This window comes from Mesorhizobium sp. M0028, from assembly GCF_040323855.1.
Lineage (GTDB): Bacteria > Pseudomonadota > Alphaproteobacteria > Rhizobiales > Rhizobiaceae > Mesorhizobium.
Genome location: NZ_JAMYVG010000011.1, coordinates 114,408 through 170,448 on the forward strand (window position 1 = coordinate 114,408; position 56,041 = coordinate 170,448).

Consider the following 56,041-nt stretch of genomic DNA (forward strand, 5'->3'; position numbering starts at 1 on the left):
TCGCGCAGGCTGGCGGCCGCTTGCACGCCCGCATGACCCGCACCGACAATGACAACCCCGTTCTTCATAACAGCCCGATTCCTCATCCAAATCTAGGACGTCCCGCCAGCTGGCGATTGTCCGGCGCCGCCGCAAGAACGCCGATCCGGGTCGCACCCGGAATGCCCCCCTGTCAATCGCGTCATGCGCCGGCATTCCTGATACATCGGTGTTAAAGTTGACAGTTCTAGTTTAGAATAATTCTAAACTGTTGTTTCAATTGAATTTTTTCTAGACCACCAGTTGACATCCGGCGTCTTCGCCGTTTTATGGAAGCTCGCGCGTCAGCGCATCCCTTTGATGTCTGGGCCTTGAACCCTTTCGATTGGAGGCATTTCGGTGTCTTTCTTCCGCGAACCGCGCGATGGCGCGACCCTTCTTTGCCCGCTGGCAACTGCCCGCCGCGGCGCCGGCATTTCATTGATTCCCGAGGAGAGACAGTCATTAGAACGATGATCACGGCGCGGTATGGCGGCAGGCTTGCGGCGATCGGCGCCACCGCGATGCTTACGGCGGCGGTGTTCGTGCTGCCGGCCAAGGCGCAAACCGATACCAAGGCGGTCATCAAGACCTATTCCGACATTGCGCTTGCCAAATACGAGGATTCGCTGATCACGGCCGAGGCGCTCGACAAGGCTGTCGATGCACTGCTCGCCAAGCCATCGGCTGAGACGCTGAATGCCGCCCGCGAGGCGTGGAAGGCATCGCGCGTTCCCTATCAGCAGACCGAGGTCTATCGCTTCGGTAATGCCATCGTCGATGACTGGGAAGGCAAGGTGAACTCCTGGCCGCTCGACGAAGGCTTGATCGACTATGTCGCCAAGAGCTACGGCACCGAATCGGACGCCAACGCGCTCTACACCGCCAATGTGATCGCCAACAAGTCGATCGAGATCAACGGCAAGAAGGTCGACGCCACCAATCTGACGCCGGAGTTCCTCTCCGGCACCCTGCAGGAGGCCGGCGGCATCGAGGCCAATGTGGCGACCGGCTATCACGCCATCGAATTCCTGCTGTGGGGGCAAGACCTGCACGGCACCGGTCCGGGCGCCGGCGAGCGGCCCTACACCGATTACGACCTCACCAATTGCACCGGCGGCAATTGCGACCGCCGCTCGCAGTACCTGAAATCGGCGAGCGACCTTCTGGTTTCCGATCTCAAGGACATGGTCAACGACTGGAAAGAAGGCGGCGCCGCCCGCAAGAACCTTGTCGATGGCGAGCAGAACGCCGCCATTTCGACCATCTTCACCGGCATGGGCTCGCTGTCCTATGGCGAGCTCGCCGGCGAGCGGATGAAGCTCGGCCTCTTGCTGCACGATCCGGAAGAGGAGCACGATTGTTTCTCCGACAACACCTACAACTCCCATCTCAATGACGCCGTCGGCATCCGCGCCGCCTATCGCGGCAGCTACACGCGGCTTGACGGCACTGTCGTCGAGGGCCCGTCGGTGGCCGACATGGTCAAGGCGGCCGATCCGGCGATCGACAAGGAATTATCGGACAAACTGGATGTCACCGTCGCCAAGATGGAGGCCATCAAGGCGCGGGCGCTTGCCGGCGAGGCCTATGACCAGCAGATCGGAGAGGGCAACACGGAAGGCAATGCCACCGTGCAGGCGGCGATCGACGCGCTGGTCGATCAGACCAAGTCGATCGAACGCGCCGTCGGTACCCTGAAGCTCAATGCCATAGCCTTCGAGGGCTCGGACAGCCTCGATTCACCGGACAAGGTGTTCCAGTAAACTATCGAAACCACCAGCCACGCGGTGCAATGAGCGCCGTCAGCCAGAGCGCCAAATGCTGATCTGCCATTGCAACATCATCACCGAAAAGGAGATAGAGCAGACGATCGTCGAACTGCTGGATGAGGACCCTTGGCAGCTTATCGTGCCGGCGAAGGTCTATCATGCCATGCACAAGCGCGGTCGCTGTTGCGGCTGCTTCCCAAATGTGGTCGAAACGATCATTCGGGTCACCGAAAATTACCACACCCGCTCGGCGGCGAGTGGCGTGGACATCGTTTCACACCTGGATCGCGTCAGAGGCCTGCGCGTCCAATACGGGAGCAGAACCCATGAAAGGCGAACAGCAGATCATAGAGCGGCTTAACGAGGCTCTGTTTCTGGAACTTGGAGCGGTCAATCAGTACTGGGTGCATTTCCGGCTGCTGGAAGACTGGGGATACGCCAAGCTGGCGAAGAAGGAACGCGCCGAATCGATCGAGGAAATGCACCATGCCGACCGGCTCGTGGCGCGCATCATTTTCCTCGAGGGCCATCCGAACCTGCAGTCCGTGGCGCCGCTGCGCATCGGGCAGAATGTCAAGGAAGTGCTCGAATCCGATCTTGCCGGCGAATATGACGCGCGCACTGCCTACAAGCGGTCGCGCGAGATCTGCAACGAGGCAGGCGACTACGTGACGATGAAGCTGTTCGAGGAATTGCTGACTGACGAGGAAGGTCACATCGACTTCCTCGAGACGCAACTCGATCTGCTGGCCTCGATCGGCGAGGAAAAATACGGCCAGCTCAACGCGGCATCGGCCGACGAGGCGGAATAAGGACATGCAGGAATGCGGCGCCCCCTAGATTTCATGCGCCGCTTGCGGCCGGCCGAGCATTGCGGCCTGCCGCCTCAGAAGAAACCGCGATACGGAATGGTTCGCGGCGCTTTTCTTGCCGTGGTGGCGACGCTCACAGCCTCGGCGCTGGCCGGAGCGCCGCAACCGGCGGGCCTTGCTACCAGCCGCACCGATCTGACGCCGAAGGATCTGGCGCGCGTCATCGCCATTACCAGGCCGACCAGCGATTTCTCCAAGCCCGAGCAATTCGAGCTAATGCAGGGCGGCGCCGGCACCTCGAAGAAGGACGTCAACAAGGACGCCTTCTCGCAATCCTCTGCCAACATCAGCTTCGAGGAAGAGGGCACCTTCAAGCTCGGCAACGCCATTTTCCGCAAGAACTGGGTGTCCTCGCCATCCTCGACACAGGCCTCGGATGGGCTAGGCCCCCTGTTCAATGAGCGCGCCTGCCAGAACTGTCATCTGAAGGACGGCCGCGGCCATCCGCCCGAAGGCGACAGCCGCACCACCTCGATGTTCCTGCGCCTGGCAAGGCAAGCCAGTACCGAGGAGGAGAAAGCCGCGCTCGCCGATCACAAGGTGCTCAACTTCCCCGACCCGGTCTATGGCACGCAATTGCAGGAATTGGCGGTACCCGGCCTGCAGGGCGAAGGCAGGATGCATGTCGACTATCAGGACGAGAAGGTGAAATTGGCGGACGGCAGCACGGTATCGCTGCGCAAGCCGAGCTATTCGGTCGAGGGCCTAGCCTACGGGCCGCTCGACCCGCACACCACGCTGTCGCCGCGCATGACGCCGCCGATGATCGGCCTTGGCCTGGTCGAGCAGATCGCTCCGGCCGACATCCTTGCCCGTGCCGATCCCGCCGACCGCGATGGCAACGGCATTTCCGGCAGGCCCAATATAATTCGCGACGGCAGCAGCGGTGAACTGACGCTCGGCCGTTTCGGCTGGAAGGCGCAGGCGGTATCGATCCGCCAGCAATCGGCGGACGCTTTTGCCGGCGATATCGGCATTTCGACGCCCGAGGTGCCGAAGCACTGGGGCGATTGCACCTCCGGAGAAAAGACCTGCCTTGCCCTGCCCAACGGTGTGCAGAACCGCCTCGGTCCGGTCGAAGCGCCGCCGCCGGTCATGGACCTCGTTACCTTCTATTCGCAAAACCTTGCCGTGCCGGCCCGGCGCGATCTCGACAGACCGGACGTGCTCGCCGGCAAAAAACTGTTCTACGATATGGGCTGCATCTCCTGCCATACGCCGAAATTCGTCACCCGTCGCGGCACCCCGAATAAGGCGCAGGCCTTCCAGCTGATCTGGCCCTATTCCGATTTCCTGCTGCATGACATGGGACCCGGTCTTGCCGACGGACAGGCGGTGGGCGAGGCCACCGGAAGCGAATGGCGCACGCCGCCGCTGTGGGGCATCGGGCTTACCCAGACCGTCAGCGGCAACACCTTCTTCCTGCATGACGGGCGCGCACGCAGCCTGGCCGAGGCGATCCTGTGGCATGGCGGCGAGGGCCAGAAGGCGCGTGACCGCTTTGCCGCCGCCGATGCGGCCGATCGCGATGCGCTGATCAAATTTCTGGAGTCGCTCTGATGCCGAAGCGTCTTGCGCTTGCGCTCGCTCTGCTGGTCCTCAACGGTGCGCTGCCAGCATCCGCGGCGGTGAAGGCTTCGGATGTGATCCAGCGGGCGACCGACGGCTTCGTCCGCCCGGCCTATGCCAGGCTGCATGACCATGCGGACAGCTTGGCGAAGATCATGCACGCGCTTTGCCAGGCGCCCTCGCAAGACAATCTCGATGCGGCACGCGCCGAATTCTCGGGTGTCGTGGATGCCTGGTCGGTGGTGGAAATCATCCGTTTCGGGCCGATCTCCGAAAACAACCGGCTTGAGCGCATGCTGTTTTGGCCGGACCGCAAGAGCATCGGCCTGAAGCAGGTGCAGGCAGCACTTGCCGGCAAGGATCCGACAGCCGCCGATCCGGCCCAGCTGGCGACAAAGAGCGTCGCCATGCAAGGGCTCGGCGCACTGGAATTCGTGCTCCATGGTGACGGCGCCGATCAATTGGCCGGCAGGGACGCCGCCTATCGCTGCGCCTACGGTGCGGCCATTGCCGGCAATATCGAGGCAATCGCCGGCGAGGTCAGCGATGCCTGGACCAAGCCCGACGGTTTTGCCGCGCTCTGGGCCAATCCGGGTCCGCAGAACGCGCTCTATCACGGCGGCACCGAAGCGGTGACCGAACTGGTCGGCGTCTTCATCAACGAGCTGAAAATGGTGCGCGACGTGCGCCTGAAAGGCTTCCTGGGCGCCAAGCCGGAGGCCGACAAACCGAAACAGGCGATCTATTGGCGCTCGCAAAACACCGCCCGCTCGCTGACCGGGAACCTGGCGGGCATGGACGCGCTGTTCCAGGCCTCGCAGCTTGGCGACGCGCTGCCGCCCGGTGCGCGCTGGATGGCGGAATCGGTTCACATCCAGCTCACCAACGGGATCGAGGCGGCCAAGGCGATCAGGGGTCCGATCGACAAGGCACTTGCCGATCCGGCGCTGCGCCGCAAGCTCGATTATTTCTCGCTGGTGACATCCAGCCTGACGACCCTGATCGGAACCAGGCTGACCGCCGAATTTGGCCTGACCGCCGGGTTCTCGTCACTGGACGGCGACTGATCATGAGGACGCCGCTGATCGATCGGCGCGATTTCCTGAGGGCCGCAGGCGCTGGTTTCGTAGCGGCGATGGCGCCGTCGGCCTGGGCAAAGACACTCGACGCCGACGCGGTCTTCGCCACCGCTTTCGTCAAGCGCGACGGCAGCTATGGCGCGGCCGTCCTGTCCGAGGCCGGCAAGTTGTTGCACACGATCGATCTGCCCGATCGGGGCCACGACGTTACTTTCGACCCGGTGTCGAAGCGGTCGGTGGTGTTTGCCAGGCAGCCGGGCACCTTTGCTGTCGTCTTCGACCATACCGGCCGCGATGAACCGCAGACCATTGCCAGCGTTGCCGGCCGACATTTCTTCGGCCATGGCGTGTTCTCGGCCGACGGCACGCTGCTCTACGCCACCGAGAACGATTTCGACAATGCCGCCGGCATGGTCGGCGTCTATGACGCGCATGCGAAATTCAAGCGCATCGGCGAGTTCCCGACCTACGGCATGGGCCCACACGAGCTTTTGCTGCTTTCCAATGGCAGGACGATTGCTGTAGCTAATGGCGGCATCGAGACGCATCCGGACTATGGCCGCGCAGAGCTCAATATCGCAACGATGAAGCCGTCCTATGTTCTGGTCGACCGCCTTACCGGCGATCTCACCGAAAAGCACGAATTGCCGCCGGCGCTGCACCAACTGTCGATCCGCCATATGGATGCCGACCGGTCCGGCACCGTCTGGTTCGGCTGTCAATACAGGGGGCCGGGTACCGATCGTCCCCCGCTGGTCGGCCGCGCGCCGCGCGGCAAGGACTTGCAATTGCTCGACATGTCGCAAGACGTGCTCTCCGGCTTCAGGAACTATATCGGCTCGGTCGCCGCCAACCCTGCCGCCGGCACCATCGCCGTGTCTTCGCCTGAGGGGAATTCGCTTGCCGTGATCGACACCGCCAGCAGCCGCATCGTCGCTACCAAGGCGCTGGTCGAGGTCTGTGGCGTGGCGCCCGATGGGAAAAGCTTCATGGCGACGACGGGCGCCGGCGAAATTGTCGAGGGCGGTGGCACGATCCGTTCCGAGCCGGACTATGTCTGGGACAATCACGTGCTGCGTATCGAGCAGATCGGCTAATCCTGGCAACGGTTTGTGGCAGTTGCGTTCGTCGAAACTTACCTTCTTGGACCCACACTCCAAGCAAGTCGCCTGAAGATTTGTGGATATTCCCCTTGCGGGGATCAGCCCTGGCGGGCAGAGGGAGGCTGCTTTCGAAACTGTCTCAACCGGGCGCTTCATGAAGTTGCTTGCCATCGACTGTGCCGCCAATCTCTGCGCCGCCTGCGTCTACGACGCGGCGGCCGGGAAAGAACTCGGCCGTTCGGTGCTCGATCTCGGCAAGGGTCATGCCGAGCATCTGATGGGTGTCATCGAGGGGGCGTTGAAGGCGGCCGGAACGGACTTTACCGGCCTCGGCGCCATTGCCGTTGCGACCGGTCCGGGCTCCTTCACCGGTCTGCGCGTCGGCGTCTCGGCGGCGCGCGGCCTTGCGCTGGCGCTGAAAATCCCCGCGATCGGCGTGACGACTCTGGAGGCGTTGGCCGCAGAGGCCGCAGCGATATTTCCCCGCCGCGCCGTGCTCGCCGCGCTCGATGCAGGCCGCGAGGAGATCCATGCGGCGCTTTACGATGAGAGGTCGGTTCTGATCTATGGTCCGGCTGTGACCACGCTCTCGCAAGCCGCAGCCATGGCGACCGACATCTCTCCGGTTCTGGCGGGCACGGCGGCAACCCAAATTGCCGCGGCGGCCGGGCGCAGCTTCGATCTCGGCGGGACGGCGGCCACCGCCGACATCGCCGTCTATGCCCATCGGGCCGCAGCCAAGGGCGAGGGCGAAAAGCCGAAACCGCTCTATCTGCGCGGCGCCGACGCCAAGCCGCAGGCCGGCTTTGTTTTGTCGAGGCAAAAAAACTGATGCGCATTCCGTTCCTCCAGCCGCGCCGCAGGGACTATGCGCTCGAGCCGCTGACAATTGCCGACAGCGCGGCCATGTCGGTGCTGCATCGCGAGGATTTCGCGCGGCCGTGGACCGACGACGAATTCGCCGCACTGCTCGAGCAGGACACCGTGTTCGGCTATGCCGCGCGCGAGACCGGACAGGGCGCCAAGCCGCCGGTCGGCTTCGTGCTGGCGCGGCTGGCGGCCGGCGAGGGGGAGGTCCTGACGGTCGCGGTGGCACGCTCGCATCGGCGCCGGGGGCTCGGCTGGCAATTGATGGATGCGGTGCTGCGCGAATTGCACGCACAGCGCGCCGAGGCACTTTTCCTCGAGGTCGACGAGACCAACGTCGCTGCGATCGCGCTCTATCGGCGGCTTGGCTTCCGCGAGGTCGGCAAGCGCGCCAACTATTACAAATCGCCGGAACACGGCCCGACCGGCGCGCTTGTCATGCGCCGCGATCTTCGCTAGCCAAACGCCGGGGTGGTGCGGATGATCGGAAAAATCAGGATTTTCCTGGCGCTGGGGCTGGTTGTCGTCGGCTCATTGGTGCTTGTGCCGCTGCAGGTCCTGTCGATGAGGACCGGGCTCTGGCGCGAGACCTTCATCCTGAAGATCTGGCACAGGATGATCGTCAGGGCGCTGGGGCTGCGCATCCATGTCAAGGGGGCGCTGTCCGGCCAGCGCCCATTGCTGATTGCCGCCAACCACATCTCCTGGACCGACATCATGGTACTGGGGTCGATGGTCGACGTGACGTTCATCGCCAGGGCCGACATGGCCGGCTGGCCGTTGATCGGCATGCTGTCGAAGCTGCAGCGCACTGTCTTCATCGAACGTGAGCGCAAACGTTCGTCGGGCGACCAGGCGAGCGAGATCGCCGGCCGCATGGCCAAGGGCGACGCCATGGTGCTGTTTGCCGAAGGCTCGACCGGCGACGGCAACATGATCCTGCCGTTCAAGAGTACGCTGTTCGGCGCCGCTACAATGGCGATTGCGGAAGGGGCGGCCGAACAGGTCTTCATCCAGCCGGTGGCGATCGTCTATACGCGCCTGCATGGCGTGCCGCTCGGCCGCCGGCATCGGCCGGTTGCCGCCTGGATCGGCGATGAAGAGCTGATGCCGCATCTGAAGGTGCTGATGGCCGAGGGCGCCCTCGACGTCGAGGTGCATTTTGGCGAGGCGATTGCTTTCTCCAAGGGCTCCAGCCGCAAGGAAACGGCAAAGCAGATGGAACGCCAGGTGCGCGAGATGGTACAGGCGGCTCTCGCCGAACCGCGCCCAAGCCGGTAAGCCGCGCAGGTTCCGGCCAGATTCGTCTGTTTTTTGTCAGGGAAAGGCGCTAGAAGCCGCGAAATGGAATTGAACACGATAGAACGCGACGACATCGGCGCTGCCGCCGAAAACCTAGTCGTTCTGCCTGCCGCGACCAGAAAGGTCTTCGTCAAGACCTATGGCTGCCAGATGAACGTCTACGATTCGCAGCGCATGACCGATGCGCTGGCGGCCGACGGCTATGCCGCGACAGACGCTATCGGCGAGGCCGATCTGGTGCTGCTCAACACCTGCCACATCCGCGAGAAAGCGGCGGAAAAAGTCTATTCCGAACTTGGGCGCATCCGTGAGTTGAAGGCCGAGCGTGCAAGGGCCGGGCGCGAAATGCTGGTCGGCGTCGCCGGCTGCGTGGCGCAGGCCGAGGGTGCCGAGATCATCCGCCGCTCGCCGGCCGTCGACCTGGTCATCGGCCCGCAGACCTACCACCGGCTGCCCGGTGTGCTGGCGAGGGCGCGGAGCGGCGAAAAGATCGTCGAGACCGACTATGCCGTCGAGGACAAGTTCGAGCATCTGCCGCAGCCGAAGCGCGCCGAACTGATCAGGCGCGGCGTGACGGCGTTCTTGACCGTTCAGGAAGGCTGCGACAAGTTCTGCACCTTCTGTGTCGTGCCCTACACACGCGGCTCGGAAGTCTCGCGGCCGGTGGCACAGATCGTCGCCGAGGCCGAGCGCCTGGCGGATGCCGGCGTGCGCGAGGTGACGCTGCTCGGCCAGAACGTCAATGCCTGGCATGGAAGAGGTGAAAACGGCGCAGAATGGGGCCTTGGCCGGCTGCTGTTCAGGCTGGCCGAGATTCCGGGCCTGGCGCGTCTGCGTTACACAACCAGTCATCCGCGCGACATGGACGATGAATTGATCGCCGCCCATCGTGATTTGCCTACGCTGATGCCCTATCTACATTTACCGGTGCAATCCGGCTCCGACCGCATACTCAAGGCGATGAACCGCAGACATATGGCCAAGGACTATCTGACGTTGATCGACCGCATCCGTGCCGCACGGAACGACATTGCGCTGTCGGGCGATTTTATCGTCGGCTTTCCCGGCGAGACGGAAGCCGATTTCGAGGCGACCATGCAGTTGGTCCAAGACGTCAACTATGCCTCGGCCTTTTCGTTCAAATATTCGCTGCGCCCCGGCACGCCGGGCGCCGAGATGAGTGATCACGTGCCGGAGGCCGTCAAGGACGAGCGCCTGCAGCGGCTGCAGGCGCTACTGCTGAAACAGCAGCAGGATTTCGGCGCAAGCCTGATCGGCAGGACCATCGACACGCTGATCGAAAAGCCGGGCCGCCAGGCCGGTCAGAAGGTTGGCCGCTCGCCCTGGCTGCAGCCGGTTATTGTTGATGAAATGGCCGGCGAAATCGGTGACATTATCCAGGTACGAATCACGAAGACGGGCTACAACAGCCTGTTCGCCGAATTGGCCTGAAGGTCTCGGCAGATGAGGAGAGACGGTTGAGCGCTGCTGAAGTGAAGAACCTGCCCCAGAACCTACCCTCGGGGGCCTCGGATATGGCGCACATCGTACTGACTTTCGACAACAACAAGCTTGCCAGCGCCCTTTACGGCCAATTCGACGAGAATCTGGCCAGACTCGAGCAGAAGCTCGGCGTCGACATCCGCTCGCGCGGCAATCAATTGACCATCAAAGGCTCTTCCTCGGCGGCCGAGCAGGCACGCCGCGCCTTGGACAATCTTTACGGAATTCTGCAGAAAGGCACCGATATCGGCCAGTCCGATGTCGACGGCGCTGTGCGCATGGCGATCGCCGCCGACGACCAACTGACGCTGCCGACACTGGAGCGCAAGGGCAAGGTGTCTGCCGCCCAGATATCGACGCGCAAGAAGACGATCTATGCCCGCTCGCTGAACCAGGACGCCTATATGCGCGCGCTGGAGCGGTCGGAACTCGTCTTCGGCATCGGCCCGGCCGGCACCGGAAAGACCTATCTGGCGGTGGCGCATGCGGCAATGCTGCTCGAACGCGGCATGGTCGAACGCATCGTGCTGTCGCGCCCCGCGGTCGAGGCCGGCGAACGGCTTGGCTTTCTGCCGGGTGACATGAAGGAGAAGGTCGATCCTTATCTGCGGCCGCTCTATGACGCGCTCTACGACATGATGCCGGCCGACAAGGTCGAGCGGGCGATTGCCGCCGAGGTCATCGAGATCGCGCCGCTGGCGTTCATGCGCGGCCGTACGCTGGCGCACGCTGCCGTCATCCTCGACGAGGCGCAGAACACCACGCCCATGCAGATGAAGATGTTCCTGACCCGGCTCGGCGAGAACTCGCGCATGATCGTCACCGGCGATCCGACCCAGATCGATCTGCCGCCAAACACCAAGTCCGGCCTGGTCGAGGCGCTGAGAATCCTCGACGGCGTCACCGGCATGGTGACGGTCCGCTTCAACGAAGGCGACGTCGTCAGGCATCCGCTGGTCGCCGAGATCGTCAAGGCCTACGACCGCGACGGCAAGCTGGCCAGGGGCTTGGGTGTCGAAGGCTGATATGATTATGCGGCCGCATGGCTGAGGAGCAAAAGGCGGGGGGGCCGCTTCCCGTCGAGATCGATATCGCGATCGAGGCCGGAGATTGGCCCGCCGAGACGACGCTGACGCGGCTGGTCGACCATGCCGTCTCGGCCGCCTTTGCCGAAACCGGTGCGGACGGGCGTTCCGAGCTCAGCATCCTCTTTTCCGACGATGCCCATATCCGCACGCTCAATGCCGGCTGGCGCGGCAAGGACAAGCCGACCAACGTCCTGTCTTTTCCGGCTTTTCCGTTTGCCCGGGGCGGGCCGCTGCCGCCGATGCTTGGCGACATCGTGCTGGCCGCCGAGACGGTCGCGCGCGAGGCGGCACTGGAAGACAAGCCGGTCGAGGACCATATCTCCCATCTCGTTATCCATGGCCTGCTGCATTTGCTGGGCTACGATCACGAAACCGACGCCGAAGCGGAACTGATGGAAGCGACAGAGCGCGCAGCACTTGCGAGGCTTGCCATTCCCGATCCCTACACGTAATTACAAAAGATCAATTGACCGGACGATGATGAACGACAAACCAGAGACTGCCGCCCGCCCCGATGCCGGCAGTGCGATCAAGCCTTCCGAAACGACGGAAGAGGGCTCGAGTCCGAGTACCACGACCGGCAGCTTCGCCAGCGAGGCATCGCCTGCCGGTCCTTCCCTGTTCGATCGCGTGCTCGGGCTTTTCAGGCACCGCAACGGCACCAGCCTGCGCGAGGAGATTGCCGGTGCGCTTGCCGAAACGGCGAGCGATGCGGAATCCTTCTCGCCCGGCGAACGCGCCATGCTCAACAATATCCTGCGTCTGCGCGAAGTGCGCGTCGAGGACGTCATGGTGCCGCGCGCCGACATCGAGGCGGTCGAGATCACCACGAAGCTGGGTGATCTTCTGGGGCTCTTCGAACAGTCCGGCCATTCCCGCATGCCGGTCTATTCGGAGACGCTCGACGACCCGCGCGGCATGGTCCATATCCGCGACGTGCTGGCGCACATCACCAAGGTCGCCCGCGTCCGAAAGGGCAGGACGACCAGGAAAACCGCGGTCGCAACGGTTCTCGATCTCGCCCAGGTCGATCTGGCGCGCACCATCGGCGATCTCAACCTGATCCGACCGGTGCTGTTCGTGCCGCCGTCGATGCTCGCCTCCGACCTGATGGGGCGGATGCAGACGACGCGCACCCAGATGGCGCTGGTCATCGACGAATATGGCGGCACCGACGGCCTCGTCTCGCTCGAGGATATCGTCGAGATGGTGGTCGGCGACATCGAGGACGAGCACGACGACGACGAGCCGATGATCACCCAGGCCGGCGAAGGCGTCTTCATCGTCGACGGCAAGGCCGAGATCGACGATGTCGCCAAGATGATCGGCGAGGATTTCGCCGCCGGCGAGCACGGCGAATATGTCGACACGATCGGCGGCATGATCTTCAACACGCTTGGCCGGGTGCCGGCGCGCGGCGAAGTGGTGCAGGCCATACCCGGCTTCGAGTTCCATGTGCTCGACGCCGACCCACGCCGCGTCAAGCGCGTGCGCATAGTCGAAACCCTGAAGGGCGAGCGCCGCCGCCGCGCCGCCCGCACCGAGCAGGCTTGAAAGACGCGGCTCGCCCGATGCCGATTGAGGACCCGTTCAAGCACTCGACACTGGGCTCCGGCGTCTTCTACCAGGATCCGCGGGCCGCATTGACATGGCTTGAAAAGGCTTTCGGCTTCGAGCCGAGCATGGTGGTCAGCGATACCGATGGCAGGCTCGTCCATTCCGAGATGCGGTTCGGCGACGGCTATATCATCATCGATTCCGAATGGGCCGACCATATAGCCAGCCCGGCTTCAGTTGCAGGCAAGAACACGCAGTCGGTCTATGCGGGATAGATGCCCACTGTGATCGTGCAAGGGCGGCGGGAGCCGAGATCGTCGAGGAGCCTGCCGACTACGGTGAACGGCAGTACAGGGCGCGCGATCCTGAAGGCCATGTCTGGACCTTTTCCCAGACTGTCCGCTCCGTCCCACGCGAAGAGGCTGAGCGGCTGGGCGGACTGAAGATCGAAGGCTGGCATCGATAGCTATGAGCGGACTTGTTCGCTCTTATCCGGTTTGGAGCCAAGGCCGCGGCCTGATAAATCTTGCTTCCTGATTCGCACGACTCGGAAGCATAGATGGAGCGCCAGGCCGGCCGGATAATTCTGCTTTGGGGCTGGCGGCGCGCGCTGGTGGCGTTTCTTGCCGGCGCGCTGGCGGTTCTCGCTCAGGCGCCTTACGATTTCTTCGCCGTCTGTTTCGTTTCGTTCCCGCTGCTGGTGTGGCTTCTCGATGGCGCGACCGGCGAAGCCTCGGACGGTTTTCTGCGACGCTTGCTGCCGGCTTTCGCCATCGGCTGGTGGTTCGGTTTCGGCTACTTTCTTGCCGGTCTGTGGTGGGTTGGCTCGGCGCTTCTGGTCGAGGCCGACAGCTTCGCCTGGGCCTTGCCGTTCGCGGTGGTTGGCATCCCCCTCGCGCTGGCCTTCTTCTATGGCTTCGCCGCCGTGGTTGCCCGGCTGTTGTGGAGCAATGACATCGGCCGCATCGCCGCGCTCGCCTTCGGCTTTGCGCTGGCGGAATGGTTGCGCGGCTTCCTGTTCACCGGCTTTCCCTGGAATGCCGTCGGCTATGCGGCGATGCCGGTGCCTTTGCTGATGCAGAGCGTGTCGGTGACCGGCATGATCGGCATGAATGCGCTTGCAGTCTTCGTCTTTGCACTGCCGGCCCTGCTTGCGGCGCGCCGGCATCTTCGCCTCGGCGTGGCATTGCTTGTCGTTCTGGTCGTTGCCCATGCCGGCTTCGGCTATATCAGGCTCGCCGCCCCCGAAAAGCCGGCCGCCCGCAGCCTCGACGTCCGTATCGTGCAGCCTGCCGTCGACCTCACGGAAAAATGGGATGCCTCGGTGCGTGACCGCATCTTCGCCACCATGATGGGGCTTTCGGCCAAAGCGCCGGAACCCGGCCATGACAGGCCGCAGTTGATCCTGTGGCCGGAGACCTCCGTGCCGTTTCTGTTCACCGAACGTCCGGATGCCTTGCCTGCCATCGGAGAGATGCTCGGCGATGGCCAGATGCTGGTCGCCGGCGTCGTTCGCGAGGAAGGCGGCTCGGCGACCGGAAGCCGTTACTACAACTCGGTCGTGGCGATCGACGAAAGGGGCGAAATCGTCGATGCCGTCGACAAGGTTCATCTGGTACCGTTTGGTGAATACCTGCCTTTCGCCGATCTGCTCGGCCGCTTTGGGCTTGAGCAGCTTGTCGCCGGCCCAATGACCTTCGCGGCCGGCAATGAGCGGCACCCGATCACGCTGCCCGGCGGCATCCGGGCGCTGCCGTTTATTTGCTATGAGGTCATCTTTCCCGATCTGGTCGCGGTTGACGCCACGTCAGCCGAGCTTATTGTGAACGTCACCAATGACGCCTGGTTCGGCGACACGCCAGGGCCGTACCAGCACTTCAGGCAGGCGCAGATCCGGGCGGTGGAGAATGGGGTGCCCCTGTTGCGCGCGGCCAATAACGGCATTTCGGCCGTTGTCGACCCGCGAGGACGCATCGTCGACGCGCTGGCTATCGACGCACGCGGCGCCATCGATGTGCGTGTGCCGATCTCCAACCAAGCCATCGTTTCCTCCGGCCAACGACGCATTAACGGAATGCTGATCATGTTTTTGCTTGCCGTTGCGGCATGCATTTTGAACGTAAGGCAAAGGCTACGGGCGAATTGACAGCCGACACATTAGAAACTCATACTGTAAGCGCCTGAAAATTCTCGAAGTCGATAAGGTCGTTCTGTTGGGGCACGGGCCGCGGCGTCGTTTGGGCAGCAAAATAGAAAAAGCCGGAAAAATTCGGCGAGGAAAAAATGACAGAAGAAAACAAGAAAAAGCCGAATCCGATCGACATCCACGTCGGAAGCCGCATCCGGCTTCGCCGCAATATGCTGGGAATGAGTCAGGAAAAACTGGGCGAAAACCTCGGCATAACGTTCCAGCAGATCCAAAAGTACGAAAAAGGCACCAATCGCGTCGGCGCCAGTCGTTTGCAGGCAATCGCCTCGATACTCGGCGTTCCCGTCGCCTTCTTTTTCGAGGATGCGCCCGGTCAGGAGGCCGTGGGCAACCGTGGATTTGCCGAGGATGCGTCGATGACCTCCGCCGTCGAATTCTGCGGCAGCCCGGAAGGCCTCCAGCTGAACCGCGCCTTCGTCAAGATCGCCGACGTGAAAGTGCGTCGCAAGATCATCGAGCTTGTGAAGTCGCTCTCCGTCGACGAGGTCGATTGACTGGCCGTAGCCGGGCATGCAATTTCTCGTGGCTGAGTGCACCGTGGGATGTGCATTCCGCAGATGCGCCGACGCGCGGATCGATTTTGCTCGACATGCTTCCACGAAACCGTTCTCTTCAGCCTGTGAGTGCAAGAGATGAGGGTAATGCGCCCTGCCGCCGTCTTCTGGACGCAAAGATATAACGTCAAAATTCATGCTAGAACGGCTGCACGACTTGACGAGCGGCGCCCGGCACCGTTAACAACTGGCGCGCCAAAATCGGCGGCCTGCCGATATTTTTTCAAGAGGGGACACCCGTGACGCGGCACAATTATTTCTTCACCTCGGAATCCGTTGCCGAGGGCCATCCCGACAAGGTCTGCGATCGTATCTCCGACGAGATTGTCGATCTCGTCTACCGCGAGGCCAGAAAGACCGGCATGGACCCGTGGAAAGTCCGCGTCGCCTGCGAGACGCTCGCGACGACCAATCGCGTTGTCATCGCCGGTGAAGTGCGCGTCCCCGAGACGCTGCTCAAGAAGGACAAGGAGGGCAACGTCCTGAAGGATGCGGCCGGCCATCCGATTGTCAACCCGGCCAAGTTCAAGTCGGTCGCACGCAAGGCAATCCGCGAAATCGGCTACGAGCAGGCCGGCTTCCACTGGAAGACGGCCAAGATCGAGGTCCTGCTGCACGGCCAATCGCCGGATATCGGCCAAGGCGTCGACAACGCTTCCGACCGGCAAGGCGAGGAAGGAGCCGGCGATCAGGGCATCATGTTTGGCTATGCCTGCCGCGAAACGCCGGACCTGATGCCGGCGCCGATCTATTACAGCCACAAGATCCTCGAATTGCTGGCCGCTGCGCGCCATGAGGGCAGCGGTGATGCCGGCAGGCTCGGGCCGGATGCCAAGAGCCAGGTGACAGTCCGCTATGTCGACGGCAAAGCGGCGGAAGTGACGCAGATCGTGCTGTCGACCCAACATCTCGATGAGACGTGGGATTCGAAGAAGGTGCGCAACGTCGTCGAGCCCTATATCCGCGAAGCACTAGGCGACCTGAAGATCGCCGACAATTGCAATTGGTACATCAACCCGACTGGCAAGTTCGTCATCGGCGGACCTGACGGCGACGCCGGCCTGACCGGCCGCAAGATCATCGTCGACACCTATGGTGGGGCTGCGCCCCATGGCGGCGGCGCCTTCTCCGGCAAGGACACCACCAAGGTCGACCGCTCGGCCGCCTATGCGGCGCGCTATCTCGCCAAGAACGTGGTTGCCGCGAAGCTTGCCGATCGCTGCACTATCCAGCTTTCCTATGCGATCGGTGTCGCCCAGCCGCTGTCGATCTACGTCGACCTCCACGGCACCGGCAAGGTCGACGAGGCAAAGCTCGAGCGTGCACTGCGCACTGTGATGGACCTATCGCCGTCCGGCATCCGCCGCCACCTCGATCTCAACAAGCCGATCTATGCCAAGACGTCGTCCTACGGCCATTTTGGCCGCAAGGCCGGCCGCGACGGATCCTTCTCCTGGGAGAAGACCGATCTCGCCAAGGCGCTCAAGGACGCTCTCGCCGAACCGGTCGCCGAAGCAGTCGCCGCCTAACAACGGCGCCTATGGACCCGAAGGACCGGCCAAGCCGTGCGACCGAGGCGTTTTTCGGTCGCCGGCGCGGCAAGACCATCCGACCGCAGCAGGCGGCGGCGCTGGAGAGCGGCTTCGCCGCCTACAGGCTCGATCTGACGGTTGAACCGCCGGCCGATCTGCGCAGCCTTTTCGAAGCCGAAGTTTCCGCTGTCCAGCTCGAAATCGGTTTTGGCGGCGGCGAACATCTTCTGCACCGTGCCACGGCCAGCCAGGCGACCGGCTTTATCGGCGTCGAGCCTTTCGTCAACGGCATGGCCAAGATGATGATGGCGGTCCGGGAGCGGCCGCTTGCTAATCTGCGCGTCTATGACGACGACGCCACACGCCTGCTTGACTGGCTGCCGCAGGCTTCGCTTGACGGCATCGACCTTCTCTACCCGGATCCGTGGCCGAAGAAGAAGCACTGGAAGCGGCGCTTCGTCAGCCCGGTCAATCTCGACCGCTTCGCGCGCGTCTTGAAGCACGGCGGAAAGTTCCACTTTGCGTCAGACATCGACAGCTATGTGAACTGGACGCTGCTGCATTGCCGGGCGCATGGCGCCTTCACGTGGCAGGCAAACGAAGCAGCCGACTGGCGTCGGCCCTATGATGGCTGGCCGGGGACGCGCTATGAGGCCAAGGCCATTCGCGAGGGCCGACGGCCCGCCTATCTCACCTTTGTGCGGAAATAGCAGGAAGTCCGAGCTGAGCGGCCGAAGGCTCTCCTGTTCACTTGGCTTAGAAGCGGCGGATTTTATCGAAGGCTGCCGGCTCCATGCCCAGATTGCGCAGATCATTCGCACGCGGCTTGCGACCGTTTTCCACAGCACGCGACGCTGCTACGGCGCTGCCAAACACGCTAAAAAAGTCGCCTATGGCTGAAAAAAATCCACGATTGTTCATGATCGGATCCTTCCGAGCGTAGTGAGCGCTCCAATTGTGCAATGCAACATAGATAGTCGTGCGTTGCCGGTGCTCAAAGGAGGATTACTGCATGGGCGCCATGCATTTGGCGCAGCGCTGCGGACTCGGAGCCTTGCCGTCATGCACGACGGGCTTGAAACGACGGCCACGATCGTCTATATCAGCTTCAAATTCTTGGTCGGTATGACGAAGAGTGGGTCCACCCGGTCCCGCTCTTTTTTATTACCTGCCGGCCAAGCAGGAATCGAACGACAGGGACCGAATGACAGTGACGGCAAGCGAAGGCGACGACCGCATCATCCGCGAAAGCGGCATCGATGCGCGCATCGCGCTGATCGTTCAGCCGGTACTGCGCGCCATCGGTTTCCGCTTGGTACGTGTGCATCTGTCGGGCCAGAACGGGCTGACGCTGCAGATCATGGCCGAGCGCGAGGACGGCACGATGACTGTCGAGGATTGTGAAGAGGTCAGCCGGGCAGTATCGCCGGCGCTCGATGTCGATGATCCGATCGAGAAGGCTTATCATCTCGAAGTGTCGTCGCCGGGCATCGACAGGCCGCTGGTCCGCAAATCGGACTTTGCAGCCTGGACCGGCCATCTGGTGAAGATGGAAACGTCGGTTCTCGTCGCCGACCGCAAGCGTTTCAAGGGCAAGATCGCCGAAAGCGACGCGGACGGTGTGCTGATCGAGCGCGACAAGGCCGCTTACGGCGAGGAGCCGACGGTGCGTATTCCCTACGATGCGATTGCCGAAGCGCGGCTGGTTCTGACCGATGATCTTATCCGCGATGCGCTGTCGAAGGATAACCGGGCGCGCAAGGAAGCCAGAAAACGCCGCGGCGAACCCGAAGACGCACCAGAGGGTGCGGAAGACGAAACCGAACAGGAAATGTGATTGGGCTGCCGGCCGTAAGGTCGGCAACAAGCTCGGGAGAAAGAAGATGGTTGTAAGCGCCAACAGGCTTGAACTGCTGCAGATCGCCGATGCGGTCGCGCGTGAAAAGTCGATCGACAAGTCGATCGTCATCGCCGCTATGGCCGATGCGATCCAGAAGGCCGCGCGCTCGCGCTACGGCCAGGAAACCAATATCCGGGCCGATATCAATCCGAATACCGGCGAGATGAAGCTGCAGCGGCTGATGGAAGTGGTCGAGAAGGTCGACGACTACGCGACGCAGATTGCCATTTCCTCGGCGCGCGAGCGCAATCCGGACGCCCAGCTCGGCGATTTCATCGCCGAACAGCTGCCGCCGATGGATTTCGGCCGCATCGCCGCCCAGTCGGCCAAGCAGGTCATCGTGCAGAAGGTGCGCGAGGCCGAGCGCGACCGGCAATATGACGAGTACAAGGACCGTATCGGCGAGATCGTCAACGGCACCGTCAAGCGTGTCGAATACGGCAACGTCATCGTCGATCTCGGCCGCGGCGAGGCGATTATCCGCCGGGACGAGCTGATCCCGCGCGAAAACTATAAATATGGCGATCGCGTCCGCGCCTACGTCTATGACGTGCGCCGCGAACAACGCGGCCCGCAGATATTCCTGTCGCGCACCCATCCGCAGTTCATGGCGAAACTGTTCACCATGGAAGTGCCGGAAATCTACGACGGTATCATCGAGATCAAGTCGGTCGCCCGCGATCCGGGTTCGCGCGCCAAGATCGCTGTCATCTCCCGTGACAGCTCCATCGATCCGGTCGGTGCCTGCGTCGGCATGCGCGGCAGCCGCGTCCAGGCGGTCGTCGGCGAATTGCAGGGCGAGAAGATCGACATCATTCCGTGGTCGCCCTCGGCCGCGTCCTTCATCGTCAATGCATTGCAGCCGGCGGAAGTCGCCAAGGTCGTGCTCGACGAGGATGCCGAGCGCATCGAGGTCGTCGTCCCCGACGACCAGCTGTCGCTGGCCATCGGTCGCCGCGGCCAGAACGTCCGTCTTGCCTCGCAGCTCACCGGCTGGGATATCGACATCCTGACCGAGCAGGAAGAGAGCGAACGGCGCCAGAAGGAATTCGTTGAACGGTCGTCGCTGTTCATGGAAGCCCTCGACGTCGACGAGATGGTCGGCCAGGTGCTCGCTTCCGAAGGCTTCACCAGCGTCGAGGAGGTCGCGTATGTCGATTCCGGCGAAATCGCGTCGATCGACGGCTTCGACGAGGACACGGCTTCGGAGATCCAGACCCGCGCCCGCGAATATCTGGAGAAGATCGAAGCCGAGCATGACGAGAAGCGCAAGGCGCTCGGCGTTGAGGACGAGCTGCGCGAGATTCCCGGCATCACCACCGCCATGATGGTGACGCTCGGCGAGGACGGCGTGAAGACGATCGAGGATTTCGCCGGCTACGCCGCCGACGACCTGACCGGCTGGAAGGAACGCAAGGACGGCGAGACGAAGGTATTCCCGGGTGTGCTCGCCAACCACGGCGTGTCGCGCGCCGATGCCGAGCAAATGGTCTTGGCCGCTCGCCTGAAGGCTGGCTGGATCACCGAAGACGAGCTTGCCGCCGAGGGCGTGCCGGCTGACGAAACCGTCGGTGCGTGAGGTGAAACCGCATCGCACCGAACCCGCCCTTGGACGAGATGAACGATCGCACCTGCATCGTCACCCGCAGGCAAGCCGAACCGGATGAGCTGATCCGTTTCGTCGTCGGCCCGGATTCGGCCGTCGTTCCGGACATCAAGAGAAACCTGCCCGGCCGCGGTTGCTGGGTGACCGCCGACCGCCTACATATAGACAAGGCAGCGGCGAAAAACCTGTTTGCCCGTGCTTTTAAGGCGCAGGTGACCGTGCCAGCCGATCTTGGCGGCATGGTCGACGCGCTGCTTTCCAGGTCCGCTCTGGGCATGCTTGGCCTGGCCCGCAAGGCGGGCGCCATAGCGCTCGGAGCGACTAAGGTCGAGAGCGCCGTGCGCGGCGGACTTGCACTTTTCGTGCTCCACGCGACCGAGGCTTCCGACGATGGCGTCCGCAAGATAAGCCAGGCGCGACGGGCAACCGTCCACCTCGGCGGGCCTGCGATCCGCGCTTACAAACTTTTCTCCGAGGCCGAGTTGAGCTTGGCATTGGGGGGTACAAATGTGATACATGCTGCCGTTCTCGCGGGAGACGCGGGCAGGGCGGTCCAGAAGCGCATGGTTGCGCTCGACCGATATCGGGGCGGTTCCCCGGACGATCTGGCAATGCTTGCGGCCGTTGCTGACGAAGATGATGCCGCAGAGGATATGGAATGAGCGATACGAAATCGGGCGACGACAAGACGCTGAGTGTTACGCCGAAGAAGACCTTGACGCTGAAGCGCCCCGGTATGGAACAGGGCACGGTGCGCCAGAACTTCTCGCACGGCCGCACCAAATCGGTGGTTGTCGAGACCAAGAAGCGCAAGTTCTCGCTGCCCGGCGACAAGCCGGAGCCGGCGGCAGCGCCTGTGTCCGTCTTCACGCCGAAGCCGGTCGCGGCAGCGCCTGCCGTGCAGGAAGCCCCCAAGGCGCCGCCGCCTCCGCCGCCGGTCGAACGCGGCGGCATGGTGCTGAACGAGTTGTCGCGCCAGGAAATGGAAGCACGCCGCCGCGCTCTCGAGGGCTCGAAGGTCCGTGACGTCGAGGATCGCCAACGCGCCATCGAGGAGGCCAAGCGCCGCAGCGAGGACGAGGAGCGCCGCCGCCGCGAGCGCGAGGAATCGGCTCGCCGTCAGGCCGAGGAAGAGGCACGGCTGCAAGCCGAGGCTGAATCCCGCCGCCGTGCCGAGGAAGAGGCACGCCGCCGTGCGCCGCTGGCCGCCGAACTGGCGACAGTCGATGACGAGGAAGAGGTCAAGCCGAAGCGGACCGGTGCCGGCGCACCAGTGCGCCGTCTGGTCACGCCCGAAGTGGCGCGTCCGGCCAAACCGACCAAGGGCGAGGAAGACCGCCGCCGCGGCAAGCTGACGCTGAATTCGGCGCTTTCCGACGAGGATGCGCGCGCCCGCTCGCTGTCGTCGATGCGCCGCCGTCAGGAGAAATTCAAGCGCGCGTTGCATAATGAGCCACGCGAGAAAGTCATGCGTGAAGTGATCCTGCCCGAAACCATCACCATCCAGGAGCTGGCGCAGCGCATGTCCGAGCGCGCTGTCGACGTGGTCAAGTTCTTCATGAAGCAGGGCCAGATCCTGAAGCCTGGCGACGTCATCGACGCCGACACGGCCGAACTCGTCGCGACCGAATTTGGCCACACGGTCCGCCGCGTCGCCGAGTCCGACATCGAAGAGGGCTTGTTCAACATCGCCGATCGTCCCGAGGACCTGCAGCCGCGTCCGCCGGTGGTAACCATCATGGGCCATGTCGATCACGGCAAGACCTCGTTGCTCGATGCCATCCGAAATGCCAACGTGGTGTCCGGCGAAGCCGGTGGCATTACGCAGCATATCGGCGCCTATCAGGTCGAGAAGAACGGTAACAAGATTACCTTCATCGACACGCCCGGCCACGCCGCCTTCACGGCGATGCGTGCCCGCGGTGCCCAGGCGACCGATATCGCCATCCTGGTGGTGGCGGCCGACGACAGCGTGATGCCGCAGACGATCGAATCGATCAACCACGCCAAGGCGGCCGGCGTTCCGATCATCGTGGCGATCAACAAGATCGACAAGCACGACGCCGACCCGCAGAAGGTGCGCTCGGAACTGCTGCGCCATGAGGTGTTCGTCGAATCCATGGGCGGCGAGGTGCTGGATGTCGAGGTGTCGGCGACCAAGGGCATCAATCTCGACAAGTTGCTCGAAGCGATCCTGCTGCAGGCCGAAATCCTCGACCTGAAGGCCAATCCGGACCGCACCGCCGAAGGCGTTGTCATCGAAGCCCAGCTCGACAAGGGCCGCGGCCCAGTCGCAACCGTGCTGGTGCAGACCGGCACGCTGATGCCGGGCGACATTCTCGTCGCCGGCAACGAGTGGGGCCGGGTGCGCGCGCTGGTCAACGATCGCGGCGATCAGGTCAAGGAAGCGCCGCCGGCAATGCCGGTGGAAGTCCTCGGTCTGCAAGGTACGCCGCTGGCCGGCGACCGCTTCGCCGTTGTCAACAACGAAGCCCGCGCCCGCGAGATCACCGAATATCGCCAACGTCTGGCGCGCGAGAAGGCGGTGGCCAGGCATGCCGGCCAGCGCGGCTCGCTTGAACAGATGATGTCGCAATTGCAGACCAGCGGATTGAAGGAATTCCCGCTGGTCATCAAGGGCGACGTGCAGGGCTCGATCGAGGCGATCAACGCGGCGCTCGACAATCTCGGCACCGACGAGGTGCGCGCCCGCATCGTCCATGCGGGCGCCGGCGGCATCACCGAAAGCGACGTGTCGCTGGCGGAGACCTCGGGGGCTGCGATCATCGGCTTCAACGTTCGTGCCAATGTGCAGGCGCGTGCGGCCGCGGCTGCGGCAGGCATCGAGATCCGCTACTATTCGATCATCTACAATCTCGTCGATGACGTTAAGGCGGCGCTCTCCGGCCTGCTATCACCGGAGCGTCGCGAGACCTTCATCGGCAATGCCGAGATCCTCGAGATCTTCGACATCACCAAGGTCGGCAAGATCGCCGGCTGCCGTGTCACCGAAGGCAAGGTCGAGCGTGGTGCGGGCGTGCGCCTGATCCGCGACAACGTCGTCATCCACGAAGGCACGCTGAAGACCCTGAAGCGCTTCAAGGACGAGGTTTCGGAAGTTCCGGGCGGTCAGGAATGCGGCATGGCCTTCCAGAACTACGAGGACATGCGCGTCGGTGACGTCATCGAGTGCTTCCGCGTCGAGATGGTAACCAGGACGCTCTGAGTTCGAGCGTCTTGAGTTCGAGCATCTATTGAGACCGGGCGGTGGTCGAAAGGCCGCCGCCCAAACCATATGAGACATGTGGCGCGGTCCCATCCCGCGCTTCACGATTTCAGGACCGAGGAAAATGCCCCGTTCGACCCCGTCAGGCCCATCCCAGCGCATGCTGCGAGTCGGAGAGCAGGTGCGCCATGCGCTATCCGAAACCTTGCAGCGCGGCGATATCCTCGATCCGCTGATCGAGAACACAGTGGTCTCGGTCTCCGAAGTGCGCATGTCGCCCGATCTGAAGATCGCCACCGCCTTCGTCTCGCCGCTCGGCGCCAAGGATGCCGGTGCGGTGGTCGAAGCGCTCAACAAGCATGCCAAGTTCGTCCGCGGCCGCGTCTCCGGCGCGCTGCGGCAGATGAAGTACATGCCGGAATTCCGCTTCCGGCTCGATACCAGCTACGATAATTTCCAGAAGATCAACGAATTGCTGCACTCGCCCGAAGTGGCGCGCGATCTCAGCGCCGACGACAAAGACAAAGACAAAGACGACCGGAAGGACAGCGAATAGTGGCGCGTCGCGGCAAGAAGAAGGGCCGGCCGATCTCGGGCTGGCTGGTACTGGACAAGCCGGTCGGCATGGGCTCGACCGAAGCCGTCTCCAAGATCAAATGGCTGTTCCTGGCGGAAAAGGCCGGCCATGCCGGCACGCTCGACCCGCTGGCGTCGGGCATGCTGCCGATCGCGCTTGGCGAGGCGACCAAGACCGTGCCTTACGTCCAGGACGGCGCCAAGGTCTACCGCTTCACCGTTGCCTGGGGCGAGGAGCGTTCGACCGACGACCTCGAAGGCGCGGCGACCAAAAGCTCAGACCTCCGTCCGGCGGAATCCGAAGTGCTGGCGCTGCTTTCGAAATATACCGGCGTGATCATGCAGACACCGCCGCAATTCTCAGCGATCAAGATCGCCGGCGAGCGCGCCTACGACCTTGCCCGCGACGGCGAGACGGTCGACATTCCGGCACGCGAGGTCGAGATCGGCCGGCTCGACCTGGTCGAGCACATGGCCGATCGCACCATCTTCGAGGTCGAATGCGGCAAGGGCACCTATGTCCGCTCGCTGGCGCGCGACATGGGGCGCGACCTTGGCTGTTTTGGTCACATCGCCGAGCTGCGGCGGGTCGAGGTCGAGCCGTTCACGCAGGGAGATTTCGTCACCTTGGCCGAGCTGGAGGCCGCCCGCTTCGGCGAACAGAGCGAGGACGCTTCGCAAGCAGCGGACGCGCCGATCGACTTCGGTGCCATCGATGCACTTCTGGTCGACACCGCCGCGGCGCTCGAATGCTTGCCGCAGGTTGCGATCAGCGACGATGCGGCAACCAAAATCCGCCTCGGCAATCCGGTCATCATTCGCGGCCGTGACGCGCCGGTAGAAGCTGAGGAGGCCTGCGCCACCGCGCGCGGCAAGCTGGTCGCCATCGGCGCCATCGAGCAAGGCATGTTCAAGCCAAAGCGGGTCTTTGTCGGGTAACAGCTGTCGCCCGGCGCATGATCTCCAAACCGGATTCTATTTTGGGAAAGGATCATGCGCTAAATCAACAGGGCTACGGCGTCGTTTGTCGTCCGAAAGGATGCGCTGTGCTGTAGTGCCGTTCGACGCTGCACTCGAGGGGGCACATGGCAAAGGCTGACACGGTCAACAAGCGAGCGGCGCTCAAAACACGGCGGCCACCGGTCGGGGCTTCGCCGGGCACGCTGATCGCCGACCCGGCGGCGCGCCGCTCCGAGCTCAGGCTGACATTGATCTCGCCTGAGAAGTTCAAGACGATCGACAATGCCAGCATCGACGACGTCAACACCCATTGCCACAATTGGCCGATCATCTGGCTCGACTGCACAGGCCTCGCCAACATCCAGCTGATCGAGGAGATCGGCGGGATCTTCAACCTGCATCCGCTGGCGCTGGAAGATGTCGTCAACACCGGTCAGCGGCCCAAGGTGGATTTCTTCGAGGACCATGCCTTTGTCGTCGTCAGGATGATCGACGATGTCACCGCCCATCGTTACGAACAGATCGCCGTCTTCTTCGGCAAGAACTTCGTCGTCACCTTCCAGGAGCGCGAAGGCGACCCGTTCGATCCCGTGCGCAAGCGGATCGCGAGCTCGGTGCCCAACCGCTTGCGCTCGCGCGGCGCCGACTATCTCGCCTATGCTTTGATCGACGCCATCGTCGACAGCTATTTCCCGCCGATCGAGGCTGCCGGCGAATTGGTCGACAGCATCGAGGACCAGATGCTGAACCAGGCGCACAAGCACCAGATGCGGCAGCTTCACGAATTGCGGCGCGACGCCAATGTGCTGAAGGGCGTGCTTTGGCCGATGCGCGACGCGCTGGCGACCATGATCCGCAACGACGTCTCTTATGTGAAGGCCGAAACCAAATTATTCCTGAACGACACGCTGGATCATTCGCTGCGATTGATCGAACTGGTCGAAACCCAGCGCGATATGCTGACCGGCCTGATCGAGATGCACCTGTCGCTCAGCCAGGCGCGCACCAACGACGTCATCAGCTATTTGACCATCGTCTCGGTGATCTTCATGCCGCTCACCTTTCTCGTCGGCGTATGGGGTATGAATTTCGACCCCGACACCTCGCCCTGGAACATGCCGGAGCTGAAAGCCTATTACGGCTATCCCCTGTCGCTCGTCTTCATGGCGATTGTTGCGGTCGGGCTCTACGCATACTTCAAATGGAAGAAATGGCTCTGACCATGCGGAAGTGCCCGTTTATGCAGCAAAAAGCCGGCTTGTGAATTGGGCTGGCCTTTTTGTCGGAATTGCACTATATGCGCCGCAGCTTCGCGCTTTGACGCGTTGCTTGCACCGGCCCCTGCTGGACGACATCCCGGCTGAGGGCGTCCCGTTTCCTCAAACAGACAAGGAAAAACACGATGTCGATTACTGCCGAACGCAAGAAGGAATTGATGGGCGAATTCGCAACCGCCAAGGGCGATACCGGGTCTCCGGAAGTCCAGGTGGCCATCCTTTCCGAGCGCATCAAGAACCTGACCGATCATTTCAAGGACCACAAGAAGGATAACCATTCCCGCCGTGGCCTGCTCGCTCTCGTTTCCCAGCGCCGCAGCCTGCTTGATTATCTCAAGCGCAAGGACGACGCGCGCTATCAGACGCTGATCGAGAAGCTCGGTCTGCGCCGTTGACGAATTGACCGGCGGGTTCTTTCGAGAGCCCGCCGGTCGCGCATTGGAGCATCGGATCATCCAAGGCTCCAATGAAGAAAGCAGAGCGCCGCGCACCGGTTTGGATGCGCAAAGGACGCTCTGAAGTTTTAGATTTGCGCAGGATACTTTCCGAAAACCTGGTTTTCGGGTTCACGCGCAAGGCCAGTCGGATCGATTGGCCAACCCGGTTTCGAAACAGCAGAGGGCCACTCGAAACCGCCCATGGACGGTCATGGGGCAGGATTGCAGGACGCTCGTGCGGCAAATGCGCCGAATAGCCGAGCTTCCCGTTGTCTTGCCCGTGGCTGCCCGAGAAAGGAAGCCAAGGGAAAGGGGCATCCGCGCACGCTGCAACGGCGCGGCCCTTTCCGCATACGAAGGACAAGATATGTTCAATTACCACAAAGTGGAAATCGAATGGGGCGGCCGTCCGCTCATTCTCGAAACCGGCAAGATCGCACGTCAGGCTGACGGCGCGGTGCTGGCCACCTATGGCGAAACCAAGGTTCTCGCCACCGTCGTCTCGATGAAAGAGCCGAAGCCCGGCCTCGATTTCTTTCCCCTGACGGTCAACTACCAGGAAAAGACTTACGCCGCCGGCAAGATCCCGGGTGGCTATTTCAAGCGTGAAGGCCGTCCGAGCGAGAAGGAAACGCTGGTTTCCCGCCTGATTGACCGCCCGATCCGCCCGCTCTTCGCCGAAGGCTACAAGAACGACACCCAGATCGTTGTCACCGTCGTCCAGCACGATCTCGAAAATGATCCGGACATCCTGTCGATCGTCGCCACCTCCGCCGCACTGACCTTGTCCGGCGTGCCGTTCATGGGCCCGGTTGGTGGCGCCCGCGTTGGCTACATTAACGGCGAATACGTGCTCAACCCGCATGTCGACGAGATGCAGGAATCGAAGCTCGACCTGGTCGTCGCCGGCACCGCCGACGCCGTGCTGATGGTCGAGTCCGAAGCCAAGGAACTCGGCGAGGATCTGATGCTCGGCGCCGTCATGTTCGGCCACAGGGGCTTCCAGCCGGTGATCGACGCGATCATCAAGCTGGCCGAAGTCGCCGCCAAGGACCCGCGCGATTTCACCGCGCCGGACTATTCCGCGCTTGAAGCCGAGATGCTCAAGATCGTCGAAGGCGAGCTTCGCGATGCCTACAAGATCACCGACAAGCAGAAGCGCTATGCCGCCGTCGACGCCGTCAAGGCGAAGGTCAAGGCCGCGTTTGCGCCGGCAGAAGGCGAAGAGGCCAAATACACGTCCGAACAGATCGGCACCGTGTTCAAGGAACTCCAGGCCAAGGTCGTGCGCTGGAACATCCTCGACACCGGCTCGCGCATCGACGGCCGCGACCTGAAGACGGTCCGCAAGATCGTCTCGGAAGTCGGCGTCCTGCCGCGCACACACGGCTCGGCGCTGTTCACTCGCGGCGAGACCCAGGCGCTGGTCGTCGCCACGCTCGGCACCGGCGAGGACGAGCAGTATGTCGATTCGCTGACCGGCATGTACAAGGAGAAGTTCCTCCTGCACTACAATTTCCCTCCCTATTCGGTCGGTGAAACGGGCCGTATGGGTTCGCCCGGCCGCCGCGAAATCGGCCACGGCAAGCTCGCCTGGCGCGCCATCCGGCCGATGCTGCCGACCGCCGACCAGTTCCCCTATACGTTGCGCGTCGTTTCGGAGATCACCGAGTCCAACGGCTCGTCCTCGATGGCTACCGTCTGCGGCACCTCGCTGGCGCTGATGGATGCCGGTGTGCCGCTGGCCAAGCCGGTCGCCGGCATTGCGATGGGCCTGATCAAGGAAGGCGAGCGCTTCGCCGTGCTCTCCGATATCCTCGGCGACGAGGACCACCTCGGCGACATGGATTTCAAGGTTGCCGGCACCGCCTACGGCATCACCTCGCTGCAGATGGACATCAAGATCGAGGGCATCACCGAAGAGATCATGAAGATCGCCCTCGACCAGGCCAAGGATGGCCGTCAGCACATTCTCGGCGAAATGGCCCATGCGCTGTCCGGCGCGCGTGCCGAGCTCGGCGAGTTCGCGCCGCGCATCGAGGTCATGCACATCCCGACCGACAAGATCCGCGACGTGATCGGCTCGGGCGGCAAGGTCATCCGCGAGATCGTCGAAAAGACCGGCGCCAAGATCAACATCGAGGATGACGGCACGGTCAAGATCGCTTCGGCCAACGCCAAGGAAATCGAGGCGGCGAAGAAGTGGATCCACACCATCGTCGCCGAGCCGGAAGTCGGTGAAATCTACGAAGGCACGGTCGTCAAGACCGCCGACTTCGGCGCTTTCGTCAACTTCTTCGGTCCGCGTGACGGCCTCGTCCACATCTCGCAGCTCGCCAATGATCGCGTCGCCAAGACCTCCGATGTGGTCAAGGAAGGCGACAAGGTCTGGGTCAAGCTGATGGGCTTCGACGAGCGCGGCAAGGTCCGCCTGTCGATGAAGGTCGTCGACCAGGCCACCGGCAAGGAAATCGCCCGCGATAAGAAGAGCGAAGGCGAAGAAAACGCCGCCTAAGCGGGGTTGCGTTCCGTCGAACGCATAAAGCAATCGAAGCGGGCGCGCCGGAAGGTCGCGCCCGTTTGCATTTCAACAACAGCCTTGCAGTTCAAGAGTGGTGAATGTCCGCCGAGCCGCTGAAGACGCTTTTCCATCCTTTCGAGGCCGGGACCGTTTCCCTGCCGCGAAAGGATGAACGTATTCTTTTTCTCGGTGCCGAGCCCGGCTTTCGCTTGCTCGAAGGCTTCGATGCCAAGCTTCATCTCGTCCAAGGCTTCAGGCCGCATTTTCGCGCCTTGCAGGCGTCCGGCTTCACCGTCACGCCGCAAGTGGAAGGCAAGGCTTTCGACGCGGCGCTAGTGCTCGCTGGCCGCCATCGCGGACAAAACGAGGTGCGCGTCGCAGAAGCGATCGAGCACGTGGCATCAGGCGGGTTGATCGTCGTCGCCGGCGGTAAGGACGATGGTATCGCCAGCCTGCGCAAGCATGTCGGCGCCCTTGTGCCGCCCGAAGGCCACCTGCCGAAGCATCACGGCATTGCCTTCTGGTTTCGCCGGCCGGCCGATACCGTTGCCGCGGCAACGCTTCGCGCCGCCAATCCGGACTTGGTGGTCGAGGACCGCTTCCGCACGGCCCCAGGCATGTTTTCGTTCGACAAGATCGATGCCGGATCGAAGCTGCTGGTCGAAAATCTGCCCAACGATCTGCGTGGCAGCGTTGCGGATTTCTGTGCCGGTTGGGGCTATGTCGCCGCCGAAGTCGCCGCCCGCTCACCCGGCATATCGGCGCTTGACCTTTACGAAGCGGATTTCGAGGCGCTGGAGGCGGCGAAGGTCAATGTCGGCAACACAGGCCTGGAGCCACGTTTCTTCTGGATAGATCTTTTGAGCGAGCCGGTCGAGCACCGCTACGATGTGATCGCCATGAACCCGCCCTTTCACCGCAGCCGGGCGACTGGGCCCGAAATCGGTGCCGGCATGATCCGCGCGGCAGGCAAGGCGCTGAAGCCGGGCGGCCGGCTGTTCATGGTGGCGAACCGTCAGCTTCCCTACGAACCGGTGCTGGCGGCCGCCTTCTCCAGCCATGCGGAGCTCGCCCGCGACGGCATGTTCAAGGTCTTCTCGGCGCGACGCTGAAACGCTGCGGGGCAAGCCGGCGACACGTCGCTCGCGCTATTCCCGCCCGCCGTCGGTTTGCTTCAACTCGTCAAGCGTCGGCATGGACACGATGTGATAGCCGGAATCGACATAGTGGATTTCGCCGGTGACGCCGGAGGACAGATCGGACAGCAGATAGAGCGCTGAGCCGCCGACTTCGTCGATTGTCACCGTGCGGCGTAGCGGCGAGTTGCGCTGCTGGTAGGAGAACATGTGGCGTGCGTCGGAAATCCCGGCGCCGGCAAGCGTCCGCACCGGTCCAGCCGATATGCCGTTCACCCTGATGCCGCGCGGGCCGTAGTCGTTGGCTAGATAGCGGACGCTGGCCTCCAGCCCGGCCTTGGCGACGCCCATGACGTTGTAGTTCGGCATGACGCGGACCGAACCGGCATAGGTCAGCGTGATCATCGAACCGCTATCCTTCATCAACGTGGCGGCGTGACGGGCGACCTCGGTGAAGGAGTAGCAGGAGATCACCATGGTGCGGATGAAGTTGTCGCGGCTGGTGTCGGCGTAGAGGCCTTTCAGCTCGTTCTTGTCGGAAAAGCCGATGGCATGGACGACGAAATCCAGCCCGCCCCACGCCTTGCCCAAAGTCTCGAAAGTCGCGGCGACCGATGCGCTGTCCTCGACGTCGCAAGGTACCACCAGCGATGCGCCCAGTTTCTCGGCGAGCGGCTTGACGCGGCGCCCGAAGGCCTCACCCTGATAGGTGAAGGCGAGATCCGCGCCATGTTCGGACAGTTTGCGGGCGATGCCCCAGGCGATCGAATGATCGTTGGCGACGCCCATGACAAGCCCGCGCTTGCCCTTCATCAATCCGTCCATGGTCGGCAAATCCTTATGCGGAATAGCGCTGGAAAATCAGCGTAGCGTTGGTGCCACCGAAACCGAACGAATTGGACAAAACGGTGTCGATCCTGGCTTCGTCGATGCGCTTGCGCACGATCGGCATGCCTTCGAATTCCGGATCGAGGTTGTCAATGTGGGCGCTCTCGCCGATAAAGCCGCCTTGCATCATCAGGATCGAGTAGATCGATTCCTGCACGCCGGCCGCACCCAGCGAATGACCGGTCAGCGATTTGGTCGACGTGATGAAAGGCATCTTCTCGCCGAACACCTCGCGGATGGCGCCCATTTCCTTGGAGTCGCCGACCGGCGTCGAAGTGCCGTGCGTATTAATATAGTCGACCGGCGAGGACACCGTTGCGAGCGCCTGCTTCATGCAGCGAGCCGCGCCTTCGCCCGACGGCGCCACCATGTCGTAGCCGTCGGAGGTGGCGCCATAGCCGACGATCTCGGCATAGATCTTGGCGCCGCGTGCCTTGGCATGCTCGAGCTCTTCAAGAATCAGCACGCCGGCGCCGCCGGCAATGACGAAACCGTCGCGATCGACGTCGTAGGCGCGCGAGGCGACTGATGCCCTGTCGTTGAACTTGGACGACATGGCGCCCATGGCATCGAACAGATCCGACATCGTCCAGTCGAGATCCTCATGACCGCCGGCGAAGACGATGTCCTGCTTCCCCCACTGGATCAGCTCGTAGCCATTGCCGATGCAATGCGCTGACGTCGAGCAGGCCGATGAGATCGAATAGTTGACGCCGTGGATCTTGAACCAAGTGGCAAGCGTCGCTGAAGCGGTCGACGACATCGCTTTTGGCACCGCGAACGGGCCGATCCGCTTGGGGCTGCCGTTTTTGATCGTCGTCTCGGCCGCTTCGACGATTGCACGGGTCGACGGTCCGCCGGAGCCCATTACGATGCCGGTGCGCTCGTTGGTGATGTCGGTCTCGTCGAGGCCGGCGTCTGCGATCGCCTGGTCCATCGCGACATGGTTCCAAGCAGCACCTTGCGACAGGAAGCGCATGGCGCGACGGTCGATCATTCCCGACGGATCCAGCGTCGGCGCTCCCCACACCCGGCAACGGAAGCCATGCTCGGCGAAAGAGTCGGAAAAGCTGATGCCGGACCTGGCATCATGCAAGGAGGCCTGCACCTCGTTGGCATTGTTGCCGATCGACGACACGATGCCGAGACCTGTGACTACGACCCGTCTCATTCGCAACTCCTTCCAGCACGGACCTCCGAAACCTGATTAAGTTTCCGGAACGGAACCATGCGCAAATTAAAGTGCTACAGCGTCCTTTAGATGTCCAAGACGTGGCACTGTTGGTCTTCGCTCAGCCGGCGGCCGATTGCTTGGACAGACCGACCTTCAGATCCGTTGCCGCATATATGGGCTCGCCATCTGCCTTCAGCCAGCCATCGGCGATGCCAAGCACAAGCCGACCGCGCATCACTCGCTTGAAGTCGACGCCATACTCCACCTTCTTGACCGAAGGCGTGACCATGCCTTTGAATCTCACCTCACCTGTCGACAGCGCCATTCCCTTGCCTGGTTCGCCGAGCCATCCAAGGTAGAAACCCGTCAACTGCCACATGGCGTCCAGGCCCAGGCATCCCGGCATGATCGGATTGCCGATGAAATGGCAGGCGAAAAACCACAAATCCGGCTTGATATCGAATTCTGCGCGGATGAAACCCTTGTCGAACGCACCGCCGGTTTCGCTGATCTCGGTGATGCGGTCGAACATCAGCATCGGCGGATAGGGCAGTTGCGCATTTCCCGGTCCGAACAGCTCGCCGCGGGCGCAGGCAAGCAATTCCTCGTAACCGTAGCTGGATTTCGAACCCGCCATCAATCTCGTCCCCGTGATCGTCCCGGGCGATAGGCGCCCATGCTGGTGGTTTCCTAACACAATCTGTTTCAGGCCGGAAACCGGCGTTTGCGCTTAACCTGCCCGTCTGCCCGGGTCAATGCGCGCTATTGATCGCATTCGGCCGACAGAATATATGTCAGGACACGTCCAATTTCGGCAGATGCTCTATTTCTGCCATTTTGGACGTGTCTGAGACGGAACTGTGGGCGCGACGGATAGATGGATCTGGGTTGCCGGAAGGATAATGTCGCTGTGGACAAGCGGGTTCGCGAAGCCGGTCTGAGGCCGACACGCCAGCGTATCGCGCTGGCCGATCTGCTTTTCGCCAAGGGCGACCGCCACCTTTCGGCCGAGGAACTGCACGAGGAAGCGCTTGCCGCCGGCGTGCCGGTGTCTCTGGCCACCGTCTACAATGCTCTGCACCAGTTCACCCAGGCTGGCCTTTTGCGCATCCTTGCCGTCGAGGGATCGAAGACCTATTTCGACACCAACACCTCCGATCACCATCATTTCTATATCGAGGGCGAAAACAGGATCTTCGATATCGACAGCGGCCCGGTGACGGTTTCCAACCTGCCGGAACCGCCGGAAGGCATGGAGATCGCCAATGTCGATATCGTGGTGAGACTGCGTCCGAAACGCTGCGACTGACCGGCGCCTTATGAATTTCCTGGATTTGACGCTCCGGCTCGAATGGGTCGCCGTCGCGGTGGCGGCTCTTGTCTTCTATGCAATGGCCGGTGCTTCCTGGTGGCTATTTGCAGTGCTCGTCCTGGCGCCCGACCTGTCGATCCTGGGTTACATGGCCGGGCCGCGCGTCGGGGCCGTCGCCTACAACACCTTGCACATACTGGTCTTGCCCGTTCTGCTGGCGCTTTTCGGCAGCGTCTTTGACAATGCATTGGCGACATCCGTTGCGCTGATCTGGATCGCCCACATCGCCATCGACCGCGCCCTGGGCTATGGCTTGAAGCTGTCGAGCAGTTTCCAGGATACCCATCTCGGCCGCATCGGCGGCTAGATCATCCCCGAATTGAAGAACAGCGAAACAAAATGCCGGATCCGGTGCTTGCAGCGCTGGCCTGACCTCCGGTTCGGAAGCGTCAGTTCTTGACCTTTTCGCCGGGATAGGCGCCCCAGACGAGCGACTGGGCGAGCCAGCCGGTATGGCCGTCGAAGGTCATTTCGCACCATTGGCCATCGCAGGACTTGATCGTGCCCATCACCCCCGGTTCGAGGATCGCGATGACGCTTGCATCTTTTGCCGGGTCGTCGAGGAGGTTGATGCGGGCGTCCTTGCCGCGCTGCCAGGGGGCGACGATCGCCGTGCGGCGGCCCGAAAGCAGCGACTGATTGATCCAGCCTTCCGAGCCGTCGGCATCGCGCACGCGGCGCCATGTATCGAACTCCTGGATGATCTCCATCGGCAGGCCTGGTTTCATGTACATCCAATCGACGGAATAGTTGACGCCCGGCCCGACGCGCGAGTTGACGCGGCCGGATTTCAGGCTGACGAAGCGCGGCAGCGGCAAGCCGCTTGGTCCGAGCGTGACGCTCTGGGCGGGGGCCGCGGCACTTTGCGCCATCACCAGTGGGCTATGGATGAGAGCGCCGAGGAATGCTGCACTGAGGGTCAGGCGGAGCGACGCGAAACCAGACACTTTCGTTCCTTTCGGCGCCGGCCCATCGGCCTTCGCGCCCCTTTTTCTTTGTCTTCGGCGGAACCACTTGTTACATGGATGACCGGTACCGCGATCGGCTCTCAGTTTCGCCGTTCTTGGTTAAAGAGGTCTCAACGAGATCGGGTTCGAGGAAACAATGGCAGGCAAAAAGAAGCCCCTCGTCGTCATCACGCGCAAGTTGCCCGACCCGGTCGAGACCCGCATGCGCGAGTTGTTCGACGCCCGGTTGAATGTCGAGGACAGGCCGATGACGCAGCCGGAACTGGTGGCGGCGGTCAAGGAGGCTGACGTGCTGGTGCCGACCGTGACCGATAATATCGACGCGGCGCTGATTGCCCAAGCCGGCGACAAGCTCAAGCTGATCGCCAATTTCGGCAATGGCGTCGACAAGATCGACGTTGCGGCAGCGGCCAAGAAAGGCATCACCGTCACCAATACGCCGAACGTGCTGACCGAAGATACGGCCGACATGACCATGGCGCTGATGCTGGCCGTGCCGCGACGGCTGGCCGAAGGCGCCAACGTGCTGACCGGGGACAAGAAATGGGCGGGCTGGTCGCCGACCTGGATGCTCGGCCGTCGCATCTGGGGCAAACGGCTCGGCATTGTCGGCATGGGTCGCATCGGCACCGCCGTCGCCAGGCGCGCCAAGGCCTTTGGCCTCTCGATCCACTACCACAACCGCCACCGCGTGCTGCCGGCAATCGAGGACGAGTTGGAAGCCACATATTGGGAAAGCCTCGACCAGATGCTTGCCCGTATGGACATTATCTCGGTCAATTGCCCATCGACACCGGCAACCTTCCACCTGCTTTCGGCGCGGCGGCTGGCGCTTCTGCAACCGTCCGCTTACATAGTCAACACCGCGCGCGGCGATATCATCGATGAGGAATCGCTGGTCAAGCTCATCCATGACGGCAAGATCGCCGGCGCCGGCCTCGACGTCTACGAGCACGAGCCGGCGCTGAACAGCAAGCTTCTGAAGCTCGCCCACAAAGGCAAGGTCGTGCTGTTGCCGCATATGGGCTCGGCGACGCTCGAAGGCCGCATCGACATGGGTGAGAAGGTGATCATCAACATCCGCGCCTTCTTCGATGGCCATCGTCCGCCCGACCGCGTGCTGCCGCTGCGGGCGTGACCTGCCATCATGCCGGCATGGCCTTGCCGCGGCAACCACGCGTTCGTCTTTGGATAGTGTTGGCTTACGAAAGCGCCTTGCGCATGGTGATTGAGGTCGGCCGGTCGTAGCCCTTGTGCGCTGTCCGTTCGGTTTCGCGAAAGCCGAGGCGGGCGAAGGCAGCGTGGTTTCCGGTCAGTTCGACCCGGGTCTGGAGCTCGATGGCGGCCCGGTTGTGGCTACGGGCAAGATCTTCGACAGCCTGCATCAGCCGCTTTCCGATGCCTTGTCCCTGAAGAGCCGGCACAACCGCGAGCTTTCCGACATAGAGGTCGTCTGCCCGCTCCAGGATGAAGACGCAACCGACGATCTCGCTTTCCTTCAGCGCCAGGAATCCTGTCTCCTCCAGCGCTTTAGCCCTAAGATTTTCGACAGTGAGCCGATGCGCCGAGGACGGCGGATCAATAACGTCTTCCATGAAGGCGAAGGCGCGCATGACCAGTGCCAAGACCTCGTCCCAACGATCGAAGTCGGCCGCAAACTGCACAATGGAAACGTCGGCAGGCAGGCTCACCGGCTAGTTCGCTTGTAGCGGATCGTGTCGAAGCGTGCCGCCAGTGCATCGTAGAGCAGCAGTCGCCCGACCAGCGGCTCGCCAATCCCGGTGATCAGCTTGATTGCCTCCATGGCTTGCAGCGTGCCGATGACCCCGCTCAGCGCGCCGACAATGCCGGCCACCGCGCAGGACGGCACCAGTCCCGGCGGCGGCGCTTCGGGAAAAAGATCGCGGTAGCTTGGGTTCAACGTGCCGTCCGGACCGGTTTCGAACGGCTTCAGCACCGTGACCGAGCCGTCGAAGCGGCCAACGGCGGCATGGACGAGCGGCCGGCTTTCGGCGGCGCAGGCGTCGGCCACGGCGTAGCGCGTCTCGAAATTGTCGGAGCCGTCAACGACGATGTCATAATCGGCGATGAGGGCAGGGGCGTTGTCCGCGGTCAGCCTGAAATTGTGCTCTTCCACGACGACGTTTGGATTGATGCGGATGATCGCCGCCTTGGCGCTGTCGGTTTTCGCCATGCCGACATCGCCCGTGGCGTGGATCACTTGTCGTTGCAGGTTGGAAAGCGAAACGATGTCGTCGTCGACGATACCGAGTGTGCCAATCCCTGCGGCGGCGAGATATTCGAGCACCGGCGCTCCCAACCCGCCGGCGCCGATGACCAGCACCCGCGCTCGCTTTAGCCGCTGCTGGCCGGCGCCGCCGATTTCGGGCAGCACGATGTGGCGGGCGTAGCGTTCGAGCTCTTCGTCGGTGAGGGCGGCTGTGATCATCGCCGGACCATATAACGGAGGAAAAAACTTGTCAGGCGTCAATGCATGCGGCTCAGAAATGCGTCATGGACGAAGTTCAGATGGTCGGCCTGACCTTGCCGTGATCGACGGTCAGGAACTCCGCGCGTCCCTTGAGGCTGTCAAACAACGCGGCATCGGTCCCGGTCATGAAAGCCTGGCAGTTCAGCTCCTCCAGGATCGAGAACAAGGCCGCGCGCCGGCCGCCGTCGAGATGGGCGGCGATCTCGTCGAGCAGCAGGATCGGCGTCATGCCCGACATCTCGCCGGTTAGCCGTGCATGCGACAAGACAATGCCGACCAGCAGCGCCTTCTGCTCGCCGGTCGAGCAGAGTTCGGCCGGCATTGCCTTGGGCCGGTGGCGCACCACGAGATCGGAACGGTGCGGGCCGTCGAGCGTGCGTCCGGCGGTGCGGTCACGGTCGCGCCCTTGGGCAAGCGCACGACGGAACCGTTCCTCGACGTCGACGGCCGGCGAAATGCCGACTTCGCCTTCCAGTTCCCCCGAGATGCCGATGTCGGCTTGCGGAAACGGTCCGTCGCCGGGCAGACGGTCGATCATGGCGGCGAGCAGGCGCACCAGTTCGGCACGCGCCGCGGCAATTGCCACGCCGGTCTCCGCCATTTGCATCTCGATGGCATCGAACCAGGCACCGTCGCGCGAACCGTCGGCGAGCAGCCTGTTGCGGCCGCGCATTGCCTTTTCGTAGTCAAGCGCGCGCTGGCCGTGGCCGGGGTCGATCGCCAGCACCAGTCGGTCGAGGAAGCGCCGACGGTCGGCGGCTGGCCCGGGGAACAGGCCGTCCATGGCCGGTGTCAGCCAGACCACGCGCAGCCATTCCAGCATGTCTTCGGCTGAGCGCGCCGCCGCGCCGTTGATCCGCACCCGCCTGCCGCCTTCGCTGTCGCTGCCTGCAATCCCGGTACCGATCTCGACCTGGCCGTCCGGCCCGTCAAGCCGGGCATGCAGCGCAAAGCCACCGTCGCCGCCTTCGCGCGCCACCTCGGCATAGGGTGCGCGGCGCAGGCCGCGGCCTGGCGTGAGCAGCGAGATCGCTTCAAGCAGATTGGTCTTGCCGGCGCCATTGTCGCCGGAGAAAACCACAGCGCCGGGATCAAGGTCGATTGCCAACGCCGCATAATTGCGGAAATTCGTAAGTGTAAGCTTACTTATGTAAGTCTGCCGCGGGTTTGCAAATCTGGTCACGACAGCAGATGGCCTCGTTCGGGCCCTACACCCGCATCGGCATCAACACGTAGAGCGCGGTCTCGTCGGCCATGTCGTGGATCAGTGTCGGGGATCCGGCATCCGCCAGCATGAACTTCGCCTCCGTGCCGGTCAGTTGCGCGGCAACGTCGAGCAGGTATTTGGCGTTGAAGCCGATTTCGATCGGATCGGACGAATAGTCGGCTGCCAGTTCTTCGGTGGCGCTGCCTGAATCCGGATTGTTGACTGCAAGCGTGACCTGGCCTTCGGCGATCGAAAGCTTTACAGCCCGGCCGCGTTCGGACGAAATGGTCGAAACGCGATCGACGGCAGCGGCGAAACTCTGACGATCGATGATCAGCTTCTTGTCGTTGCCGGTCGGAATGACGCGCTGGTAGTCCGGGAAAGTGCCGTCGATCAGCTTGGAGGTCAAGATGACGCTGCCGATGGTGAAACGGATCTTGGTGTCCGACAGCTCGGTGGTCACCGCAATGTCGGGGTCGTCGACCAGCTTCTGCAACTCGCTGACCGTCTTTCGCGGGATGATGACGCCAGGCATGCCCTCGGAGCCCGCTGGTGCGTCGATCTCGGCGCGCGCCAGCCGATGGCCGTCGGTCGCGACCGAGCGCAGCTTCAGCTTGCCGCCAGCCTCGTGCGTGTGCAGATAGATGCCGTTCAGATAATAGCGCGTCTCCTCGGTCGAGATGGCGAACTGGGTCTTCTCGATGAGGCCCTTTAGCCCGAGGGAATCGAGCCGGAAAATATGCGAGAACGACCCGGCTGAAAGCTCGGGAAAGTCGGACTGCGGCAGGCACTGCAGGCGGAAGCTCGAGCGCCCCGACGTCACCGTCATGGCGTTGCCGTCTTCGTCGGTCTTCAGCGCCACCTCCGCGCCGTCGGCAAGCTTGCGCACGATGTCGTAGAGCAGATGCGCCGGAACCGTCGTCGCCCCGCCACGCTCGACCTTTGCCGGCGTTGCTTCGGTCACCTCCAGGTCGAGGTCGGTCGCCTTCATTTCAAGGCTGGCCCCCTCGGCGCTGAGCAGCACGTTCGACAGGATCGGAATGGTGTTGCGCCGCTCGACCACGCGGTGAACATGGTTGAGCGACTTCAGGAGATTTGACCGTTCCAGGATAACACGCATGACGAAACAGGCTCGCTTGAATGAATGAACGGGTCTCCGGCAAGCGGCGCCCCGCGAAAGGTCTGAACAGGCTCAGAATCTGCGTAAACTGACAGGAAAAACCCGGCAAACGCAAGCCCGCGCCACCGGTTCGGGCCGGCTGCACGGGCTTTCTGGGGATAAAAAGGCCGAAGTCCGCGAGCCGGCGTTTTTCGCGCCGTCAGGCCTGGTCGTTGATCAGCCTTCTCAGCAATTCGAGTTCCTGCGCCAGTGTGTTGTCGACGCCTGAAAGATCCTCGATCTTGCGCACGGCATGCAGCACCGTCGTATGGTCACGGCCGCCGAAACGCCGCCCGATCTCCGGCAGCGAGCGCGGCGTCATCACCTTCGACAGGTACATGGCGACCTGCCGTGGCTTGACGATGGTGCGTGTGCGCCGGTTGGACAGAAGTTCAGTCTTCGACACGTTGTAATGGCGTGCGACGATGCGCTGAATGTCCTCGATACGCACCCGCTTCGGCTCGCCGGAACGATAGATGTGGCCAAGGATCTCGTCGATGCGGTCGATGGTGATCTGCGGTTCGAAGGATTGGCGAAACAAAAGCTGGTTGAAGGCACCTTCGAGCTCGCGCCCGCTGCCGGTCACCGTGCGGGCAACGTGATTGAGGATCTCTTCGGAAATATCGAGCGACACATCGTCGAGCTTGGCGGTGGCAAGCCTGAGCTTGAGCATACCGATGCGCATGGCGAAATCCGGGGCCGACATTTCCAGCGCGACGCCGCCGTTGAGGCGCGAGCGGACGCGCGGCTCCAGCGACTCCAATTCCGACGGCGGCCGGTCGGCAGCGACCACCACTTGCTTGGCGCTGTCGAGCAGCATGTTGATCAAATGGCAGAATTCATGCTGGATCGACTTGCCCTGCAGGAACTGCATGTCGTCGATGATGAGAAGGTCGATGTCGCGAAGCTGTTCTTTCAGCGTCAGTGCGTTGTTGTCGCGAATCGCGGTGGCGAACCGCCACATGAAATATTCAGCCGTCAGATAGACGACCCGCGATTTCGGGTTCTGCTTCAGCGATTCTGCGGCGATCGCCTGCAACAGATGCGTCTTGCCCAGCCCAACCGTCGCGTGAAGAAAGAGCGGATTGAAGCGCACCGCGCTCGACTGTGATTCCGCGACCGCCTTGGCAGCGGCAAAAGCCACTCGGTTCGATGGTCCCTCGATGAAGGAGGTGAAAGTGTAGCGTGGATCGAGCGGCGAACCGAGCACATTGTGCCGGAACTCTGTCTCTGCCGGCATTCCTGGGCGGGGTGCCGGGACCCGCTCGACCCTGCTGGGGCTCGCCGTGCCCGCAGAGAGAGCGGTTTGCGTCTGCCTGGTCATCTTGCGTGCCGGGGCCACTTCCGGCTCGACGCTGTTGCGGCCCTGGCGTGTGGCGGTGCGAACGACGATCTCGATCTTGAGGATCTCCGGATCCTCGTGCTTCCACAACTCGGCGATGAGATCGAGATAGTGGCCGTTGATCCATGAACGCAGGAATGCGGTTGGCACCGAGATGCGGACAATGCCCTTGGAGGATTCAGCGACCTTCATGCGCCCGAACCAGCTCGAATAGACCTCGGTTCCCAGACGCGCCTTCAGCTGGGCCTTGACCCGATCGAACTTCTGTTCAGCTTCATTGGAAGCCGCCATGTCGTTCCTTCCGATTAACGTTCCAGGAAATGGGAGGTCGCCCGTAAGCTCCCTTTCGATGCCGCCGCTCTGCATGATCGAGTTCCTTGTCTCTTGTACCTGTTTTCCGCCGGGGATGCGCCTCCTGCATCCATGTTTCCGGCGACCGTGTCTTCGCTGCGACACCATCGCCACCGCCGGCTGATGAATCGCCTCGTTGTCGGTCCGGCGCCGAAGTGCCGATCCGCCTTGGTCATGTCAGGGCAATAAAATGCCGTCCGGCGAAAAACGCCGGCGCACCGTCGACCTGCCATGTACAATTACGCCAGTCCCCTACCGTATCAAAAAGACAAACCAACCCTGTCCGCGGAGTTGAATCCGCGTTGTAAACTCTGCCAATTTGAGCTGGCCGGTTTCAGGCTGGTCAAGGGCCAAGGGCCCGTCCCTTCGATGGACAGACATTACCGAAATCGCTGTGGATAGGGCAAGGCCACCCCTAACGGATTTTTAAGGAATCTGACTAGCAAGGGACGGTTCGGACGCCATGCCGCAACAGTTGATTTTGACAAAGCCATTGTGATTCAAACCCTTTTCCGGCGAATATGAAAAAGGCCACACAACGGGAAATTTTCTGAAATAATTCACTTGACAGCCAATTGTCGCCTATCGACCGCAGCCGATGTGAACAAGCTGTGGATCACCATCTGTAAACTGCTGAAAAGAAACGGTAATCTGTGACGCTCGGAAATTTTCGCATTGGCGGTTTCGAAGGCTGCGAATATCAGCGGGCATGTATATGCCGGCAAAGCATTTCGAACTTTGAAATGCACGCGGAGCGCCGTTTTGCGGGCTTTCTTTTAAGTACTTGCCGGCAAAGGAAAAAACCCGGCGCGATCGGCCGGGTTTGAAGAAGCGCAGTTCAGGAAAAGGTATATTAGGCCGACAGCACCTTGACCCGTTGGGCCAGCCGCGACACCTTGCGCGATGCAGTGTTCTTGTGCACCACGCCCTTGGTCGCGGCCCGCATCAATTCCGGCTCGGCCACCTTGAAGGCAGCCTGTGCGGCCGCCTTGTCGCCAGCCGCGAGCGCCTCTTCGACCTGGCGGATGTAGGTCCGGACGCGGGAGCGACGGTTCTTGTTGATCGCTGCGCGACGGGCGATCTTGCGCGTTGCCTTTTTGGCCGAGGAGGTATTGGCCATGGTGCCTCTCTTCTGATCTGGTGGGCGCTTGCGGGATACCGCGGGGCGCAAAAAACAAACGGGCAGCCACAGGGCCGCCTCGGTTGGTGCGGCTTATAGTTCAGCTTTTCCGGCGCGTCAACGCTGCGGCGCTTTCTTTTTGGCCGGTGCCTTCGTCATCTCATCGGTTCGTGAAATTCGGCTTCCGCTTGCCGGTGAAGGCCGCCATGCCTTCCTTCTGGTCGTCCAGCGCAAACAGCGAATGAAACAGCCGGCGCTCGAACCGCAGGCCCTCGGTGAGCGTCGTCTCATAGGCGCGGTTGACGGCCTCCTTCGCCATCATCACCGATGGCAAGGAAAAACCGGCGATCTTGGCCGCTGCCTTAAGCGCTTCCTCGATCAACTCGCCGGCTGGCACGACGCGCGAGACCAGGCCGGAACGCTCGGCCTCGGCTGCGTCCATCATTCGCCCCGTCAGGCACATATCCATCGCCTTCGACTTGCCGACGAAGCGGGTCAGGCGCTGCGATCCGCCCATGCCGGGCATGACACCCAGCGTGATCTCGGGTTGGCCAAACTTGGCGGTATCGGCGGCGATGATGAAATCGCACATCATCGCCAGTTCGCAGCCGCCGCCCAGAGCGTAGCCCGCCACCGCCGCGATGATCGGCTTTCGTGCCCGCGTAAATTCTTCCCAGCCGACGAAGAAATCCTGCAGATAGGCATCCACATAGGAGATCGACTGCATTTCCTTGATATCGGCACCTGCGGCGAAAGCCTTTTCCGAACCAGTGATGACCATAGCGCCGATGTCGGCATTTGCGCCCATGCTGTTCACCGACGCAACCAGTTCCGCCAGCACTTGTGAATTCAGCGCATTGAGCGCTTGCGGCCGGTTCAGCGTAATCAGCCCGACCTTGCCGCGGGTCTCGACGATGATGGTTTCATAGCCCATGCTTGCTCCTCCTCGCTTGTGTTTCAAGCCTGACAGGTCCGGCAGTGGAAGGTTGAGCGACCGCTTTGCACGATACGCTCGATGTGTCCGCCACAACCAGGCTTGGGGCAGGCCTCGCCCTCGCGATCATAAACCGCGAAGGAATGCTGGAAGTAGCCCAGCGATCCATCGGTCTGCATATAATCGCGCAACGACGAGCCGCCGGCGGCGATCGCGTCGGCGACGACCGAGCGGATTGCTTCGGCCAGGCGTTCGCTCTGTTCTCTGGCTTTCTTGCCGGCTCTCGCGAGCGTGCCCGCTTTGCGCAGCGGTGACAGGCCGGCCCGCCAAAGCGCTTCCGAGACGTAGATATTGCCTAGCCCGGCGATCAGCCGTTGGTCGAGAAGTGCCGCCTTCAGCGGTGACTTGCGACCTTTCAGCAGCGAAGCGAGCAGAGCGCCGTCCAGTGCATTGCCTGTAGGCTCGACACCTAATCCCGCCAGCATCGGATGCATGTCTGGCTCGTCTTCCGAAAACAGCATGAACCCGAAGCGGCGCGGGTCGTTGAAGATCACGCGAGAGCGGACGCCGGCAGGTGATGTGATGTCGAAGACGACGTGATCGTGAGCGGTGTTTTTCGAACGTTCATAGTGGAACGCGCCGGGTGTTGCACTCTCGTCGGCCGTTTCGACGCGAAACGAACCCGACATGCCGAGATGGCAGATCAGCACCGGGCCGTTGTCCAGGTGCATCGTCAGATATTTGGCGCGGCGGCCGAGCGCTGCAATCGTCTTGCCGGTCAGCCGCTCCGAAAATCTCTCGGGGAATGGAAACCGCAAATCGGGCCGGCGTGCCTCGACACCGACGATGCGGGCACCTTCAAGGACCGGCTGCAGACCGCGCCTGACTGTCTCGACCTCCGGCAGCTCAGGCATGGCCGCTTATCGTGGCATGGAAGGAGGTGCCGTATGGGCCGGGCGCCAGCCCGAGATGTTCGGCCACGGTTTCGCCGATGTCGGCAAATGTCGTCCTCAGTCCAATGTCCGCGCCTTTGAAACCCGGCCGTGTGCCGATAACCGGAATACGCTCGCGTGTGTGGTCGGTGCCGCGCCACGTCGGATCGTTGCCGTGATCGGCGGTCAAAATGAGCAGATCGCCTGGCCTCAGCCGCGCGAATGCCTCCGGCAGGCGCCGGTCGAAAGCTTCGAGTGCGGCGGCATACCCCGCGACGTCGCGCCGATGTCCGAACTCGGTATCAAAGTCGACAAAGTTCGCGAAGACGAAGTCGCCGTCGCGGGCATCTTCCATGGCGCCAAGCGCTTTGTCGAACATCGCCATGTTGCCGGCAGCCTTGCGGACTTCCGAGATCCCCCGATGGGCGAAGATGTCGCCGATCTTGCCGATTGCGATAACCCGGCTGCCGCGCGCCGTCAGCCGGTCGAGCAGCGTCGGTTCCGGCGGCGGTACGGCATAGTCGCGACGATTATGCGTTCGCGCGAACGTGGCGGCGGTTTCACCGATAAACGGTCGTGCGATGACGCGCCCGATATTCAGCGGATCGACCAGCCCGCGCACTATCTTGCAGAAGTCGTAAAGCCGTTCCAGGCCGAAATGAACCTCATGCGCGGCGATCTGCAGGACGGAGTCGACCGAGGTGTAGCAAATCGGCTTGCCGGTGCGGATATGGTCTTCGCCGAACCGTTCGATGATCTCGGTGCCGGGGGCATGACAATTGCCGAGAATGCCGGGCACCTTCCCTTCACGCACCATTGCTTCGGTCAACTCGGCTGGAAAGGCGGGAATCGTGTCGGGGAAGTAACCCCAGTCGAAACGGACCGGCAGGCCGGCTATTTCCCAATGGCCCGATGGCGTGTCCTTGCCGCTCGAAACCTCCTGTGCCGCGCCGTGAAAGGCGGCGGCAAACTCGACGCTGCCGCCATTCTCGAACCTGAAACCCGTCGCCGTTGCCGCGGCATGGCCGAGGCCGAGCGATAGCATGTTTGGTACAAGAAGCGGTCCGCCACGCAGGCCTTCGCGATTGGCGCGGCCTTCCGCGCAGGCCTGCGCGATGTGTGCGAACGTGTTGGAGCCAGTGTCGCCATAGCGTTCGGCGTCGGCCGCGCCGCCGATGCCGAAGGAGTCAAGGACAAAAAGGGAGGCGCGTGCCATCAAAGGTTCATCATTGCCTGGGTGTTGACTCAGACATAGGGTTCCGCGCTGCCGTTGGCAATTCGGAAACCCGAACGGCACGGCTTGGCGTGCTGGTCCGGGAGAAACGAATCGCGGCATGGTCGATCTGCCGATCGAAATGCGCGGCATGGAGCTCGCATGAGGCCTGCCCTGAAAGCATTCGCTGCCGTACTGGCCTTGCTGCTGGATGCATCTTGCGCGAACCTGGCGCGTGCCGATTGGCGCGATGATATCGGAACGTTCCGTATCGGTATCGTCGCCGAGCCTGGCGCCGGCAACACCGTTCCAGGTCTGGCGCTGCTGACCGACGCCTATACCAAAGCGCTCGGCATGAAGGTGGAGTTTGTCGTTGCCCGCGACTATACGTCGTTGATCGAGGCGCAGGCCAATGCGCGGATCGAATATGCAATCTATTCGGCAACCGCCTACGCCGCCGCCTCCGAACGGTGCGGATGTGTCGAACCTCTCGCGGCGCCGCTCGATTCCGGCGGCGCCATCGGCATCCGCTCCGTACTGCTGACGCGCGACGGGAGGGTTCCCGATCTGATGGCCATGGCAGTCCATCGGGTCGTCATGGCGCCTTTCGACAGCGTCGGTGGTGCTTTGTTGCCGCTTGCCGGGCTGGCTGCAGACGGGGTCAACGTGGCGGAAGATGCGCCGTTTTTGACCCACGCCAATTCGGCTGCCGCAGCTGAAGCAATGCTGGTCGAGGGCGAGGCCGATGCCATATTCGGCTGGATCCCGGCTGTGGCAGAGGGACGGCCAAATCCTCCTGGCGGCACGGTGGCGAGGCTCGAGGCCGCAGGGCTCTCGAAATCGTCGCTTCAGGTCGTATGGACCTCAGGCCTGCTGAGGTATGGTCCGCACGCCGTCCGCAGCGATCTGGACCCCGAAGCCAAGCGCCGGCTCACCGTCTTTCTCACCAATCTCAGATCAGCCGCGCCGGACATTTACGATCTTCTGGAGCCGAGACACTCCGGCGGGTTCGCCGTTGCCGGTCCGAGGGATTATGTGCTGGCTGCGGCCATCGTGCACCTGGTCTCGGCCCGCGGCCGCACGCAATAGCTACAGCCCGGTTAGCGGGCTTCAGGCGTCAGCAATCGCTGCACGGAATGGTCGGGCTCCTTCGCGGCCGTAGATAATAAGTTTCCGCCATCGATATCGAATTGAAGGCCGAGCTCAACCCGAACCGGCTTTGGCCATCCGCCGACCAGGTGATGATTGGCTTGTAGGCGAGATCGCTTTCGACCCGAATGAGGAAAGTGCCTTTGATCTTGAGCGCGCTCGGGACCGTTGTGGCGGAATCCTTGATGGCGTCGACGCTAGAGACACCATCGACTACTTTGCGCGACCACACGACCAAGACTTTCGGCGTCGTCTCGTCCGTGACCTGTATCGCCGTAATGATGATCTTCGGTTTCGAACGATTATAGGGCTGAAGCGTGGAACTGCCGATCGCGATGATGGCATCGAGATCGGCCGCCTTGATGGTCTGCTGCTGCGTGACAAGGTCCGCTACCATGCTGCCGATGCGGCTGACCTTCTTGCTGGTCTCGATGGCTTGCGAGGCTTCCATGGTCATAAAGTACATGATCAACAGGACAGGCACGATGAGGGCAAACTCGACAGCCGCAATACCGCGGCGGTCCGAGCAAAGCCGGACTGCTCTTGTACAAATCTCTGCGATGCCCAGCTGTGCCCCCGCACGAATCATGGCTTTGCCCTTTTCAAGCGACTAGGTGGTTCAGTTGTCGAACGGCTCGTTCTGCCAAGTGATCGAAGCGAAATGCAGCGTTTTGCCGTCCTTCAGATTGGCCATCGACTTGGCCATGAAGTCGGTCATCACCGGCCATTTGTAAAAAACCCGCAGCATGTTTCTCGACTCTGCCAGGCCTGGTGCGACGGTGAAGGTCTGTGTGCTCGTGCCCTTGGTCAACACGACGTCGCCATCCTGGATCTTGAAACCGGCCAGCGCCGCATCGGCGAAGGTCGGATATTCGCGCAAATCCACCAGCAATCCGGGACAGGTCTTGGCGACCATGATCTCCAACTTGGTGCAGATCATATCCCGCAGCTTGGTCCCGGACACATCGGCCGGTCTTAATTGGCCGGTACGCAGTTGGCGCGCGATGTCGTCTGTGGCGTTTGCCATCACTTCTTGTGCGGCAAATGAAATACAGCTCTCCAGGATGGCGAAGACAAGAAGCGCGAATGGAATTGCAAGCATGGCGAATTCGATCGCCGTGCTTCCGCGTCGGTCGCCCAAAAACCTTCCGGGAAAACCTGCTCGTCCTGCCTTGCTCATGTCCTCTACCCGCCGATTCCAGTTCTGCATCGGATCCCACCATTAGTCGGAACCGATTGAAGTCCGGTTGGAATGACCGTTAAATTCGGCGGAAAGGCCTTAACCAGGCAATAACCGAAGCGTTCCCGCAAAGGTGGAGAAGTCGGCTAGCTAATGCCCGGCGCTCATCTCGGCCTCAGAGGCCTTCTCGGCATCGCTCTTGTACGAGCTTTCGCAATATGGCGCGCAGGACATGGTCTGTACTTCGGCACGCCGATAGATGCGCACCGACGACGCTGCCTGGCGCACGACCGTTATTTGCTCATCGACGATCGGGTTGCCCTCCTGATCGAGGACGACAAGATTGGTGACGCCAAATCCCTTGCCGGTCAGTACGATCGTCGATGCGTCCTGCACGGAGGCGTCAGCGATCGCCGGATTGCCGACGACAATCGTATCGGCGGCGCGCGACAATTTGACGATCTTTGCCTGGTTCATCGTGACCTCGATGCCGGCGCCTGCCTTGGCTGGAACGGCGAAAGCCGCTGCGGCAAGAACCACGGCAATTGGAAATGACGATCTCGGCCCGGCCATTGAGGCGCTCCCCGGCAACAAACTGTTCAACAGAACATGAACGAGATTGGTGAACCAACCGTTAAGCGGCTGGAGTTCAGGATTAAGCCGGAACCGGCATTGGGCTAGCAGGCACGGCTCAAACCTCTTTGCCGAATTGCGCCTTTTGCGCCCTTTGTTAGCCTGTGGACCCAGTGGCCGGTATTTTAGTCCTGGGTTAACTACGCAATGTCATCGAAGCGGGAAAGGAATCGGTAAGCCTGTTTATTAAGCCGATCGAAACAGCTTCCGCTTACATTCGCAGCATCCGATCAGCCATCAAGAGAAGTTGACGGAAGTGCTGTAACAATTGGAGTAGGAGCTCGAATGTCTAACCTCATCGCACGTTTTGTGAAGGACGAATCCGGCGCGACCGCTATCGAATACGGTCTGATCGCCGCCCTCATCGCGCTCGCCATCATGGTTGGCGCCGGCTCGCTCGGCAACGCGCTGAACGCCAAGTTCGACAAGATCGCCAGCAAGGTCAACGGCGTCAATTAAGCTACGCGGCCAGTCACTTTTCAAGAACAGGGGCCGCTCCGTTGCGGCCCTTGTTGCATTATAGTAACAAAACACTTTGAAGTCTCATCAGTCGTTAATAGAATGTGCCTAGGTTAGGCCAGGTACAATTTGACCACAGGCGCGCGTCCATGCTTGAAGCCGTGATCTTCGTCGTCTTTCCGTTCTGCATGCTTTTTGCCGCGATCTCCGACATGCTGTCGATGACGATCGCCAATCGCGTGCCTGTGCTGCTTGTGGTTGTCTTCGCCTTGGTAGCGCCTTTGACCGGCATGGATTGGGCCACCTATGGCTGGCATTTCGCCGCCGCCGGCCTGGTTCTCGCGGTGACGTTCGGCCTGTTCGCGCTTGGCGGCATGGGCGGCGGCGACGCGAAGCTTCTGGCCGCCACTGTCATGTGGATGGGACTGAATGTCCATCTCATCGAATATCTCGTCGCCTCGACATTCATAGGCGGCTTGCTGACGCTTGCCATTCTCGCCTATCGAAAATCGCTGCTTGCCGCCGTCACAAGCCACAATCCGTTCCTGCGCCATTTCGCCGATGACGCGACCGGTGTTCCGTACGGCATTGCGCTTGGCATTGGCGGTCTGCTTACCTATCCGGACTCGCCGTTAATGGCCTGGGCTCTCGCCAGGCTGGCGGGCTGATTTGCGTTACTCCGTTTGCGCCGGGCCTGGCGAGTTGGCGACGTCTTTCCTTCGGGCCGCGCTTGGTCGCTCTAATTTATGTAAACGTTAAATTAATCACGATCGTAAGTATAACATTAACCTTGTTTTGACGATTGCCGCTGCAAAGTCCGGCTTGGCCAGGTGGTTTGCCAAGGGCGAGGTTCGGACAGATGCCAGCATCCCGATTGATTATTCTAGGCGTGGCGATAGCCGCGGCCGGAGGTGCAGGCTATGTCGCGAAGAACATGGTCGCGCCTCCGCCGCCTCCGGTTGTCGATTCCGGCCCCCAAGCGCCGGCGATCGCGCTGCAGGACGTGCTTGTCCTTTCCGGCGATGTTCCGATGGGCAGTCCGCTAGAGAACAACATTTCCTGGGAGTCATGGCCGTCCGCCGGCATCAACGCAAATTTCATCACCCGCGCCGCCGAGCCTGAAGCGCTGGATAAGCTGAAGGGCGGCGTCGCGCGCGTGGCGCTGTATGCCGGCGAGCCGTTGCGGCGCTCGAAGTTGATCGGTGAGGGGCAAAGCTTCATGTCGTCGATCCTGCCCTCCGGCATGCGGGCTGTCGCCACAAGCATCTCGGCCGACACTTCGGCCGGTGGCTTTATTCTTCCCAACGATTTCGTCGACGTCATCATGACCCGCAGAGCCGATACCGCCAATGGCGGTAGTCCGGGCTTCACGACCGAGACTATCCTCAAGAACATTCGCGTCCTGGCGATCGACCAGACCATTCAGGAGGATGAGGAAGGCAAGAAGACCAGGGTCGGCCAGACCGCCACCCTGGAACTGACGCCGCAGCAGTCCGAGATCATCACCGTCGCTCAGCAGATGGCGGATCGCCTGACATTGGCACTGCGCTCAATCAAGGACAGCCAGGACAAGAATGTGGGGGAGGCCGACTACTTGGTTTCCGGCAATGGTCGGCGCGGAACGGTGCGGTTGATCAAGTCGGGCGAAGTTTCCGAAGTGGGGGCGAGGAAATGAAGCTAAAAACCAAACTGCCGGTCACCTTGGCTGCGGCGATCGGCCTGTTTCTCCTTGGAACGAATGCGTATGGCACTCTCGATGCCCATGCGGCGAACAATGCCAGGGTCACAGCCTCGACGGCCACCCAGCGAGTGAAGCTCGGGCTCAACAAATCGGTGGTCATCGACCTGCCGAGCGATGCCTACGATATTCTCGTTGCCAACCCCGCGGTAGCCGATGCGGTGACCCGCACCGCCAGGCGCATCTATCTATTCGGAAAGGCGGTCGGCGAGACCAACATCTTCGTCTTTGGCCCGAATGGCGAACAGATCGTCAGCCTTGATCTGGCGGTCGAACGCGATGTTGCCGGGCTGGAGGACTATATCAAGCGCTTCATCCCGTCATCGGAGATCAAGGTCGAGTTGCTGAACGACAATGTCGTTCTGACCGGAACCGTTGACACTCCGCTGGACGCCAAGCGTGCGCAAGACCTGGCGGAGATCTTCGTCTCAGGCGGCGAAGCGACCACGGGTCAATATTCGCAGACCGCTGCCGGCGGCTCCGCCGATGCCGGCGTCGACATCAACAATCCGGACACCGAGCGCCGCGTCAGCAAGATCGTCAACCTGCTGCAGATTATCGGCGACGACCAGGTGACGCTCAAGGTGACGGTTGCCGAAGTCAGCCGCTCGGTGATGAAGCAGCTCGGCGTCAACATGATCGGCAGCGGCAGCAGCAACGGCATCAGCTGGAGCGCGTTAAGCGACAATTTCACGGGTTTAGGCAAGTCGCTGTCGAACTCGGGCCTCTCTATCAGCAGCTCGACGCTGCAGGCCTATATCAACGCCATGGAACAGTCCGGCGTCATGAAGACTCTCGCCGAGCCAACATTGACGGCCGTATCCGGCGAGAAGGCGACCTTCAAGGTCGGCGGTGAATATAACATGGTGACCGGCGTTTCCGAAGCCGTCTCCAACGATAACCAGACAGGTCTGAAAACCTATTCAGTCGAGAAGATCGAATATGGTATTGGCCTGGAATTTCAGCCGGTGGTGCTGTCTCCCGGCCGCATCAGCCTGAAAGTCAGGACGTCGGTCTCCGAGCCGACAACGGAAGGGTCAGTATCTTATTCCGAAGGCGTAAAAAGCCTTGGCATGAACGCCCTGTCGCTTCGCAAACGCTTGGCCGACACGACGGTGGAACTGCCTTCGGGCGGCTCGATGATGATTGCCGGGCTCGTCCGCGACGATGTCAGGCAAGCCGTCAACGGCTTGCCTGGCCTGACAAAGATTCCAGTGCTCGGCGCGCTCTTCCGCAGCAGGGATTTCGTTCGCAACGAGACCGAGCTCGTCATCATCATCACGCCCTATCTGGTGAAGCCGGTGGCGCGCAACGACCTTGCCAAGCCTGACGACAATTTCAACGCCGCCAGCGACGGGGCCGCCATGTTCCTTGGACGCGTCAACCGCGTCTACGGCACCATGCAGACCGACAAGCCCAACGGCCGTTATCACGGCGTTATCGGCTTCATCTACAAGTAAGCGGGGAAGCGGACATGTCTCAGTCAGCATCGAAGACAAAGGCGATCACCGCGATGCGGTCGGTCCATTTGCGAATCTGGCGGCCCGCCGTTCCCATCATGGCGGTCGTGATGGCGGCATCACTGGCCGGCTGCGCCAATCGCGACAGCGTCACGGTCGGTGCCATACCGGACGACTATCGCACCACCCATCCGATCGTCATCGCCGAGAAGATCCAGAAGATCGACCTTCCGGTCGGCGCCGGCGACCGTGGCATGACCAGATTCCAGCGCGACACGCTCCTGGGCTTTCTGGACGGATACGACAGGAGCGCGGCTCCGGTGCTGACGATTGAGGTCCCGAGCGGCTCGGCTAACGAAATCGCAGCGGCCGCGGCCGGCCGCGATTTCGCCAGGCTTGCCATAGCCAGCGGCATCAGCCGGAAGCGGATCGCCGTGCGGTCCTATCAATCCGTTTCGGCCGAAGCGTCCGCCCCGGTCCGTGTCGCCTACGTCTCGGTGAAGGCTCAGACGGACAAATGCGGGCGCTGGCCGGAAGACCTTCTGGAGACTTCGGAAAACAAGCATTATGCCGATTTCGGCTGTTCGTACCAAAACAACCTTGCCGCCCAGATGGCCAATCCGGCCGATCTGATCGGGCCGCGCAAACAGACTCCCATCGACGCGGCAAATCGGAGCGCGGTGATCGACGTCTATCGCGACAGAGGAATTTCGGACGAACTCCTCGGCAATTCGGAAGTCGAATATTAACGAGTGTTGAGGCTCAACAGACCTAAGCCGCGCAAGTCACTGAAAGAGATGACAATGAGCAATCTTGCCTATGACACAGAGGTAGCAGGCGGCGAAACCTCGGAGCAGGATATTGCCGCGATGCAGGCGTTGCGGCCGATCCCGCGCATTTCGATCCAGGCGTTCTGCGAGACCGAAGGCGTAGCCAATCCGGTCGAGCGCGCTGGCGAGGATCGCCGTATGGCCAAGGCCCATCTGAAGGTGCATATGGGGGGCATCCCCACCGCTATCGAATTCTACCAGTCTGCGCCGACACCGAACCTGATCCTGCTTGAATCGCGCAGCGAGCCGAAGCTGTTGCTGGAACAACTCGCCCAGCTCTCCGAGCACTGCGATCCGACCTCCAAGGTGGTGGTTGTCGGCCATTACAACGATGTCGGCCTGTATCGCGAACTCATCCGTTCGGGCATTTCCGAATATGTCATCGCCCCGGTATCGATGGCCGACATCGTCAGCGTGGTGTCCTCGATCTTCGTTGATCCGGAAGCTGAGCCGATCGGCCGCTCGATTGCCTTCATCGGCGCCAAGGGCGGCGTCGGCTCCTCGACAATAGCCCATAATGTGGCTTGGGCCATGTCGTCCCTTTTCAAGTCCGAAGTGGTTGTCGCCGATCTCGACCTCGCCTTCGGAACGGCCAACATCAATTTCGACCAGGACCCGGCGCAGGGCATTGCCGAGGCGGTCTTCTCGCCGGAACGTGTCGACGAGGTCTATCTCGACCGGCTGCTCGCCCAATGCGCCGAGCACCTGTCGCTGCTTGCGGCACCTTCGACCCTGGAGCGGGTCTACGATTTCGAGCCCGACGCCTTCACCCAGCTTATCGACATAGCCCAGCGTAGCGCGCCGCTCCTCGTGCTCGATGTCCCCCATGTGTGGGCCGGCTGGACCAAGAACACGCTGGTCAAGGCCGACGAGATCGTCATCACGGCGACGCCCGAACTGGCCAATCTGCGAAACACAAAGAACCTGGTCGACATGCTGAAGCGGCTTCGTCCAAACGATCCTGCGCCAAAGCTTGTGATCAACCAGGCCGGTGTGCCGAAACGTCCCGAGATTACGCCGTCCGATTTCTCCGAATCGCTCGGCCTTTCGCCGATGTCGGTCATCCCGTTCGAGCCGCTTTTGTTCGGAAATGCCGCCAACAACGGACGTATGCTCGGTGAGATGGATGCCAAGAGCCCCGTCGTCGCCACGATCAACGAGATTGCCCATGTGCTGACGGGGCGCAGCGAAATCAAGGTGAAGAAAAAGGCTGGCCTCGGCAACCTGCTCGGCAAGCTTTCGCGCAACAAGAAGTGATGCCGCAGCGGTGGAATTGGTAAGCGATCATGTTTGGTAAAAGAGGCAGCGACGACGGCAACCGGACCATCCCGGAATTCCGTCAGCCAGCACCCGCACCTGCCGCGCCGGCGGCCGCGAACCCTGTGGAAGCGGCGGTAGCTGCCAGGCCCGGGGCGCTGCCGCCATCCGGCGCGCCTGCAGGGCCGGCGGTTCGCCGTGCGGTCGAGCCGCCGCCATTGGCGCCGGAGCCGAAAAGGATTCAGCGTGAGCGCAGCGAGAGCTATTACGACACCAAAAGCCAGGTCTTCTCCGCACTCATCGACACGATCGATCTGTCGCAGCTCGCCAAGCTCGATCCCGAAAGCGCGCGCGAGGAAATCCGCGACATCGTCAACGACATCATCGCGATCAAGAACTTCGCGATGTCCATCGCCGAGCAGGAAGAGCTTCTCGAGGATATCTGCAACGACGTCTTGGGCTACGGGCCGCTGGAGCCACTGCTTGCCCGCGACGATATTGCCGACATCATGGTCAATGGCTCCAAGAACGTCTACATCGAGGTCAACGGCAAGGTCGAGCAGACCGGCATCCGTTTCCGCGACAACCAGCAGCTCCTCAACATCTGCCAGCGTATCGTCAGCCAGGTTGGCCGCCGCGTCGATGAATCAAGCCCAATCTGCGATGCGCGTCTTCCTGATGGCTCCCGTGTCAACGTCATCGCACCGCCCTTGGCCATCGACGGCACCGCCCTTACCATCCGCAAGTTCAAGAAGGACAAGCTGACGCTCGACCAGCTGGTCAAGTTCGGCTCGATTTCGCCGCAAGGCGCCGAGATTCTCAAGATCATCGGCCGCGTCCGTTGCAACATTGTCATTTCGGGCGGTACCGGCTCCGGCAAGACGACGCTGCTCAATTGCCTGACCAACTATATCGACCGCGAGGAACGCGTCATTACGTGCGAGGACTCGGCTGAGCTGCAATTGCAGCAGCCACATGTGGTGCGTCTCGAAACACGTCCGCCCAACCTTGAAGGTGAGGGCGAAGTGACCATGCGCGACCTGGTCAAGAACTGTCTGCGCATGCGGCCCGAGCGCATCATCGTCGGCGAGGTGCGTGGACCCGAAGTGTTCGACCTATTGCAGGCGATGAACACCGGCCATGACGGCTCGATGGGAACGATCCACTCGAATAGCCCGCGCGAATGCCTCAACCGTATAGAGTCAATGATCGCCATGGGCGGCTACACGCTGCCGCAAAAAACCGTACGCGAAATTGTCGTCGGCTCCGTCGACGTGATCATACAGGCTGCACGCCTGCGCGACGGATCGCGGCGCATCACCCACATCACCGAGGTGATCGGCATGGAAGGCGACGTCATCATCACCCAGGACATCGTTCTCTATAACATCAAGGGCGAGGATGCGAACGGCAGGTTGCTGGGCGAGCACGTGTCGACCGGCATCGGCCGTCCGCATTTCTGGGAGCGCGCCCGCTACTATGGCGAGGAGCAGCGCCTAGCAGTTGCGCTCGAGGCGATG

At 62.0% G+C, this 56,041-nt stretch carries 56 protein-coding genes and 1 pseudogene (2 of these 57 only partly in view); 39 read left to right on the forward strand and 18 right to left on the reverse strand.

Going from position 1 to position 56,041, the window contains the following annotated elements:
- A protein-coding gene (locus tag NKJ93_RS20685; RefSeq protein ID WP_352590837.1) for an NAD(P)/FAD-dependent oxidoreductase crosses the window boundary here: on the reverse strand, positions 1–68 show its 5' end (the start). 1,186 nt of this gene lie to the left of the window's left edge; only the first 68 of its 1,254 coding nucleotides appear in the window; it begins with the start codon at positions 66–68; its stop codon lies beyond the left edge, outside the window.
- A gap of 423 nt (positions 69–491) precedes the next feature.
- On the opposite strand from NKJ93_RS20685, the gene NKJ93_RS20690 reads away from it, so the two are divergent.
- The 18 genes and pseudogenes from NKJ93_RS20690 (at position 492) to trmB (ending at position 17,735) form a co-directional block, all read left to right on the forward strand.
- Positions 492–1,784, forward strand: coding sequence for an imelysin family protein (locus tag NKJ93_RS20690; protein ID WP_352590840.1), 1,293 nt, complete (start codon positions 492–494; stop codon positions 1,782–1,784).
- Positions 1,785–1,839: 55 nt separating this feature from the next.
- The gene (locus tag NKJ93_RS20695; protein WP_084642720.1) at positions 1,840–2,151 is read left to right on the forward strand and encodes a (2Fe-2S)-binding protein; all 312 of its coding nucleotides are present in this window, start codon (positions 1,840–1,842) and stop codon (positions 2,149–2,151) included.
- On the forward strand, positions 2,117–2,602 hold the full coding sequence (gene bfr, locus NKJ93_RS20700) for a bacterioferritin (RefSeq protein ID WP_023719581.1): 486 nt from the start codon (positions 2,117–2,119) through the stop codon (positions 2,600–2,602). Before NKJ93_RS20695 ends, bfr begins: the two co-directional genes overlap by 35 nt.
- A gap of 96 nt (positions 2,603–2,698) precedes the next feature.
- Positions 2,699–4,222 carry a di-heme oxidoreductase family protein gene (locus NKJ93_RS20705; protein WP_502903016.1) on the forward strand — a complete coding sequence of 508 codons (1,524 nt, stop codon included), beginning with the start codon at positions 2,699–2,701 and terminating at the stop codon, positions 4,220–4,222.
- Positions 4,222–5,298, forward strand: coding sequence for an imelysin family protein (locus NKJ93_RS20710; RefSeq protein WP_352590843.1), 1,077 nt, complete (start codon positions 4,222–4,224; stop codon positions 5,296–5,298). The genes NKJ93_RS20705 and NKJ93_RS20710 overlap by 1 nt, the downstream gene beginning before the upstream one ends.
- A gap of 2 nt (positions 5,299–5,300) precedes the next feature.
- Positions 5,301–6,407, forward strand: a complete 1,107-nt coding sequence (locus tag NKJ93_RS20715) for a DUF1513 domain-containing protein (RefSeq protein WP_352483245.1) — start codon at positions 5,301–5,303, stop codon at positions 6,405–6,407.
- A 160-nt stretch (positions 6,408–6,567) separates the two neighbouring features.
- Complete coding sequence (gene tsaB, locus NKJ93_RS20720; RefSeq protein ID WP_023719577.1) at positions 6,568–7,245, forward strand: tRNA (adenosine(37)-N6)-threonylcarbamoyltransferase complex dimerization subunit type 1 TsaB; 678 nt, start codon at positions 6,568–6,570, stop codon at positions 7,243–7,245.
- Positions 7,245–7,739 carry a ribosomal protein S18-alanine N-acetyltransferase gene (rimI, locus tag NKJ93_RS20725; RefSeq protein ID WP_023719576.1) on the forward strand — a complete coding sequence of 165 codons (495 nt, stop codon included), beginning with the start codon at positions 7,245–7,247 and terminating at the stop codon, positions 7,737–7,739. The genes tsaB and rimI overlap by 1 nt, the downstream gene beginning before the upstream one ends.
- Before the next feature lie 21 nt (positions 7,740–7,760).
- Positions 7,761–8,561: a lyso-ornithine lipid O-acyltransferase gene (gene olsA / locus NKJ93_RS20730; protein WP_023719575.1), complete on the forward strand. Its 801-nt coding sequence runs from the start codon at positions 7,761–7,763 to the stop codon at positions 8,559–8,561.
- 63 nt (positions 8,562–8,624) lie between these two features.
- Positions 8,625–10,034: a tRNA (N6-isopentenyl adenosine(37)-C2)-methylthiotransferase MiaB gene (miaB, locus tag NKJ93_RS20735; protein WP_352590845.1), complete on the forward strand. Its 1,410-nt coding sequence runs from the start codon at positions 8,625–8,627 to the stop codon at positions 10,032–10,034.
- An 83-nt stretch (positions 10,035–10,117) separates the two neighbouring features.
- Positions 10,118–11,110: a PhoH family protein gene (locus NKJ93_RS20740; protein WP_023719573.1), complete on the forward strand. Its 993-nt coding sequence runs from the start codon at positions 10,118–10,120 to the stop codon at positions 11,108–11,110.
- 17 nt (positions 11,111–11,127) lie between these two features.
- Positions 11,128–11,625 carry an rRNA maturation RNase YbeY gene (gene ybeY / locus NKJ93_RS20745; protein WP_352483242.1) on the forward strand — a complete coding sequence of 166 codons (498 nt, stop codon included), beginning with the start codon at positions 11,128–11,130 and terminating at the stop codon, positions 11,623–11,625.
- Between the two features lie 28 nt (positions 11,626–11,653).
- A complete protein-coding gene (locus tag NKJ93_RS20750; RefSeq protein ID WP_352483241.1) occupies positions 11,654–12,727 on the forward strand; it encodes a hemolysin family protein in 1,074 nt (357 codons plus the stop codon).
- 17 nt (positions 12,728–12,744) lie between these two features.
- Positions 12,745–13,196 (forward strand): annotated as a pseudogene (locus tag NKJ93_RS20755) (VOC family protein).
- Positions 13,197–13,289: 93 nt separating this feature from the next.
- Positions 13,290–14,876 carry an apolipoprotein N-acyltransferase gene (lnt, locus tag NKJ93_RS20760; protein WP_352483239.1) on the forward strand — a complete coding sequence of 529 codons (1,587 nt, stop codon included), beginning with the start codon at positions 13,290–13,292 and terminating at the stop codon, positions 14,874–14,876.
- A 137-nt stretch (positions 14,877–15,013) separates the two neighbouring features.
- A complete protein-coding gene (locus tag NKJ93_RS20765) occupies positions 15,014–15,433 on the forward strand; it encodes a helix-turn-helix domain-containing protein (RefSeq protein WP_023719568.1) in 420 nt (139 codons plus the stop codon).
- A gap of 299 nt (positions 15,434–15,732) precedes the next feature.
- Positions 15,733–17,022, forward strand: coding sequence for a methionine adenosyltransferase (gene metK, locus NKJ93_RS20770; RefSeq protein ID WP_023719567.1), 1,290 nt, complete (start codon positions 15,733–15,735; stop codon positions 17,020–17,022).
- A gap of 11 nt (positions 17,023–17,033) precedes the next feature.
- On the forward strand, positions 17,034–17,735 hold the full coding sequence (gene trmB, locus NKJ93_RS20775) for a tRNA (guanine(46)-N(7))-methyltransferase TrmB (RefSeq protein WP_352493771.1): 702 nt from the start codon (positions 17,034–17,036) through the stop codon (positions 17,733–17,735).
- Between the two features lie 46 nt (positions 17,736–17,781).
- Here the strand turns inward: trmB and NKJ93_RS20780 are convergent, their stop codons facing one another.
- Entirely contained in the window at positions 17,782–17,946 is a 165-nt protein-coding gene (locus tag NKJ93_RS20780; RefSeq protein ID WP_023719565.1) for a hypothetical protein, read from the reverse strand.
- Between the two features lie 283 nt (positions 17,947–18,229).
- On the opposite strand from NKJ93_RS20780, the gene rimP reads away from it, so the two are divergent.
- The 10 genes from rimP to NKJ93_RS20830 all read left to right on the forward strand — a co-directional run bounded on the left by rimP (position 18,230) and on the right by NKJ93_RS20830 (position 30,640).
- Positions 18,230–18,862, forward strand: a complete 633-nt coding sequence (gene rimP, locus NKJ93_RS20785; RefSeq protein WP_352590848.1) for a ribosome maturation factor RimP — start codon at positions 18,230–18,232, stop codon at positions 18,860–18,862.
- A gap of 46 nt (positions 18,863–18,908) precedes the next feature.
- Entirely contained in the window at positions 18,909–20,504 is a 1,596-nt protein-coding gene (gene nusA / locus NKJ93_RS20790; RefSeq protein WP_352493772.1) for a transcription termination factor NusA, read from the forward strand.
- Positions 20,505–20,542: 38 nt separating this feature from the next.
- Positions 20,543–21,193, forward strand: coding sequence for an RNA-binding protein (locus NKJ93_RS20795; RefSeq protein WP_023719562.1), 651 nt, complete (start codon positions 20,543–20,545; stop codon positions 21,191–21,193).
- Positions 21,190–23,757 (forward strand): translation initiation factor IF-2, encoded by a 2,568-nt coding sequence (infB, locus tag NKJ93_RS20800; RefSeq protein WP_023719561.1) that lies wholly within the window; start codon positions 21,190–21,192, stop codon positions 23,755–23,757. Before NKJ93_RS20795 ends, infB begins: the two co-directional genes overlap by 4 nt.
- Before the next feature lie 124 nt (positions 23,758–23,881).
- Positions 23,882–24,313 (forward strand): 30S ribosome-binding factor RbfA, encoded by a 432-nt coding sequence (gene rbfA / locus NKJ93_RS20805; RefSeq protein WP_352493773.1) that lies wholly within the window; start codon positions 23,882–23,884, stop codon positions 24,311–24,313.
- Positions 24,313–25,272, forward strand: a complete 960-nt coding sequence (truB, locus tag NKJ93_RS20810) for a tRNA pseudouridine(55) synthase TruB (protein ID WP_023719559.1) — start codon at positions 24,313–24,315, stop codon at positions 25,270–25,272. Before rbfA ends, truB begins: the two co-directional genes overlap by 1 nt.
- A gap of 146 nt (positions 25,273–25,418) precedes the next feature.
- Positions 25,419–26,513: a magnesium/cobalt transporter CorA gene (gene corA / locus NKJ93_RS20815; protein WP_023719558.1), complete on the forward strand. Its 1,095-nt coding sequence runs from the start codon at positions 25,419–25,421 to the stop codon at positions 26,511–26,513.
- A gap of 140 nt (positions 26,514–26,653) precedes the next feature.
- Positions 26,654–26,965 (forward strand): 30S ribosomal protein S15, encoded by a 312-nt coding sequence (gene rpsO, locus NKJ93_RS20820; RefSeq protein WP_280940423.1) that lies wholly within the window; start codon positions 26,654–26,656, stop codon positions 26,963–26,965.
- A 409-nt stretch (positions 26,966–27,374) separates the two neighbouring features.
- On the forward strand, positions 27,375–29,522 hold the full coding sequence (gene pnp / locus NKJ93_RS20825) for a polyribonucleotide nucleotidyltransferase (RefSeq protein ID WP_023719557.1): 2,148 nt from the start codon (positions 27,375–27,377) through the stop codon (positions 29,520–29,522).
- A gap of 104 nt (positions 29,523–29,626) precedes the next feature.
- Entirely contained in the window at positions 29,627–30,640 is a 1,014-nt protein-coding gene (locus NKJ93_RS20830; protein ID WP_352590850.1) for a class I SAM-dependent methyltransferase, read from the forward strand.
- 36 nt (positions 30,641–30,676) lie between these two features.
- Here the strand turns inward: NKJ93_RS20830 and fabI are convergent, their stop codons facing one another.
- The 3 genes from fabI to fabA form a co-directional block, all read right to left on the reverse strand.
- Positions 30,677–31,489, reverse strand: coding sequence for an enoyl-ACP reductase FabI (gene fabI, locus NKJ93_RS20835; RefSeq protein ID WP_023719555.1), 813 nt, complete (start codon positions 31,487–31,489; stop codon positions 30,677–30,679).
- Positions 31,490–31,502: 13 nt separating this feature from the next.
- Positions 31,503–32,723: a beta-ketoacyl-ACP synthase I gene (gene fabB, locus NKJ93_RS20840; protein WP_023719554.1), complete on the reverse strand. Its 1,221-nt coding sequence runs from the start codon at positions 32,721–32,723 to the stop codon at positions 31,503–31,505.
- A gap of 121 nt (positions 32,724–32,844) precedes the next feature.
- Positions 32,845–33,363: a 3-hydroxyacyl-[acyl-carrier-protein] dehydratase FabA gene (gene fabA, locus NKJ93_RS20845; protein ID WP_352483234.1), complete on the reverse strand. Its 519-nt coding sequence runs from the start codon at positions 33,361–33,363 to the stop codon at positions 32,845–32,847.
- 240 nt (positions 33,364–33,603) lie between these two features.
- Between fabA and irrA the strand changes: the two genes are divergently transcribed.
- On the forward strand, positions 33,604–34,035 hold the full coding sequence (gene irrA, locus NKJ93_RS20850) for an iron response transcriptional regulator IrrA (RefSeq protein WP_023676913.1): 432 nt from the start codon (positions 33,604–33,606) through the stop codon (positions 34,033–34,035).
- Positions 34,036–34,045: 10 nt separating this feature from the next.
- Complete coding sequence (locus NKJ93_RS20855; protein ID WP_023719552.1) at positions 34,046–34,405, forward strand: DUF4260 domain-containing protein; 360 nt, start codon at positions 34,046–34,048, stop codon at positions 34,403–34,405.
- 82 nt (positions 34,406–34,487) lie between these two features.
- Here the strand turns inward: NKJ93_RS20855 and NKJ93_RS20860 are convergent, their stop codons facing one another.
- Positions 34,488–35,045: an SH3 domain-containing protein gene (locus NKJ93_RS20860; protein WP_023719551.1), complete on the reverse strand. Its 558-nt coding sequence runs from the start codon at positions 35,043–35,045 to the stop codon at positions 34,488–34,490.
- 157 nt (positions 35,046–35,202) lie between these two features.
- Between NKJ93_RS20860 and NKJ93_RS20865 the strand changes: the two genes are divergently transcribed.
- The gene (locus tag NKJ93_RS20865; RefSeq protein ID WP_023719550.1) at positions 35,203–36,204 is read left to right on the forward strand and encodes a 2-hydroxyacid dehydrogenase; all 1,002 of its coding nucleotides are present in this window, start codon (positions 35,203–35,205) and stop codon (positions 36,202–36,204) included.
- Between the two features lie 64 nt (positions 36,205–36,268).
- Here the strand turns inward: NKJ93_RS20865 and NKJ93_RS20870 are convergent, their stop codons facing one another.
- From NKJ93_RS20870 to NKJ93_RS20910, 9 genes are all read right to left on the reverse strand, one after another.
- A complete protein-coding gene (locus NKJ93_RS20870) occupies positions 36,269–36,757 on the reverse strand; it encodes a GNAT family N-acetyltransferase (RefSeq protein WP_023719549.1) in 489 nt (162 codons plus the stop codon).
- A complete protein-coding gene (locus tag NKJ93_RS20875; protein ID WP_031194176.1) occupies positions 36,754–37,515 on the reverse strand; it encodes a molybdopterin-synthase adenylyltransferase MoeB in 762 nt (253 codons plus the stop codon). The genes NKJ93_RS20870 and NKJ93_RS20875 overlap by 4 nt, the downstream gene beginning before the upstream one ends.
- Positions 37,516–37,591: 76 nt before the next feature.
- A complete protein-coding gene (recF, locus tag NKJ93_RS20880) occupies positions 37,592–38,740 on the reverse strand; it encodes a DNA replication/repair protein RecF (RefSeq protein WP_352590853.1) in 1,149 nt (382 codons plus the stop codon).
- A 25-nt stretch (positions 38,741–38,765) separates the two neighbouring features.
- Positions 38,766–39,884 carry a DNA polymerase III subunit beta gene (gene dnaN, locus NKJ93_RS20885; protein ID WP_023719546.1) on the reverse strand — a complete coding sequence of 373 codons (1,119 nt, stop codon included), beginning with the start codon at positions 39,882–39,884 and terminating at the stop codon, positions 38,766–38,768.
- Between the two features lie 199 nt (positions 39,885–40,083).
- A complete protein-coding gene (gene dnaA, locus NKJ93_RS20890) occupies positions 40,084–41,631 on the reverse strand; it encodes a chromosomal replication initiator protein DnaA (protein WP_031194174.1) in 1,548 nt (515 codons plus the stop codon).
- A gap of 838 nt (positions 41,632–42,469) precedes the next feature.
- Positions 42,470–42,736, reverse strand: coding sequence for a 30S ribosomal protein S20 (rpsT, locus tag NKJ93_RS20895; protein ID WP_023676922.1), 267 nt, complete (start codon positions 42,734–42,736; stop codon positions 42,470–42,472).
- A gap of 160 nt (positions 42,737–42,896) precedes the next feature.
- Positions 42,897–43,670, reverse strand: coding sequence for an enoyl-CoA hydratase (locus NKJ93_RS20900; RefSeq protein WP_023719544.1), 774 nt, complete (start codon positions 43,668–43,670; stop codon positions 42,897–42,899).
- A 23-nt stretch (positions 43,671–43,693) separates the two neighbouring features.
- On the reverse strand, positions 43,694–44,584 hold the full coding sequence (gene mutM / locus NKJ93_RS20905; protein WP_352493778.1) for a bifunctional DNA-formamidopyrimidine glycosylase/DNA-(apurinic or apyrimidinic site) lyase: 891 nt from the start codon (positions 44,582–44,584) through the stop codon (positions 43,694–43,696).
- Positions 44,577–45,818 carry a phosphopentomutase gene (locus tag NKJ93_RS20910; RefSeq protein WP_023719542.1) on the reverse strand — a complete coding sequence of 414 codons (1,242 nt, stop codon included), beginning with the start codon at positions 45,816–45,818 and terminating at the stop codon, positions 44,577–44,579. The genes mutM and NKJ93_RS20910 overlap by 8 nt, the downstream gene beginning before the upstream one ends.
- Positions 45,819–45,977: 159 nt before the next feature.
- Between NKJ93_RS20910 and NKJ93_RS20915 the strand changes: the two genes are divergently transcribed.
- Positions 45,978–46,904, forward strand: a complete 927-nt coding sequence (locus tag NKJ93_RS20915) for a phosphate/phosphite/phosphonate ABC transporter substrate-binding protein (protein WP_023719541.1) — start codon at positions 45,978–45,980, stop codon at positions 46,902–46,904.
- A 28-nt stretch (positions 46,905–46,932) separates the two neighbouring features.
- Here the strand turns inward: NKJ93_RS20915 and NKJ93_RS20920 are convergent, their stop codons facing one another.
- The 3 genes from NKJ93_RS20920 to NKJ93_RS20930 form a co-directional block, all read right to left on the reverse strand.
- Entirely contained in the window at positions 46,933–47,553 is a 621-nt protein-coding gene (locus NKJ93_RS20920; protein WP_023719540.1) for a TadE/TadG family type IV pilus assembly protein, read from the reverse strand.
- Positions 47,554–47,583: 30 nt separating this feature from the next.
- Positions 47,584–48,144: a TadE/TadG family type IV pilus assembly protein gene (locus NKJ93_RS20925; protein ID WP_031194173.1), complete on the reverse strand. Its 561-nt coding sequence runs from the start codon at positions 48,142–48,144 to the stop codon at positions 47,584–47,586.
- A gap of 150 nt (positions 48,145–48,294) precedes the next feature.
- Positions 48,295–48,717, reverse strand: coding sequence for a pilus assembly protein N-terminal domain-containing protein (locus tag NKJ93_RS20930; protein ID WP_023719538.1), 423 nt, complete (start codon positions 48,715–48,717; stop codon positions 48,295–48,297).
- Positions 48,718–49,062: 345 nt separating this feature from the next.
- Between NKJ93_RS20930 and NKJ93_RS20935 the strand changes: the two genes are divergently transcribed.
- From NKJ93_RS20935 to NKJ93_RS20965, 7 genes are all read left to right on the forward strand, one after another.
- The gene (locus NKJ93_RS20935) at positions 49,063–49,236 is read left to right on the forward strand and encodes a Flp family type IVb pilin (protein WP_023719537.1); all 174 of its coding nucleotides are present in this window, start codon (positions 49,063–49,065) and stop codon (positions 49,234–49,236) included.
- A gap of 149 nt (positions 49,237–49,385) precedes the next feature.
- Entirely contained in the window at positions 49,386–49,904 is a 519-nt protein-coding gene (locus NKJ93_RS20940) for an A24 family peptidase (protein ID WP_352590856.1), read from the forward strand.
- Between the two features lie 191 nt (positions 49,905–50,095).
- Positions 50,096–50,911, forward strand: a complete 816-nt coding sequence (cpaB, locus tag NKJ93_RS20945) for a Flp pilus assembly protein CpaB (protein WP_023719535.1) — start codon at positions 50,096–50,098, stop codon at positions 50,909–50,911.
- A complete protein-coding gene (locus tag NKJ93_RS20950) occupies positions 50,908–52,434 on the forward strand; it encodes a type II and III secretion system protein family protein (RefSeq protein WP_352493779.1) in 1,527 nt (508 codons plus the stop codon). Before cpaB ends, NKJ93_RS20950 begins: the two co-directional genes overlap by 4 nt.
- Before the next feature lie 14 nt (positions 52,435–52,448).
- Positions 52,449–53,183, forward strand: coding sequence for a CpaD family pilus assembly protein (locus NKJ93_RS20955; RefSeq protein WP_023719533.1), 735 nt, complete (start codon positions 52,449–52,451; stop codon positions 53,181–53,183).
- A gap of 54 nt (positions 53,184–53,237) precedes the next feature.
- A complete protein-coding gene (locus NKJ93_RS20960) occupies positions 53,238–54,521 on the forward strand; it encodes a CpaE/TadZ family protein (protein ID WP_023719532.1) in 1,284 nt (427 codons plus the stop codon).
- Between the two features lie 29 nt (positions 54,522–54,550).
- Positions 54,551–56,041 carry the 5' portion of a TadA family conjugal transfer-associated ATPase gene (locus NKJ93_RS20965; RefSeq protein WP_023719531.1) on the forward strand. It continues 18 nt past the right edge of the window, so 1,491 of the gene's 1,509 nt are visible here — the first part of the coding sequence; it begins with the start codon at positions 54,551–54,553; the stop codon falls past the right edge of the window.

Coding starts and splice junctions, on each gene's coding strand:
- NKJ93_RS20690 (WP_352590840.1), top strand. CDS start 492: ATGATCACGGCGCGGTATGGCGGCAGGCTTGCGGCGATCGGCGCCACC.
- NKJ93_RS20695 (WP_084642720.1), top strand. CDS start 1,840: ATGCTGATCTGCCATTGCAACATCATCACCGAAAAGGAGATAGAGCAG.
- bfr (WP_023719581.1), top strand. CDS start 2,117: ATGAAAGGCGAACAGCAGATCATAGAGCGGCTTAACGAGGCTCTGTTT.
- NKJ93_RS20705 (WP_502903016.1), top strand. CDS start 2,699: ATGGTTCGCGGCGCTTTTCTTGCCGTGGTGGCGACGCTCACAGCCTCG.
- NKJ93_RS20710 (WP_352590843.1), top strand. CDS start 4,222: ATGCCGAAGCGTCTTGCGCTTGCGCTCGCTCTGCTGGTCCTCAACGGT.
- NKJ93_RS20715 (WP_352483245.1), top strand. CDS start 5,301: ATGAGGACGCCGCTGATCGATCGGCGCGATTTCCTGAGGGCCGCAGGC.
- tsaB (WP_023719577.1), top strand. CDS start 6,568: ATGAAGTTGCTTGCCATCGACTGTGCCGCCAATCTCTGCGCCGCCTGC.
- rimI (WP_023719576.1), top strand. CDS start 7,245: ATGCGCATTCCGTTCCTCCAGCCGCGCCGCAGGGACTATGCGCTCGAG.
- olsA (WP_023719575.1), top strand. CDS start 7,761: ATGATCGGAAAAATCAGGATTTTCCTGGCGCTGGGGCTGGTTGTCGTC.
- miaB (WP_352590845.1), top strand. CDS start 8,625: ATGGAATTGAACACGATAGAACGCGACGACATCGGCGCTGCCGCCGAA.
- NKJ93_RS20740 (WP_023719573.1), top strand. CDS start 10,118: ATGGCGCACATCGTACTGACTTTCGACAACAACAAGCTTGCCAGCGCC.
- ybeY (WP_352483242.1), top strand. CDS start 11,128: ATGGCTGAGGAGCAAAAGGCGGGGGGGCCGCTTCCCGTCGAGATCGAT.
- NKJ93_RS20750 (WP_352483241.1), top strand. CDS start 11,654: ATGAACGACAAACCAGAGACTGCCGCCCGCCCCGATGCCGGCAGTGCG.
- lnt (WP_352483239.1), top strand. CDS start 13,290: ATGGAGCGCCAGGCCGGCCGGATAATTCTGCTTTGGGGCTGGCGGCGC.
- NKJ93_RS20765 (WP_023719568.1), top strand. CDS start 15,014: ATGACAGAAGAAAACAAGAAAAAGCCGAATCCGATCGACATCCACGTC.
- trmB (WP_352493771.1), top strand. CDS start 17,034: ATGGACCCGAAGGACCGGCCAAGCCGTGCGACCGAGGCGTTTTTCGGT.
- NKJ93_RS20780 (WP_023719565.1), bottom strand. CDS start 17,946: ATGAACAATCGTGGATTTTTTTCAGCCATAGGCGACTTTTTTAGCGTG.
- rimP (WP_352590848.1), top strand. CDS start 18,230: ATGACAGTGACGGCAAGCGAAGGCGACGACCGCATCATCCGCGAAAGC.
- nusA (WP_352493772.1), top strand. CDS start 18,909: ATGGTTGTAAGCGCCAACAGGCTTGAACTGCTGCAGATCGCCGATGCG.
- NKJ93_RS20795 (WP_023719562.1), top strand. CDS start 20,543: ATGAACGATCGCACCTGCATCGTCACCCGCAGGCAAGCCGAACCGGAT.
- infB (WP_023719561.1), top strand. CDS start 21,190: ATGAGCGATACGAAATCGGGCGACGACAAGACGCTGAGTGTTACGCCG.
- rbfA (WP_352493773.1), top strand. CDS start 23,882: ATGCCCCGTTCGACCCCGTCAGGCCCATCCCAGCGCATGCTGCGAGTC.
- corA (WP_023719558.1), top strand. CDS start 25,419: ATGGCAAAGGCTGACACGGTCAACAAGCGAGCGGCGCTCAAAACACGG.
- pnp (WP_023719557.1), top strand. CDS start 27,375: ATGTTCAATTACCACAAAGTGGAAATCGAATGGGGCGGCCGTCCGCTC.
- NKJ93_RS20830 (WP_352590850.1), top strand. CDS start 29,627: ATGTCCGCCGAGCCGCTGAAGACGCTTTTCCATCCTTTCGAGGCCGGG.
- fabI (WP_023719555.1), bottom strand. CDS start 31,489: ATGGACGGATTGATGAAGGGCAAGCGCGGGCTTGTCATGGGCGTCGCC.
- fabB (WP_023719554.1), bottom strand. CDS start 32,723: ATGAGACGGGTCGTAGTCACAGGTCTCGGCATCGTGTCGTCGATCGGC.
- fabA (WP_352483234.1), bottom strand. CDS start 33,363: ATGGCGGGTTCGAAATCCAGCTACGGTTACGAGGAATTGCTTGCCTGC.
- irrA (WP_023676913.1), top strand. CDS start 33,604: ATGGATCTGGGTTGCCGGAAGGATAATGTCGCTGTGGACAAGCGGGTT.
- NKJ93_RS20855 (WP_023719552.1), top strand. CDS start 34,046: ATGAATTTCCTGGATTTGACGCTCCGGCTCGAATGGGTCGCCGTCGCG.
- NKJ93_RS20865 (WP_023719550.1), top strand. CDS start 35,203: ATGGCAGGCAAAAAGAAGCCCCTCGTCGTCATCACGCGCAAGTTGCCC.
- NKJ93_RS20875 (WP_031194176.1), bottom strand. CDS start 37,515: ATGATCACAGCCGCCCTCACCGACGAAGAGCTCGAACGCTACGCCCGC.
- dnaN (WP_023719546.1), bottom strand. CDS start 39,884: ATGCGTGTTATCCTGGAACGGTCAAATCTCCTGAAGTCGCTCAACCAT.
- dnaA (WP_031194174.1), bottom strand. CDS start 41,631: ATGCAGAGCGGCGGCATCGAAAGGGAGCTTACGGGCGACCTCCCATTT.
- rpsT (WP_023676922.1), bottom strand. CDS start 42,736: ATGGCCAATACCTCCTCGGCCAAAAAGGCAACGCGCAAGATCGCCCGT.
- NKJ93_RS20900 (WP_023719544.1), bottom strand. CDS start 43,670: ATGGGCTATGAAACCATCATCGTCGAGACCCGCGGCAAGGTCGGGCTG.
- mutM (WP_352493778.1), bottom strand. CDS start 44,584: ATGCCTGAGCTGCCGGAGGTCGAGACAGTCAGGCGCGGTCTGCAGCCG.
- NKJ93_RS20910 (WP_023719542.1), bottom strand. CDS start 45,818: ATGGCACGCGCCTCCCTTTTTGTCCTTGACTCCTTCGGCATCGGCGGC.
- NKJ93_RS20915 (WP_023719541.1), top strand. CDS start 45,978: ATGAGGCCTGCCCTGAAAGCATTCGCTGCCGTACTGGCCTTGCTGCTG.
- NKJ93_RS20920 (WP_023719540.1), bottom strand. CDS start 47,553: ATGATTCGTGCGGGGGCACAGCTGGGCATCGCAGAGATTTGTACAAGA.
- NKJ93_RS20925 (WP_031194173.1), bottom strand. CDS start 48,144: ATGAGCAAGGCAGGACGAGCAGGTTTTCCCGGAAGGTTTTTGGGCGAC.
- NKJ93_RS20930 (WP_023719538.1), bottom strand. CDS start 48,717: ATGGCCGGGCCGAGATCGTCATTTCCAATTGCCGTGGTTCTTGCCGCA.
- NKJ93_RS20935 (WP_023719537.1), top strand. CDS start 49,063: ATGTCTAACCTCATCGCACGTTTTGTGAAGGACGAATCCGGCGCGACC.
- NKJ93_RS20940 (WP_352590856.1), top strand. CDS start 49,386: ATGCTTGAAGCCGTGATCTTCGTCGTCTTTCCGTTCTGCATGCTTTTT.
- cpaB (WP_023719535.1), top strand. CDS start 50,096: ATGCCAGCATCCCGATTGATTATTCTAGGCGTGGCGATAGCCGCGGCC.
- NKJ93_RS20950 (WP_352493779.1), top strand. CDS start 50,908: ATGAAGCTAAAAACCAAACTGCCGGTCACCTTGGCTGCGGCGATCGGC.
- NKJ93_RS20955 (WP_023719533.1), top strand. CDS start 52,449: ATGTCTCAGTCAGCATCGAAGACAAAGGCGATCACCGCGATGCGGTCG.
- NKJ93_RS20960 (WP_023719532.1), top strand. CDS start 53,238: ATGAGCAATCTTGCCTATGACACAGAGGTAGCAGGCGGCGAAACCTCG.